The organism is Streptomyces sp. ISL-96 (assembly GCF_018614035.1).
Classification (GTDB): domain Bacteria; phylum Actinomycetota; class Actinomycetes; order Streptomycetales; family Streptomycetaceae; genus Streptomyces.
The window spans coordinates 55764-111946 of sequence record NZ_JAGGPA010000018.1 but is presented as its reverse complement, the minus strand read 5'-3'; the positions used below and the strand labels follow the sequence as shown (position 1 = coordinate 111946).

Genomic DNA, 56183 nt, shown 5'->3' with positions numbered 1-56183 from the left:
CGGGGTCTGGCCGGTGAGCGCGGGCGCCGAGAACGGCTGCGTCAGCGCGTGCCCCTGCGCGCCGCCCTGCCCTGTCCCAGCTCCGAAGAGCCTGGACGGCGCGGTGGCGTCGGTACCGGCATGGGTACCGACATTGGTACCGGCACTGGCACTGGCCGCGAGGAGGTTGTTGCCCGTGGCGCGGCGGCGGTTGTTCTCCGCGACGACACCGCTCGGGCTCGGCGCGCGCTGCGGCGTGACGTTGTTGCCCGAGCCGCCGCTCCTCGCGGTGGGTTCGCCGGCAGATCCGACCGGCATGGCGCCGCCGAGCGCGAACGCCGCGAGTGACACGGCGCTCGCTGCCGCGAAGGCCAGCCGCCTGCCGCGCCCGCCGGAACGCTCGGTCTCCGCGCGGCCCACGTCATGGATGCGGAAGCCACGCCCGGGCGCGGCGCCGGGAAGCACGCCGGCGTGCCCGGCGGCCGGAGCGTACTCGAAGTCGAAGTTGTTGCCGGGTCTGCCGGGTCTCGTTCTCGGCGTGTCGGGGCCGAAGACCCCGTTGCCGAAGCCTCCCTGCCCGAACGGCCTCGGGCCGTCGCTGTCGTCACCTCCGGGGCCGCCTCCGGGCAGCCCTTGGAGCCGGGCCAGCAGGCCCTCGGAAGGCGGCGGCGGCGCGGTCGTCGAGAAGACGCTCTTCAGGCGGCGCTGTTCGTCGGCCTCGGCCTTGCACTTGGCGCAGGTCGCCAGGTGCGACAGGACCCGCTCGCGGACGTCGTGGCTCAGCTCGCCGTCCACCAGGGCGGCCAGCCGGTCCCCCAGGTGCTGCTCGGCAGAGGTCGGTCGGGTGCCACTCACTCGGCTCCGCCCTCTCCGCCCACCACGGTGACGCCGCTGCCCACACTCGCGAGCGAGCGCTGCTCGGCGCGCGCCTCGGGAGACCGGTGCTGCAGAGCCTTGCGCAGGTGGGAGCGACCGCGGTGGATCCGGCTGCGTACGGTCCCGAGCTTGACGCCCAGCGTCGCGGCGATCTCCTCGTAGGACAGGCCTTCGATGTCACAGAGCACGACCGCCGCACGGAACTCGGGCGCGAGGGTGTCCAGCGCCTGCTGCACGTCCGCGTCGAAGTGGGTGTCGTTGAAGACCTGCTGCGGGGACGGCTCGCGGCTCGGCAGCCGCTCGGCCGCGTCGTCGCCGAGCGCGTCGAAGCGGATGCGCTGCTTGCGGCGGACCATGTCCAGGAACAGGTTGGTCGTGATGCGGTGCAGCCAGCCCTCGAAGGTGCCGGGCGTGTACGTCGACAACGAGCGGAAGACGCGGACGAAGACCTCTTGGGTGAGATCCTCGGCGTCGTGCTGATTGCCGGTCAGGCGGTAGGCAAGGCGGTAGACGCGACCACTGTGCGTGCTGACGATCTCCTCCCAGGTGGGAGGTGTCCACGCCTGAGATTCCGCATCTGAGGCGAACGTCGCGGTCTGCGCGGAGTACGTGGAAGGTGTGCGGTCAGCAATGTCGGTCACGGATTTCGGCCCACCCGCCGACCTGAGAAAGCGCCGCAGCACTCCTCCCCGATCCACAGGCGCAGCCGCACCTCCCCTATCGGCTCTGGTGGTGTCCAGTGGAGCCCCTACCATAGCCACCTCGCCCGTTAGCTCCGGATAAGCATCTTTACGCGAATTTGGAAGCCGCATGCGGTCCTGATCCATGTCTCCCCCTGTCCTCTTTCAACGCCCGGTCCCATCTGCGGGTTCCCGACGTCAGCGGATACAGTCACGGGTGCGCAACTACGGGGACAGGAGAGGGCCATTACCGCCAACCGGCAGACGAACTGGGCGTTCGCCGACGCCTATGTCGCCGAGGACGAAGCCCTGCACTGGGCGCGCGATCGGGCCCGGGAGGCAGGAATCCGCCCGGTGTCACCGGGAACCGGTGCCGCGCTGCGGCTTCTCGCTGCCACCGCGGACGCCAAGGCGGTGGCCGAAATCGGTACGGGTACGGGCGTCTCCGGCATCTATCTGCTCGATGGGATGCGGCCCGACGGCGTACTCACCACGGTGGACCCGGAGCCGGAGTGGCAGCAGTTCGCCCGCGAGGCGTTCCGCGCCGCCGGCTACGCCGCGAACCGCGCGCGCTTCATCCCCGGGAACGCCCTCGACGTACTCCCCCGCCTCGCCGACGGCGGGTACGACATCGTCTTCTGCGACGGCGACCGTCTCGAATACATGGACTACCTCGCTGAATCGTTGCGCCTGCTGAAGCCCGGCGGAATCGTCGTGTTCGAGGGCGTCTTCGCCGACGGCCGCACGGTCGACTCCGCTGCTCAGCCGCCGGAGGTCCTGCGCCTGCGCGAGCTGCTGCGCGAGGTGCGCGAGAGCCACCGGCTCGTCCCGACGCTGCTCCCGGTGGGCGACGGCCTGCTCTGCGGGGTACGCCGCGGCTGACCGGGCGCGTTCGCCCCGCCCGCCCCCGCACATAGCACTGCCCCGGCACGCTTGCGGCGTACCGGGGCAGTGGAAAAGTTCGGTCGCTTCCGCGTCAGCCGACGACCTTCTTCAGAGCGTCGCCGAGCGCATCGGCCTCATCCGGAGTCAGCTCGACGACAAGTCGTCCGCCGCCTTCGAGCGGAACGCGCATGACGATGCCCCGCCCCTCCTTGGTCACCTCGAGCGGGCCGTCGCCCGTTCGCGGCTTCATGGCCGCCATGCTCGTTCCCCTTCCTGAAACCAGCTCATCGCAGCCGGCGGCCCCGAGTCGGGCAGCTGTGTCACCGGCATCGAACACATTGCTTCCAGGTCATTATCCCGCATGGCGGACCCCAAAGACCAACATCGCTCGGCATCGCTTGTGCAACGCGCTCTCTCAAAACCGCTCAATTCGGCGGTCCGCCTGCGATACTTCGCCGCCGCCGGGCCCCCACCGACCTCACATTGTTAGACGCAGGTCACATGTGCAGCCCCGGTGATCTCCGCCATGCTGGGCACAACATGCCTGCTCCAGCCGCAAAAGGGGACTCATCGATGGCCGACACCGTGCTCTACGAGGTGACCGACGGACTCGCGACGATCACGATCAATCGTCCCGACGCCATGAACGCCATGAACACCGAGGCCAAGGTCGCCCTGAGAGACGCGGTGCAGGCCGCGGCGGCCGATCCGGCGGTACGGGCGGTCCTGCTCACCGCCACGGGCCGGGCTTTCTGCGTGGGCCAGGACCTCAAGGAGCACATCTCCTCGCTCGCCGCCGACCGGGAGTCGGGTGCCGGCCAGACCATGAGCACGGTGCGGGAGCACTACAACCCCATCGTGCGGGCCCTGACCGAGATGCCGAAGCCCGTCGTCGCGGGCGTAAACGGCGTCGCCGCGGGCGCCGGAGCGGGCTTCGCGTTCGCCGCCGACTACCGGGTCGTCGCCGACACGGCCGCCTTCAACACGTCGTTCGCCGGGGTCGCGCTGACCGCCGACTCGGGCGTCTCGTGGACGCTGCCGCGCCTGATCGGCCAGAGCCGCGCCGCCGACCTGCTGCTTTTCCCGCGCTCGGTCTCCGCGCAGGAAGCGTTCGACCTGGGCATCGCCAACAAACTGGTGCCCGCCGCCGACCTGGCCGCCGAGGCCGCCAAGGTCGCCCGCACCCTGGCCGCGGGCCCCACGCTCGCGTACGCCGCGCTGAAGGAGTCCCTGGCGTACGGCGCGGGCCACACCCTCAGCGAGACCCTCGAAAAGGAGGACGAACTGCAGGCGAGGGCGGGCGCGTCGGAGGACCACACCATCGCGGTGCAGGCGTTCATCGCGAAGGAGAAGCCGCAGTACGTGGGCCGCTGAGTCCCGCCGGGCGCCGTGCTAGGACCCACCGCCGCGCGCCACGCACTGAGCGAGGTGGTCGTCGACCAGTCCGCACGCCTGCATCAGGGCGTACGCCGTGGTCGGGCCGACGAAACGTATGCCGCGCTTCTTGAGCGCCTTGGACAGCGCGACGGATTCCGGAGTGATCGCGGGAACGTCCGAGATCGTCTGCGGGGCCGGGCGCGTCGCGGGGTCCGGGGCGTACGACCAGATCAGGGTGTCCAGCTCGCCGGCCTGCCAGCCGGCGAGCGTCCTGGCGTTGGCGAGGGTCGCCTCGATCTTGGCGCGGTTGCGGATGATCCCGGGGTCGGCGAGCAGACGCGCGGCGTCCTCGTCGGTGAAGGCGGCCACCGACGCGATCTTGAAACCGGCGAGGGCGGTACGGAAACCCTCGCGCCGGCGCAGGATGGTCAGCCAGGACAGACCGGACTGGAACGCCTCCAGGCAGAGGCGTTCGTACAGCGCGTCGTCGCCGTGGACCGGGCGGCCCCACTCCTCGTCGTGGTACGCGACGTATTCCTCGGTGGACAGGCCCCACGGGCAGCGCGGGCCGCCGTCCGGGCCCGGCTCGACTCCGCCGATCATGACTGCGGCTCCTCTCCCGGCCCGTTTCGCAGGCGATCGTCCTTGAAGAGGTCCGCGCCGCCGACCGCTCTGGCCTGGACACCGGCCAGCGCGGCCTCCAGCTCGGCGATCCGCGCGTCCCGCTCGGCCAGCTCGGCGCCGAGGCGGGCGAGCACGTCGTCGACGTCGGCCATGCGGTAGCCGCGCGGGGCCAGCGGCAGGCGCAGCGCCTCGACGTCGGCGCGGCCCACCGGGCGCGTCGCGGGCAGCGGGTCCACCAGGTGTTCGGGCGCCGCTTCGGGCAGCACCCCGCCACTGTCGCCGGCGCCTCCGCCGACCACGGCGAGGGTGACCGCGGCGACCACGACGACCATCGCCACAACCAAGAACAAGAACACGAGCGTCTCCCCGGGGCACGCGCACAGCGGAATCTGTCCAGTCCCGATCGTGCCATGCGGCACTGACAGTTAAGGTCGCAGGCGACCGACGCGAGGAGGAACACGGTGCTCAGGCTGGGACAGCGCGAGTTCGGAGCGCACGAACCGGTGATCATGGCGATCGTGAACCGGACCCCGGATTCGTTCTACGACCAGGGGGCGACGTTCCACGACGAGCCCGCGCTCGCCCGCGTCGAGCAGGCGGTCGCGGAGGGCGCCGCGATCATCGACATCGGCGGCGTGAAGGCCGGTCCCGGCGAAGAGGTGAGCGCGGCCGAGGAGGCGCGGCGCACGGTCGGTTTCGTGGCAGAGGTGCGCAGGCGGCACCCGGACGTGGTGATCAGCGTCGACACGTGGCGGCACGAGGTTGGCGAGGCGGTCTGCGAGGTGGGGGCGGACCTGCTGAACGACGCGTGGGGCGGCGTCGACCCGCGGCTGGCCGAGGTGGCGGCCCGTTATGACGTGGGCCTGGTGTGTACGCACGCGGGCGGCGCGCAGCCGCGGACGCGGCCGCACCGGGTCACGTACGAGGACGTGATGGCGGACATCCTCGACGTGACCGTCGGGCTGGCGGAGCGGGCGGAGAAGTTGGGCGTACGGCGCGACGCGATCCTGATCGACCCTGGTCACGACTTCGGCAAGAACACCCGGCACAGCCTTGAGGCGACGCGGCGGCTGGGCGAGATGGTGGCGACGGGCCGCCCTGTCCTGGTCTCGCTGTCCAACAAGGACTTTGTCGGCGAGACGCTCGACCGGCCGGTCAAGGAGCGGGTGGTGGGGACGCTCGCGACGACGGCGGTCTCGGCGTGGCTGGGGGCTCAGGTGTACCGCGTGCACGAGGTCGCGGAGACGCGGCAGGTACTGGACATGGTGGCGTCCATCGCCGGCCACCGGCCCCCGGCGGTGGCGCGGCGGGGGCTGGCCTGAGCGCAGGGCGGCCGGAGGGGCTGAACAGTGCCGCGTCGCGGCAGCCCTTCAGCCCGTCCGGCGTGGCCGGCTGCTACCTCTCCGACTCCTTGGAAACCAGCGCCACCGCTTCCTTCACGCTGTCCGTCACGTGGAACAGCAGCAGGTCCCTCTCGGACGCCTTCCCCTGCGCGATCACCGTCTCGCGCAGCCAGTCGACCAACCCGCTCCAGTACGCCGTACCGAAGAGCACGATCGGGAAGCGCGTGACCTTGCGGGTCTGGACCAGCGTCAGGGCCTCGAAGAGCTCGTCCAGGGTGCCGAGTCCGCCCGGCAGGACCACGAAGCCGTGCGCGTACTTCACGAACATGATTTTTCGGACGAAGAAGTAGCGGAAGTTCACGCCGATGTCGACGTGCGGGTTGATGCCCTGCTCGAAGGGCAGCTCGATGCCGAGCCCGACCGAGATGCCCTTGGCATCCCGCGCCCCCTTGTTCGCCGCCTCCATCGCGCCCGGACCACCGCCCGTGATCACCGCGAACCCGGCTTCGGCCAGCCCCCTGCCGAGTTCCACGCCCGCTTCGTAGTCGGGCGTGCCCGGCCGTGTGCGCGCCGAACCGAAGACGCTGATGGCGGGCGGCAGTTCGGCGAGGGCGCCGAAACCGTCCACCAGTTCCGCCTGCATCCGCATGACGCGCCAGGGGTCCGTGTGCACCCAACTGGTATCGCCGTTGGAGTCCAGCAGCCGCTGGTCGGTCGTGCCCGGCTGGATCTGGTCGCCGCGGCGCACCACAGGCCCCAGACGCTGCTCTTCCGGTACCCGCTCCTCTTCAGGAATCGCCATGCCGTACTCCCTCCGTGCCGAACATTGTCCGGACAGCGTAGGTCCACACACGTGACGAACAGTGAAATTCAGGCAGTCAGCCAGGCGCGAAGTCGCTCCTCGCAGTGCGTGATTCGCTCGATGGCGACATGCTCGTCCCGCTTGTGCGCCAAGAGCGGGTTCCCCGGACCGTAATTGACCGCCGGCACCCCGACCGCACTGAAGCGCGAGACGTCGGTCCAGCCGAACTTGGGCTGCGCGGTGCCGCCCACCGCCGCCATGAACGCCGCGGCGGCCGGATGCGAAAGGCCGGGCAGAGCGGCCCCGGAGTGGTCGTCCACGACGAACTCCGCGATGTCGCAGTCCGCGAAGACCTCGCGTACGTGCGCGAGCGCCTCCTCCTCGCTGAGGTCCGGCGCGTAACGGAAGTTGACCGTCACCGTGCACGCGTCGGGGATGACGTTGCCCGCGACGCCGCCCTCGATCGCGACGGCGTTGAGCCCCTCGCGGTACTCCAGGCCGTCGATCACGGGCAGCCGAGGCTCGTATGCCGCCAGCTTCGCCAGGATCGGCGCCGCCGCGTGAATGGCGTTGGACCCCATCCAGGAGCGCGCGGAGTGCGCCCGCTCCCCCGCCGTGCGCAGCAGCACCCGCAGCGTGCCCTGGCAGCCGCCCTCGACCTGCCCGTCGGACGGTTCGAGGAGTACGGCGAAGTCGCCCGTCAGCCAGTCGGGATGGGCGTCGGTGATGTGCCCGAGGCCGTTCAGGTGCGCGGCGACCTCTTCGTTGTCGTAGAAGACGAAGGTCAGGTCCCGGTTGGGTTCGGGGACGGTCGCGGCGATACGCAGCTGAACGGCGACCCCGGACTTCATGTCGCTCGTACCGCAGCCCCACAGGATGCCGTTCTCGTCGAGCCTGGAGGGCACGTTGTCGGCGATCGGGACGGTGTCGATGTGCCCGGCCAGCACGACCCGCTCGGCGCGCCCCAGGTTCGTACGGGCCACCACGTTGTTGCCGTGCCGGTCGACGGTGAGGTGCGGCAGTGCGCGCAGTGCCTCTTCGACGGCGTCGGCGAGGGCTTTCTCGCTGCCGCTCTCCGACGGGAAGTCGACGAGCCGGGCGGTCAGCGCGGGGGCGTCCTGGAAGAGGTCAAGCGGTGTTTCGGCCATGCCCCCGAGCCTAACCGCCCCCGGCCGGAAGCCGGCGGGGTCGTCCCCCGGAGAGCCCGGGAACCACCTCCAGTACCTTAGGCAGCGTGCCTGAGTCCACCTCTTCCGTAACTCGCGGCCGCCCCCTGCGCATCGCGGCGGGTGTCGCCGTGCTGCTCGCGCTGGCCGGGTATCTGGTGGTGCAGTACGTGAGCGGCGGCGGGGGCGCACCGCGCTGCACCGTGCGCTCCGCCGAGGGCGACGGGACGACGTACGAGCTCAGCCCCGAGCAGGCGGTCAACGCCGCGAAGATCTCCGCCGTCGGCACCTCGCGCGGGCTGCCGGAGCGGGCGGTGACGATCGCGCTCGCGACCGCGCTCCAGGAGTCGGCGCTGCGCAACATCAAGTACGGCGACCGCGACTCGCTCGGCCTTTTCCAGCAGCGTCCCTCGCAGGGCTGGGGCACGCCGAAGCAGATCCTCGATCCCGGTTACTCGTCCGAGAAGTTCTACGAGCACCTGGAGAAGGTCCCCGGCTACTCCCGGCTGCCGCTGACCGTCGCCGCCCAGCGCGTCCAGCGCAGTGGTTTCCCGCAGGCGTACGCGAAGCACGAGCCGGACGCGGCGCTGCTGGCCGCCGCGCTCACCGGGCGGGCGCCCGCGTCGCTGACCTGCTCGGCGCCCCGCGGCGCGCAGCCGGGGAAGCCGGACGACGTACGGGCCGCGCTGATACGGGACTTCGGGTCCGATGTGCTGCCCAAGGCCCAGGCCGCCGGTGCGCAAAACGAACCGGACACAACGGGCGCAGCGGGCACGGCAGGCGCAACCGGTGCGAGCGCGCGGCTCGGCAGCTCCCCGGCGGCCGCGACCGTGACCGTGCCCGTACCCGCCGCGCAGGCAGCGGCAGCCGGCGATACCGCCGGCGACCGGCGCGGCTGGGAGCTGGCGCACTGGGCCGTCGCCCACGCCTCCGAACTCCGCATCGAAGAGGTCGCCTACGCCGGCCGCGTGTGGGCCACCGGCGATTCCGGTGATTCCGGACAGACATGGCAGTCCGGAAACGCGCAAAACGCCTCCGCAGAGGTACGGATCACCACCGCGCAATAGTGCGGACGATCACCCGAAAGCGGTAAGCGCACCGGTCGCACCACGGTTGCGCACACGCCTGCGGACCGTCACCCCTCCATTCCCCAATTCCCTGGAGAACAAAGGGAACCGGCCCTCCGGCGCCCCTGTGCGGCACAGAGCATTTGCCCGGGTTCATCCGGAGCCGATAATGCGACGCATTGCGAACTCTTTACCTTGGCCCACCGCAACCTCTCCCGCCCCTTCAGCGGTTGTCATGGCGTCTGATCGTCGGACAGACCGTCCCCATCAACGTCTCTCCCGCCTAAGGAGCACCATGTCTCTCCCCCTGACCCGCCGGATCGCCCGCGCCGCACTGCTTGTCGCGGCCGGCGCAACCTCCGTGGTCGGTGCCGCCGGCGCCGCGAGCGCCGCTGACCTTCCCACCGCCGCCCCGAACCTGGGCGGCCTGACCGCCCTGGACGGCGCCGGTCTCGGCGACTCCGTCGACAGCGCGGCACAGAAGGGCTCGAAGGCAGCGGGTGACACGGGCAGCAAGGCCGTCAAGAAGGCTGTCCCGGCCGCAGGCAAGACCGTCGGCAAGGCCGGCAAGACGGCCACCCCCGCCGCGCAGAAGGCTGCCGGTGACGTCGCCGGAAGCGCCGGCGAGGTCCTCGGCGACACCACCAAGACCGCGACCGGTGAGGCGGCCGGTGGCGGCCTGCCCACGGACGCCCTGCCCGTCGGCGGCGGCCTGCCGACGGGCTCCCTGCCCAGCACTGGACTGCCGCTCGGCTAGTCCGTACGCAAGCACGAGGGGCCCCGGGGAGTTCGTACTCCCGGGGCCCCTCGTGCGTACACCGTCCGTTCAGCCGCCGAGGCGCTTGACCGCCGCCGCGACGCGCTCGTCGGTGGCCGTGAACGCCACCCGTACGAAACGCTCTCCCGCGGGCCCGTAGAAGTCACCAGGAGCCGCCAGGATGCCCAGCCCCGCCAGGTAGGACACCGTGTCCCAGCACGGCTCGTCGCGCGTCACCCACAGGTACAGGCTCGCCTCGCTGTGCTCGATCCGGAAGCCGTGCGCCTCCAGCGCGCCGCGCAGCGCCGCCCGCCGGGCCGCGTACCGCTCCCGCTGCTCCGCCACGTGCGTGTCGTCGCCGAGCGCCGCGACCGTCGCCGCCTGCACGGGCGCCGGCGTCATCATGCCGCCGTGCTTGCGGATCTCCAGCAGGTCGCCGAGCACGCCCGCGTCACCCGCCAGGAACGCCGCGCGGTACCCGGCCAGGTTGGAACGCTTGGAGAGCGAATGGACGGCGACGAGGCCCTCGAACGTACCGCCGCACACATCCGGGTGCAGTACGGAGACGGGCTCGGCCTCCCAGCCCAGCTCCAGGTAGCACTCGTCGCTGAACACCAGCACGCCGTGCTCGCGCGCCCACGTCACGATCCGGGTCAGCTCGTCCTTCGCCAGGACGCGGCCCGTCGGGTTCGAGGGCGAGTTGAGCCAGAGCAGCTTGACGCGGGTGGGGTCCAGGTCCGCGACCGGGTCGTCGTCGTACGCGACCGACTCGGCGCGCGCCAGCCGTGCGCCCACCTCGTACGTCGGGTAGGCGAGCCGCGGGTAGGCCACCTGGTCACCGGGGCCCAGACCCAGCTGCGTCGGCAGCCAGGCCACCAGCTCCTTCGAGCCGACGACCGGCAGGACGTTGGTGTGCGCCACACCGCGCGCGCCGAGGCGCCGCTCGACCCACCCCGTGAGCGCGTCCCGCAGCGCGACCGTGCCCCACACCGTCGGATAGCCCGGGGAGTCCGCCGCCGCGACGAGCGCCTGCTGGATCAGCGCGGGGACCGGGTCGACGGGCGTGCCGACGGACAGGTCCACGATGCCGTCCGGGTGCGCGGCCGCGGTCGCCTTGTACGGCTCCAGCTTGTCCCAGGGGAAGGTGGGCAGACGGTCAGTGACTGCGGACACGGTGGATCGCTTTCTCGTCTATCTCTGGCTCTGGCTCTGGAAACGCCTCGGTCCCGTACGGCGAAAAAGGCCGTACGGGACCGGGGCGGCGCACTTGCCTCGCCGCTTACTGGTTCTGCGGCGGGAGCGCTGCGATGAAGGGGTGGTCGCGCTCGATCAGACCGAGCTTGGAAGCACCACCGGGCGAGCCGAGCTCGTCGAAGAACTCGACGTTCGCCTTGTAGTAGTCCTTCCACTCCTCCGGGGTGTCGTCCTCGTAGAAGATGGCCTCGACCGGGCAGACCGGCTCACAGGCACCACAGTCGACGCATTCGTCCGGGTGGATGTACAAGGACCTGGAGCCCTCGTAGATGCAGTCGACCGGGCACTCCTCGATGCACGCCTTGTCCTTGACGTCGACACAAGGCTGCGCGATGACGTAGGTCACGCTGTCGTTCCTCCTCGATAGGGCGCGGCGGGCCGATCTGCGGCTCCGTCCACGGGGCGCGCGGGAGCGCGGCGTCGTCGATGCCCGCCTCTAGTATCTCCGTTCCCGGGCACGATCCGAACAGGAGGGGCGGGCAGAACTGTGGAATTCACTACCGGCGGACGACTCGAGGTCCGTATTTCGCCTGATGACGTGGGCAAACGTGTATCAGTCAGGCGTCTGGACGAAGCCGGAGCGCCGGGGGCGAAGTTCACCGACACGGTTGGTGTTCTCACATCCTGGGACAGTGGTGTGCTGTCGATCACGCGGCGCGACGGCGAGACCGTCCGCATCGCGGAATCCGCCCTGGTCGCGGGCAAGGTCGTGCCGTCCGCCCCGGCCCGCCGACGTGGTCCCGCCGCGACCTTCGAAGAGCTCGCGCGGGTCTGCGCACGCGCCTGGCAGCCCGTCGAGAGCGAGCCGCTCGGCGAGTGGCTGCTGCGCGCCGCCGGGGGCTTCACGCGGCGCGCCAACTCGGTGCTGGCGCTCGGTGATCCCGGGATGCCCCTCGGCGCGGCGCTGGAGCGCGTACGGGAGTGGTACGCGGCCCGCGGGCTTCCGGCGTACGTCCAGGTCTCCACCGGCGCCGAGGGCACCCAGGAACGTCTCGCCACCGAACTGGAGCGGCTCGGGTGGACGCGTGAAGTCACCGCCGAGGTACGGATCGCCGCGCTCGCACCGATCGCGGATCTCGACGCGGACGTCTCCCGGGTGCGGCTGGAGCGGGCCTGCGACGCGGGCTGGCTCGCGCGGTATCAAAGGTTTCAGGAGCCGGGGCCGCACGTGCTCAAGGTCCTGCAGAGCGGGCCCTCGGTGTGGTTCGCGTCCGTCCCCGGCGAAGGGGAGGTGCCCGCCGCGATCGGGCGGTGCGTGGTCGACGGGCGGTGGGCCGGGTTCCTCGCCGTCGAGGTCGATCCGGCGTACCGGCGCCAGGGGCTCGGCAGTGCGGTGATGACGGCGCTGGCGCGGCGCGCGCTGGACGAGGGCGCGTCGGCCGCGTGGCTCCAGGTGGAGGCCGACAACGACGGCGCGCGGGCGCTGTACGACGGCATGGGCTTCGCCACCCACCACAGCTACTCCCACTTCCGACCGGCCTAGGCGGGTAAAAAGCGCGTATGGGACGACCCACCGAACACGAACTGCGTCAGCGGTTCGCCGAGGAGGCCCGCGCCGAGCGGCCGGACCTCGCGCTGCTGTGCCTGCTGGTGGGCGCGGAGGCGGACCCCTCGCTGGACGAGGCCGGGATGGACGCGGCCGAGATCGAACTCGACCGGCTGGCCGGCCTGCTGCCGTTTCGCCCCGGCGGGGCGCGCGGGTGGGCGTCGGCCGTCTCCGAACTGCTGGGGGCGCGGTGCGGGTTCAGGGGGACGCCGGGGGATTACCAGCGGCTGGAGTCCTCGCTGCTGCACGAGGTGCTGCGGCGGCGGCACGGGCTGCCGATTCTGTTGTCGGTGGTGTGGATCGAGGTGGCCCGGCGGGCGGGTGCGCCGGTGTACGGGGTCGCTCTGCCGGGGCACTTCGTCGTGGGCTTCGGCTCCCGGGAGGAGCAGGTGCTGGTCGACCCGTTCGACGGGGGGCGGCTGCTGACGGGGGCGGACGCGGAGCTGCTGGCCGCGGGGGCGACGGGGGAACCGCTCGCCCCTTCGATGCTGGCGCCGGCCGATCCGCTGGAGATCGTGCTGCGGATCCTGAACAACATCCGGGCGTGGGCGTCGGCCCGCCCTGAGCGTACGGACGTACAGCTGTGGGCGGTGGAGCTGTCCCTGCTGCTGCCGTCGCATGCGGCGCGGCTGCGGTTCGAGCGGGCGCAGTTGCTGGTGCAGCGGGGGGATTTCCTGGGCGGGGCGGCGGAGATGGAGGCGTACGCGGACGTGGTGGCGGCGGTGGACCCCACGTCGGCGGAGGCGATCCGGCGCCGGGCGTGGGCGGCTCGTGCGCGGTTGAACTGAGCCCCCGGTGTGTGGTGCGGGGGGCGTGTCGCCGCCTGCGGGGGCCCGGTGTGTGGTGCCGGGGGCGTGTCGCTCCGGGGGCGGTGTTCGGGACTGCATGATTTAGCCGCCCAGCAGCGCCCCTTGTACGAAGCCCATTCCCTGCGCACAAATCACGCTCTACGTCCCGAACACCACCCGCCCCCTCCCGCCGTCGAGAGACCTCGGGCTGCGCCCGGTTCGGCCGGCGGTCCGGGGGCCCCCGGGAAAGCACAGCATTCCGAATGCCGTTCCCGTAGGGTCCGGCACCCGGAACTGTCACCCGTCGCTAGCTCGGGTTGAGGCTGATCTCCTGGACGCGCTCCGCCGGGGTCTTGCCCACGAGTGCCGTTCGCATGGCGAAAGCCACGTCGTCCACGGTGACCGGGTGCTTCTTGCCGTCGCCCTTGGTGATCTGGACGCCGTCGAACACGCCTTCCAGAAGCTGCTCGATCGCCGGCTTGTTGTAGACCTCGACCAGGCGGCCGTCGATCGGCTTCATCGAGAGGATCTTCGGCAGGGACCTGGCCGGGCCGAACTGGATCTGCTTGCCGCCCGCCTTGATCGTGATCAGGCCGGACATCGCGGGCTTCGCGAAGTCGTTCATGGCCCGGTCGAGCTCGGCCTGGCCGATCGTCGGGGCCTTCGTGGCGACCGGCAGCTCCACCGTGTTCGGCTTGCCGGTCTCCACCTGGGCGCGGTACGCGTCCTTGACCCGGATCATCGACCGGGCCACGTCGAGCTGCTTGCCCGCCTTGCCGGGTACGGCGATCGCCTTGCCGGGTACGAACTTGATCGTGCCCTCGCTGGCCGTGCCCGAGGTGCCCGCCAGGTCGGCCAGCGCGACGCTGAGCTTCTCCTCGTCGACCAGGATCACCGGCTCGGCGACGCGCTCGCCGCCGAAGAGCGAGCCGATCACGGAGGCGGGGTTGTAGTCGCTGCCCGCGGCGCCGCGCACGGTTTCCTGGCTGTCCAGGGAGAGACCGGCCTTCGACGGAGCGAGCTGCGTCTGCTTGCCGTCGACGGTGAGCACCAGGGGCCGGGCGGCGCTCTTGCCCAGGGCGTCCTCCAGCTTGCCGACCGCCTCCTCCTTCGTGCCGCCGCCGATGTCGACGCCGAGGACGGTGGTGCCCTTCGGTACGTCGGAGTGGTTCATCAGGAGCCCGGCGCCGTACGCCATTCCCGCCAGGACCACGACCGCCACAGCCACCAGGACCAGCTTGGAGCGGCCCTTCTTGGCGGGGGCGGAGGAGGGTGAAGAGGAAGCGGGCGGCGCGGCCGGGCCCGGAGCCGGGGCCGTCGGGCCGCCCGGGACCTGGGGCGTCAGGTCCGGTACGAAGCGGGCGTCGGCCTGCGGCGGGGCGAACGGCGAGTGCCGGTCGGCCGGCTGGACCACGGGGATGCCGCTGGTCAGCGTGTCGCCGGAGACGTTGCCGCCCGTGGGGGAACCGGCGGCCGGATTCTGCGGGGTGAGTACCGCCGTGTCGTCGGTCATCCGCGGCGGGCCCGGGACCGGACCGGGGAACGGCGAGTTGCCGATCGTCGGGCCGGGGAAGGTGGAGCTGCCGGTGGCCGGTCCGGTGGTCGGGCCCGAGGGACCCACGGAGCCCAGGGGCCCGGCGGGACCCGAGGGGCCGACCGGGCGCGTGCCCGCGCCAAGGCCGTTGCCGTTCGCGGCCGGAGCGCCGGGCGCGCCGCCGGGGCTGCGGCGCGGCAGGGGCGCGGGGGCGCCCTGGCGCTGCGGCTCTTCCGGCGTGAAGTACGGGAGGTCGGGGCGCTGCCCGCCGCCCTGCGAAGGGGCGGGCGAAGCCTGGGCCGGTGCGGCGGGGGCGGCCGGCGGGGTGGGCCCGGCCGGCGACTTCCGCGGCGCGAACCAGTCACTGGCCGGCGGCTTGTCCTCGCCCGAGCCAGAGCCAGAGCCGGAGCCCGAACCGGAACCCGAACCGAACGCGGAGCCCGAAGCGGAGCCGGACCCCGAGCCCGGCTCGTCCCGCAGCGGCGTCGCCGCGGTGTCCCGCGAAGGCTCGGGCGGGCGCGGCGTGCTGCCGGTGCGCTCGCCGTTCGCGGGCGAGGAGGGCGGCTCCACGTCGCCCATGGGCGTACGCATGACGACCGGCGGGATCGGCCGCGACCCGGGGATGTTGATCCGGATGCGCGTGGTCAGCGTGGTCTCGGTCCTGGGCTCGTCCGGTTGCACCGGCCCGGCGGCTTCGGCGGTGCCCTGCGGACCGTCCTGCCCAGGGTGCGACGACGGATACTGGCGGGATCCGTACGGCGGCGTGCCCGAGGGGTACGCGGCTCCGCCACGCCCCTGGGGGCCGGAGGACGAACTGTCAGTTTCACGACTCAAGGCAGGTTCTCCCGGTTAGCTCCGCTCGCCCGCTCTTACCAGGTACTGCGGGCGGCTCGGCGGCGCGCACCACCATACTGGCCGCCGCCGACAGGCGCCCCGCACCCTTGGCAGCCGGGGTTCCGACGGCCGTGCGTGCGCGGCCGATTCACGGACTCAAGTGGTACGTCATTTGCCAAGTCGGGCGCCCACCGCACCCGGTTGCGGCAGTTGCATCATCGTGGCGCAGATCACAGCGATGGCCATCCCGCCCAGCATGTAGGCGTACGAGACGGAGCTGCCGCCGATGAGCAGGTCGCCCTCGGGGCGGCTGACGGTCAGCAGGACGATGGCCACGAGCCATCCGGCGGCGGACGCGCCGACCCCGGACCTGGTGCCCGTGACGTACATGCCGCCGTAGAAGAGGCCGGCCGTCGCGAGGAGTGCCAGCAGCAGGCCGCCGGGGAACCACGCCGCGTGGACGAGGACGCCCGCCGCGCCGGTGATGGCGCCGAGGAGGACGAGGAGGACGTACGCGCCGATACGGGCCGGGCTCAGGGTCATGACGTCACTCCCGCGAAGAGGTCGGTTTCGCGGCGGCCGGGGGAACCGGCGCGTTCGCCGCGTACCAACTCGTAGAACTCCGTCGTGAGGACGGGCTGCCCGAGGTTGTTGGAGAGGGCGAAGAAGTCGCCCTCCACCACGATCTGGGTGGCGTGGGCGCGCATCGCCGCGATCTTGGCCGCGGCGTACGCCGTGCCGTCGATCTCCGTGGTGATCACCGTGTCGTCGACCACTCCGGGGATGTCGTCCACGGAGGCGGTTGCGGGGAAGGTCACCGGGGCCGCGCTCAGGCGGGCGAAGCCGTCCTCGGCGTAGCTGCGCGGCACGCGGTTCCAGTAGATCTTGGCGAGGGTGTGCGGCGCCCCGAGGTCCGGGCGGAAGTCCGCGTCGGCCGCGAGGTCCGCGGCGCGCATCGCGACGCGGTGGGCCTGGATGTGGTCCGGATGGCCGTAGCCGCCGTCCGGGTCGTACGTGACGAGGACTTGCGGGCGTACGGAACGGATCACCTCGACGAGGTACGCCGCCGCCTCGTCCACCGGCGCGGCCCAGAAGGCGCCTTCGCGGTGGTTCTGCTCGGTCCCCATCATCCCGGAGTCGCGGAACCGGCCGGGGCCGCCGAGGAAGCGGTGGTCGGTGACCCCCAGTTCCTTCATCGCGGCGGCCAGTTCGGCGATGCGGTGGGCGCCGAGGGTGTCGTCGCGGTCGGCGGTCAGGTGCGCGAGGGCGGGCGGGATGACCTCGCCCTCCTCGCCGAGGGTGCAGGTCACCAAAGTGACCCCGGCGCCCTCGGCGGCGTACTTGGCCATCGTGGCGCCGTTGTTGATCGACTCGTCGTCGGGGTGCGCGTGCACCAGAAGCAGACGACGGGCTGGGTGGTCCTGGTCCGTCATGGGACCACCCTACGAGGCGCCGCTCAGAACTTGATGCCCCCGATCATCCCGGCCACGTTCGTGGTCAGTTCGTTGATTGTGGGGGCGATGGAGGAACTGGCGAGGTAAAAGCCGAGCAGCACACAGACCACCGCATGTCCGGCTTTGAGACCTGATTTCCGGACCATCAGGATGACGATGATCGCCAACAGCACTACCGCCGAAATCGAGAGTGCCACGGCGGTTCACCTCCACTTACTCAGGTCGAAAACGGGCATGCGGACATTCGCCAGCAGGTTCATACCCACCAAGCGCTACGGATCATAACTATCCGTGCGTACGCATTGATCGGTGCACGGCAGCACGAGGGGCGCATGGCCCTTGCCCATGGGCGGTAGCTTCGGGCATATGACGTCGAATCAGCTCTCCTTCCCCCGGCAGCACGCCAGGACGCAGCGCTTCACCCTGGGGGCGCCGCGCGCGTTCACGGTGTCGCCCGACGGGACGCGTGTGGTGTTCCTCCGCTCCTCCTCCGGCACCGATCGGGCAAACCTGCTCTGGGTGCTCGATCTTGAGGGGGGCGCGCAGGAGCGCATCGCCGCGGATCCCGGGGAACTGCTCGGGGGCGCCGCCGAGCAGCTGTCGGCCCAGGAGAAGGCACGGCGCGAGCGCAGCCGGGAAGGATCCGCCGGGATCGTCGGCTACGCCGTCGACGCGGCGGTGGAACTGGCGGCGTTCACGCTGTCGGGGCGGCTCTTCGCGGCGGAGCTGCGGGCCGGCACCGCGCGGGAACTGCCGGCGGCGGGTCCGGTTCTCGACCCCCGGCCGTCGCCCGACGGGCTGCGTGTCGCGTACGTCGCCGGGGGCGCCCTGCGGGTGATCGGCGCGGAGGGCGACGGCGACCGGGCGCTCGCCGAGCCGGAGGACGAGAACACGACGTACGGTCTGGCGGAATTCGTCGCGGCGGAGGAGATGGCCCGCTCGCGCGGCTTCTGGTGGTCGCCGGAATCGGACCGGCTCCTGGTGGCCCGCGTCGACGACGCGCCCGTGACGCGCTGGTGGATCTCGGACCCGGCGCAGCCGGAGCGCGAGCCGGCGCGGATCGCGTATCCGGTGGCGGGGACGCCCAATGCCGAGGTGCGGCTCTTCCTGTACGGGGTCGATGAGGGCGGCGAGCGTACGGAGGTGGTGTGGGACCGGGCCCGGCATCCGTATCTGGCGCGGGTCCACTGGTCGCAGGCGGGTGCGCCGCTGTTGCTCGTGCAGTCGCGGGATCAGCGCGGCCAGCTGTACCTGGCGGTGGACCCCGAGACCGGTGCGACGCGGACCGTGCACGTGGACGAGGACGAGGTGTGGCTGGATCTTTTCGACGGGGTGCCGGTCTGGGCGCCGGACGGGCGGCTCGTACGGATCGCGGACGAGGGCGGGGCGCGGGTGCTGACCGTCGGCGACCGGGCGCTGACCGGGCCGCAGTTGCAGGTGCGGGCAGTGCTGGACGTATCGGATGGCGATGTGCTCGTTTCCGCTTCGGCGGGGGCGGAGGCGGCCGCCGCGGAGACCGGTGAGGTGCATGTCTACCGGGTCAACGAGCTGGGCGTGGAACGTCTTTCCCAGGGGCCGGGGGTGCATTCCGCGGTCCGGTCGGGCGGGGTGACCGTGCTGGCTTCGGCCTGTCCGGAAAGCAGCGGCACGGTGGTTCAGGTGTTGCGCGACGGCAAGCGGGAGGCGGTGGTGGCGTCGTACGCCGAGGAGCCTGTGCTGCGGGCGCGGGTGCGGCTCGTGGAGGGGGGCGCGCGGCGGATCCCGTGCGCCGTTCTGCTTCCGGCGGGATATCAGGAGGGGGACGGGCCGCTTCCGGTACTGATGGACCCGTACGGAGGACCGCACGCGCGGCGCGTCGTTGCCGCCCACAACGCCCACCTCACCTCGCAGTGGTTCGCCGACCAGGGATTCGCTGTAATCGTCGCCGACGGGCGCGGTACGCCCGGCCGCTCGCCCGGGTGGGAGAAGGCGATCCGGGACGCGTTCGTGCTCACGCTCGACGACCAGGTGGAGGCGCTGCACGCGCTGGCGGAGGAATTTCCGCTGGACCTGGGGCGGGTCGCGATTCGTGGCTGGTCGTACGGGGGGTACCTGGCGGGACTGGCGGTGCTGCGGCGCCCCGACGTCTTCCACGCGGGGATCGCGGGCGCCCCGGTCACCGACTGGCGGCTGTACGACACGCACTACACGGAGCGGTATCTGGGGGATCCGGGGGCCCAGCCGGAGGTGTACGCCGCGAACTCTCTTGTCATCGACGGCGGTTTGTCACAGCCGGCGGATGAACACCGGCCGCTGATGATCATCCATGGTCTGGCGGACGACAATGTGGTGATCGCACACTCGCTGCGGCTGTCGTCGGCGCTGCTGGCCGCGGGACGGCCGCATGAGGTGCTGCCGTTGTCAGGGGTGACGCACATGACTCCCCAGGAGCAGGTGGCGGAGAACCTGCTGCTGCTCCAGGTGGACTTCCTGCGGAGGTCACTGGGACTGGCGTAAGCCTGGGAAGTGCCGAGGAGCCGGCGGCACGGGTACCCGGCCGGGGGCGACATGGCGCACCCCCGGCCGGGCAACGGCACCCGCACGGCCGTACGCTGTTCAGCATGGCGCGTTCGTATATCGGAGCCGCGTCAGCCAAGTTGCTTGCGCGTTAACGAAGTTGTCCGGCATTTGTCGCACAATGTCGCCCACCCCTCACCCCGCCGGGACCACCCGCTTCCCCTCCGGGAAGTGGCACGCCGAGTCGTGCGCCGCCGGCGAGTCCACGTCCCGGAAAACCGCCGGCACCGCCAGCAACGGCACCTCCATCGCGCACCGTTCCTCCGCCTTCCAGCAGCGCGTACGGAACCGGCACCCCGAAGGGATGTTCGCGGGCGACGGCACGTCGCCGGACAGCAGGATCCGCTCGCGGTGCTCGCGCGCCATCGGGTCCGGCACCGGCACGGCGGAGAGCAGCGCCTGCGTGTACGGGTGCGTCGGCCGGTCGTAGATCTCGGCGTCCTTGCCGATCTCCACGATCCGCCCGAGATACATCACGCCCACCCGGTCCGAGATGTGCCGCACGATCGACAGGTCGTGGGCGATGAAGACGTAGCTCAGGCTGAACTCGTTCTGGAGCTTGTCCAGCAGGTTGATGACCTGCGCCTGCACCGAGACATCCAGTGCCGACACCGGTTCGTCGGCCACGATGATCTCCGGCCGGAGCGCGAGCCCCCGCGCGATGCCGATGCGCTGACGCTGGCCGCCCGAGAACTGGTGCGGGTAGCGGTTGATGCACTCTGGGTTGAGCCCGACCACGTCCAGCAGCTCCTGGACCTTTCGCCGCCGCTCGCCCTTCGGCGCCACCTCGGGATGGATCTCGTACGGCTCACCGACGATGTCGCCCACCGTCATACGGGGGTTCAGGGACGTGTACGGGTCCTGGAACACCATCTGGATGTTCCTCCGCACCGCCTTCAGCGCCCGCCCCGACAGCCGGGTGATGTCCTCGCCCTTGTAAAGGATCGTCCCGGCCGTCGGCCGCTCCAGATGCACCAGCAGCCTGGCGAGCGTCGACTTGCCGCAGCCCGACTCCCCCACGATGCCGAGCGTCTCCCCCGCCACCAGGTCGAGGTCGACGCCGTCGACCGCCTTCACCGCGCCGACCTGCCTCTTGAAGACCACACCCTGGGTCAGGGGGTAGTGCTTGTGCAGCCCGCGTACTTGCAGAATCGGCTCAGCCATTCAGCGCCTCCTGCCAGAAATGGCACGCGCTCCCGCGGCCCTCCGACACCTCGTACAGCGGCGGAACATCCGTGCGGCACACGTCACGGGCCAGCGGGCAGCGCGGGTGGAAGGCGCAGCCGGGCGGGATGTGCATGAGGTTCGGTGGCAGGCCCTTGATCGCGTACAGCTCCTGGCCCTTCTGGTCCAGGCGCGGGATCGAGTCCAGCAGACCACGCGTGTACGGGTGGGCCGGCGCCTTGTAGATGTCGTGGACGGGCGCGGCCTCCACAATCCGTCCCGCGTACATCACGGCGATCTTGTCCGCGACGTCCGCGACCACACCCAGATCATGAGTGATCAGGATGAGCCCCATGTCGAGCTCGCGCCGCAACTCCGCGAGCAGGTCCATGACCTGCGCCTGTACGGTCACGTCCAGCGCGGTCGTCGGTTCGTCCGCGATGATCAGCGAGGGCTCCAGGGCCAGCGCCATCGCGATCATGATGCGCTGGCGCATGCCGCCGGAGAACTGGTGCGGGTACTGCCCGACGCGCTCCCTGGCCGCCGGAATGCGTACCCGGTCCATGAGCTCGACGGCCTTCGCCTTCGCGTCCTTCCTGGACATCCCCCGGTGTACGACGAACATCTCGCCCAGCTGTTCTCCCACCGTGAGCACGGGGTTCAGCGACGACAGCGCGTCCTGGAAGATCATGGCCATCTCCCGGCCCCTGACCTTCCGCCGCTCGTCCTCCTTCAGCTTCAGCAGGTCGCGCCCCTGGAAGATGATCTCCCCGCCCGCGATCTTGCCCGGCGGCATGTCGAGGATCCCCATGACCGCCTGCGCGGTGACGGACTTCCCCGAGCCGGACTCGCCGAGCACGGCGAGCGTCTCGCCCTCCGCGACCGAATAGCTGACGCCGTTCACGGCCTTGGCGACCCCGTCGCGCGTGCGGAATTCGACGTACAGGTCGCGCACTTCGAGCAACATGGCAGGCATCGCGTGGCTCCTCAGCGCAGCTTGGGGTCGAGGGCGTCGCGCACCGCGTCGCCGAGCATGATGAACGCCAGCACCGTGATCGCGAGCGCCCCCGCCGGCCAGAGCAGCATGTGCGGGGCGTTGCGGACGTACTGCGAGGCGGCGGAGATGTCGATGCCCCAGGACACGGCGGGCGGCTTCAGGCCGACGCCGAGGTACGAGAGGGTCGCCTCCAGCGAGATGTACGTACCGAGGGCGATGGTCGCCACGACGATGACCGGCGCGACGGCGTTGGGCGTGACGTGCCGCAGCAGCATCCGCGCGTTGCTCGCGCCGAGCGCCCGCGCCGCCTGGACGTAGTCGTTCTGTTTGGCGGTGATGACCGAGCCGCGCGCGATACGGGCGATCTGCGGCCAGCCGAGCAGCACGATGAAGCCGATCACCGGCCAGACGGTGGTGCTGGTGATGACGGAGAGGAAAACGAGCCCGCCGAGGACGACCGGGATACCGAAGAAGACATCCGTGACACGGGAGAGCAGCGCGTCCCACGCACCGCCGAAGAAGCCGGCGAGCCCGCCCAGGACGCTGCCGAGCAGAGCCACCCCGAGGGTGGAGCAGACGCCGACCGTCACCGAGGTCCTGGCGCCGTAGACCGTCCGGGTGTAGACGTCGCAGCCCTGCCGGTCGAAGCCGAAGGGGTGGCCGGGCTGCGAGCCCTCCTGGGCCTTGCCCAGGTCGCAATGGAGCGGGTTGCCGCTCGCGATGAGCGACGGCCACAGCGAGATCACGACGAGGAAGGCGATGACGACCCCGGAGACGATGAAGACCGGGTTGCGGCGCAGATCGTGCCAGGCGTCGGACCACAGACTGCGCGGCTTGGAGGCTGGGCCCGTGCCCTGGGGACCCCCCGGGGTCCTCTCCGGCGTCTCGCCCTCGCCCGTCCCGCCCATGGCGAGGCCCGCGCCGCCGCCGCCGGCGCCGGTCGCCGCGATGGCTCCCCCGTCGTCGTATTTCGGCTCAGGCATAGCGGATCCTCGGGTCGAGTACGGCGTACAAGAGGTCGACGAGCAGGTTCGCCAGCAGGAAGACCAGCACCAGGACGGTCACGAAGCCGACGACGGTCTGGGAGCTCTGCCGGACGATGCCCTGGTACAGCTGGAAACCGACGCCGTGGATGTTGAAGATCCGCTCGGTGACGATCGCGCCGCCCATCAGCGCGCCCACGTCCGTACCGATGAAGGTGACGACGGGGATGAGTGAATTGCGCAGCAGGTGGCGGGAGATGACGCGGCGCCTCGGCAGGCCCTTGGCGACGGCCGTACGGACGTAGTCGGCGCGGGAGTTCTCGGCGACGGAGGTCCGGGTGAGGCGGGTGACGTACGCCAGCGAGACCGACGCCAGGACCAGCCCGGGGATCAGCAGCTCGTCGACCGTGGCGTCGGGCGAGACGGCCGGCCTGATCACCCCCCACTTCACACCGAGCAGCAGCTGGAGCAGCAGACCGGTGACGAAGGTCGGGACCGAGATGACCACGAGCGTGACGAGCAGGACTCCGGTGTCGACGGGGCGCCCGCGGCGCAGGCCCGTGAGCACGCCCAGGCTGATGCCGATGACGATCTCGAAGACGATGGCGACGAGCGTCAGCCGGATGGTGACGGGGAAGGCGGTCCCCATGAGCTCGGTGACCTTCTGGCCGTTGAAGGCGGTGCCGAAGTCGCCGGTGAAGACGTTGCCCATGTACGTGAGGTATTGCTGCCACACGGGTTTGTCGAGGCCGAACTCCGCGCGCAGCCGGGCGGCGGTCGCGGGCTCGCACTGCCGGTCGCCACACAGTCCCGCGATGGGGTCGCCCATCACATTCACCATCAGGAAGATCAGCAGTGTGGCGCCGAAGAAGACCGGGATCATCTGCAGCAGACGCCGGATCACATAACGTCCCATGGAGGGCTCCTCGTATGGCGGCGCCTCAGCGTGGCCGGCCCGGTCGGCGTCGGAGTCAGTTGACCGTGATCTCGTTGTAGACGGGAACGCTGAAGGGGTTCAGGGCCACGTTGGAGAGCCTCTCGGAGTAGCCGGCGCTGCCGTTCTGGTACCAGAGCGGGATGGCGGCCATCTCGTCCCGCACGACCTTCTCCGCGTCCCGGAACTTCGCGAGCGCCTTCGCGACGTCGCTCTCGGCGTTGGCCTCGTCGGTGAGCCTGTCGAACTCCTTGCTGGACCACTTGCCGTCGTTGGACGAGGCGTTCGTGTAGTAGAGCGGCTGGAGGAAGTTCTGGGTCAGCGGGTAGTCCATCTGCCAGCCGGCCCGGAAGGGCCCGGTCATCTTCCGGCCGGTGATCTGGTTGCGGTAGTCGGCGAAAGTACCGACCGGGTTGCCCGTGCAGGCGTTGTCCTTGCCCAGCGCGTTGTTGATGCTGTTGCAGACGGCGTCGACCCACTCCTTGTGGGAGCCGGTGTCCGCGTTGTATGTGATCTTCAGCGTGCCGCCGGGGATGCCACCGCCCGCCGCGACCAGCTTCTTCGCCTCGGCCGCGTTGAATTCGCACGCCTCGCCGCAGAGCGTGTCGTCGAAGCCGCCCTCCCCCTTGAGGACCGGTGAGGTCCAGTCCTTGGCGGGAATGCGGGTCTTCTGGAAGATCGTGTCGGTGATCTGCTGCCGGTTGATCGCCATGGACAGGCCCTTGCGGACCTTCGCCATGCCATCGGCCTTCCACCGGTCGTCGTAGAAGGGGAAGGCGAGGGTCTGGATGATGCCCGCCGGGGTGTTGATGTACCGGTCGCCGAGGTCGGTCCGGACGTTCTTGAGCTGGGAGGCCGGTACGTCGTCGACGAGGTCGAGGTTGCCCGCGGTGAGGTCGGTGTAGGCGGTGTTGTTGTCGGTGTAGACCTTGAGGTCCACGCCGGCGTTCCGAGCCTTGTCGGGCCCGGGGTACTGCTCCCACTTGCGCATGCTCATCTGTGAGCCCTTGACGTACGACTCGACGGTGTACGGGCCGTTGCCGACGGGCCTGGACAGCCAGGCGTCGTGGTCGTCGAAGAACGCCCTGGGCAGCGGGGCGAAGGCGGCGTAACCGAGGGTCTTGGGCCAGGTGGAGAACTTCTGGGTCAGCTTGACGGTGAAGGTCCTGTCGTCCTTCACCGTGAGCCCGGAGAGGGTTTCGGCGGTGGCCTTGCCCTTCTCGGGGTGGACCTTGTCGTAGCCCTCGATGTAGCCGAAGAAGTAGGCGTTGCGCTGGTTGTTCTTGAGGTGCGCGCCGTAGTTCCAGGCGTCGACGAAGGACTTGGCGGTGACCTTTTCGCCGTTGCTGAACGTCCAGCCGTCCTTGATGGTGACGGTGAAGTTCTGCGAGTCCCTGGTGTCGATCTTCTCGGCGAGCATGTCCTCGGCTTCGCCGGTTTTCGGGTCGTACCGCTTGAGGCCACGGAAGAGCATGTCGAGGACCTTGCCGCCCTGCACCTCGTTGGTGTTCGAGGGTTCCAGCGGATTCGGCGGATCGCCCCAGGACGAACTGACCACCTCGGAGGCGCCGCCACCGCCGCCGCAGGCTGTCGCCGCGAGGGCGACGGCCACGGCGCATGCGGCCCACTTGGTCTGGGTGGCTCCGCACATGGGGTTTCCTCCGGGGGCCCTGGGCATCACTTAGGCCCAAATATCACCCCATAATGCGCGGCAGTGCATTATCTCTGCGTCCGTTCGCGCGTCGCCCATGGGTGATCAGACGGCGGAGCGGTACGCCGCGGATGTGCGCAGCGCCGCCGGGGCTGCGGTGACGCCTGCCGAAGCCAGTCGGGCGCGCCCCGTCAACGCGGAGCCACGCCCCCGAACCCTGCCCCTGCCCCTACCCCCGCCTTGATGCCGCGCAGCAGGGCGCGGAGGGCGGCTGGGGTGGTGGTCAGAACGGTGGTGGGGTTGTCGCTCTCGCGGAGGTGGGGGGTTTGGGTAGGTGCGGCGGCGACCTCTATACAGGTGTCGGCGCCCGCCTCACTGAAGCTGGACTTCTGCCAGGTGAGTGGGGACATTCGGGGTGGGCCTTCCTAGAGCAGGGGGTACAGAAGCCGCTGCATGAGCCCCAGGGAGTCCTTCACCGCACGCGCCTCCGGCTGGGCCGCGGCGTCAACTGGGGGCAGGGCTACGTCCCGGAGCCTAGCGAACCAGTCGTCGTATCGGGCAAGCGCATCATCATCTCCCAGATACAGGGAGCGTTCGATGTGGGCAACGACGACCGTGCTGAGCTCCGGCACAGTTGGCTCAAGCAGCGTGAAGGATGTACCGAACGGTACGGGGCCGTCGAACGGCAGGACTTGGATCGTGACGTTCGGGAGCCGGGACGCCTCAATCAACCGCAGCAACTGCCCCCGCATGACCTGCCGGTCACCCAAGGTGGCGTGCAGCGCCGCCTCGTAAATGACGGCGTGGAACGTCGGCGGACGCTCCCCGCCGAGCACCTGCTGCCGTCGCACGCGGAACTCGACTTCGAGGTCCTGCTCCTCACGTGAGGCGCTTGTGTACCCGCCTCGATACATGGTCGTCGCATACTCCGGCGTCTGGAGCAGGCCGGGCACAAACGCCGGCTCGTAACTGACGATGCGGGTCGCCCGCTCTTCCAGCTCGGCGAGATCCATCAGCGAGGGACGCAAGTCGTGGCGGTACTTGCTCCACCAGCCCTTGCCGGAATCCTGCCCCAGTTCCACGAGTGCATCAACGAGAGTTGAGGATTCACCACTTGTCGCACCTGCGAGGGCGCGCACCCGCTCAGCCGAAAGACCCGTGCGGCCGGACTCGACGTTGCTGATGTGCGACGCCTGCATCCCCATTCGCGCGGCACCCTGCGCAACGGTCAGGCCCGCAGCCTCGCGCAGCTTTCGAACTTCAGCCCCGAACCGGCGCTGCCTATAGGTCGGGTTGGCCCGCAGCCCCATACGCCCTCCGTCTTTCACTCTTGACCAACACCCTATCCAGGCAAGGTGGTTGTGGATACACAACTTATACCGCTACGTTGGGTATGCATTTAGTCACAGCGCGCACTCACAATTGGGAGGCTGCCACATGTTCAAGCCCGAACAACCGTGGTCGTACGGCCTGTTCATCCCCCACGACCCCCGCGCGGTCGGCGTCGTAAGGGCCACCATCCGCAGCGTGCTCGCGGCCGCCCGTCTCGACTGCATCGTCGACACCGTCGAGTTGCTCGCCTCGGAGCTGGTCACCAACGCGTACCGCTACAGCGAGGCCGACGCCTACGTGAGCATGGACTGGCAGCCCGGAGACTTCCGCGTCTCTGTCTGGGACCACGGCGGGGGTAGCCCAAAACCACGGTCGGCCGACGCGGACGACGAGCAGGGACGAGGCCTGGCGCTCGTCGAAAGCTGCGCCGACGAGTGGGGCGTACGGGACTACCCGAACGGCAAGAACGTGTGGTTCCGCCTCGCCACGAAAGGCGAAAGCCGATGAAGCTTGGTGTACCTGAAGTAGAGCCGCGGTGTACCGTGACTGGTATGGCTGATTCGACCATCAAAGTCCCCGAGGGCACGCGTGACCACCTCGCCGCACTCGCCAAAGAGCGAGGGACGACGATAGGAGCACTGGTCGCAGCCCTGGCCGCCGAGCAGCTCACCGCGGAGCAGACGCGGGCCCGCGTCGCAGAGAGTCGCCGGATCATGCGCGAGCGCATGCACTCCACGCTCACCGACGAAGAATTCGACTCCACACCGCACGCGCTTGAGCGCGTCTACGAGATCGCGGCGGAGAAGGCCCAGAACACCCTGCGGGGCAACGCCGCGTGATCATCCTGGACACCAGCTCGGTGCTGGCGATCGCCCGCGGTCACCGCAAACTCCTTCGTGTCGCCGACAATGCCGCCGCCTCCCCGTTCCGGCATCTCCTCGTGCCCGCCCTCTGCCTGATGCAGGCCGAAATCACCGACGCAGGCTCGGGCATGAGTGCCCTCGCCCTGCCGGGCATCGACATCGAACCGCTCGACACAGTCTCGTCCGTCGCAGTCGCGACCATGGTGCGCGACGGGCTGGGCGGACCAGACGTCTGCCACGCCCTGTACGCCTCGCTGCCCAGCCCACAGCGCCCTCAGACCGACCTCATCCTCACCGACCGGGAGGACGACTACCCGCCGGGGACCGTCACCGTCGACATCGATGACGACCGCCTCGACGACTGAACGCAGGTTCCCCAGCGGAAAGCCCGTGAGGCAGCTCAGAACTCGCTCAAGTCGCTTGCCCGGCGGGGCCCAGGCGGGCAATGTCGTCTCCACCCGTTGACCAGTGGGTTTGCCTCACCAGTGCTCTTTGACTACGAGGGAACGAGCGTGAAGATCAGACAGACCTGCTTGTCCGCATGTGCCGTTGCCGCGCTGCTCGCAGGCACAGCTGCCTGTACGTCCGACGGTGGTGAGCCGACCGGCAAGGGCAGCCGCGCGGCTGGCGCCGCACCGGTCTCCGCAGGGACCACGGCATGCGAGGACGGCACGTACGCATGGTTCAACCTCGACCAGCGGGACGTCCTGACCGGTGTCGCAGAGAAGCAGAAGCTCGGCAAGGGAGGCGGCAAGCTCACGCACAAGCTGGCGCCGCTCCACACTCCGCGTGTCGCCGTCACGTTCGAGAAGGGGGCGCGGGTCGACGCCAAGGCCGCGCTCCGCTCGCTGGGCGTTCACATCGGAGACACGGACACCGCCGACGACGGCTACGCTTTCGCCCGGATCGTCGACGGCTCAGGCGTCGTCGAGTGCTTCGAACCGATAGGGAACCCGAAGGTGGGAAGGCCGGCGCTGACAGCCGCCCGGCTGTCCTGCGGCCCCGACGCCCCGGCCGCCAAGATCAAACAGACCTGATCGGATACGTGAAGGCGCCCCGGGCCAAAGCGGCCCGGGGCGCCTTTCAGGTGCGCACTGCGGATGACTACGCCGCGTGTACGACGTCCTTCTCCTCGGCGAAGTGGCACGCCGACTCGTGCGCCGCCGGGGTGTCCGAGGACTTGAAGCGCTCGGGGACGGCCAGCAGCGGCATCTCCTCCGCGCACTTGTCCTGCGCCTTCCAGCAGCGCGTACGGAAACGGCAGCCGGACGGCGGGTTCGCCGGGGACGGGACGTCGCCGGTGAGGATGATCCGCTCGCGGCCGATGCCGACCTCGGGGTCCGGAACCGGGACCGCCGAGAGCAGCGCCTGGGTGTACGGGTGCGTCGGGTGGTCGTAGATCTGCGTGTCCGTGCCGATCTCGGCCATCTTGCCGAGGTACATGACTCCGACCCGGTCCGAGATGTGCCGGACGATCGACAGGTCGTGCGCGATGAAGAGGTAGGAGAGGTTGAACTCGTCCTGGAGCTTCTCCATCAGGTTGATGACCTGCGCCTGGACGGACACGTCCAGCGCCGAGACCGGCTCGTCGCAGATGATGATCTCGGGATTCAATGCCAGGCCGCGGGCGATGCCGATGCGCTGGCGCTGGCCGCCGGAGAACTGGTGCGGGTAGCGGTTGATGTACTCCGGGTTGAGACCCACGACGTCCAGCAGCTCTTCGACCCTGCGGCGGCGGTCGCCCTTGGGCGCCACCTCCGGGTGGATCTCGAAGGGCTCCCCGATGATGTCGCCGACCGTCATACGCGGGTTGAGCGACGTATACGGGTCCTGGAACACCATCTGGATGTTGCGGCGGACCGCCTTCAGCGCTCGCCCGGACAGCTTGGTGATGTCCTGGCCTTTGTAGAAGACCTCGCCCGCGGTCGCCGTCTCCAGCGTCATCAGCAGACGCGCGACCGTGGACTTGCCACAGCCGGACTCGCCGACAATGCCGAGCGTCTCGCCCTGGTAGAGGTCGAAGGAGACCCCGTCCACGGCCTTGACCGCGCCGACCTGACGCTTGAAGAGAATGCCCAGGGTCAGCGGGAAGTGCTTGACCAGGTTGCGGACCTGGAGGATCGGCTCCCCGCGCTCGACCGGCGCCTCGATGGCGGCGACAGCCTCCTCGACCGAGGCCGCATCGACCGTCTCGACCTCGGTGACATTGGGGGTCGCGACGATTTCCGACTGGCGCTCACCCGTCTTCTTGAGCTCAGCCATGGATCGTCTCCTTCCAGAAGTGGCACGCGCTTCCGCGGCCGGGCAGTTCGCCGCCGTCCTGCTCCGTGACCGGGGTCAGCAGCGGGATGTCCGTACGGCAGATGTCCGTCGCCTTCGGGCAGCGCGGGTTGAAGGCACAACCGGACGGAATCTTCAGCAGGTTGGGCGGCAGACCCTTGATCGCGTAGAGCTCCTGGCCCTTCTGGTCCAGGCGCGGGATCGAGTCCAGCAGACCACGCGTGTACGGGTGGGCCGGCCGCTTGTAGAGCTCACCGACCGGGGCCGTCTCGACGATCCGGCCCGCGTACATGACCGCGATCTTGTCCGCGACATCGGCGACAACGCCGAGGTCGTGGGTGATCAGGATCAGACCCATGTTGTACTCGCGCTGCAGCTCCGCGAGCAGGTCCATGACCTGGGCCTGAACCGTCATGTCGAGCGCCGTGGTCGGCTCGTCCGCGATGATCAGGTCCGGCTCCAGGGCCAGCGCCATGGCGATCATGATGCGCTGGCGCATACCGCCGGAGAACTGGTGCGGGTAGTCGTTCACCCGCTCCCTGGCGGCCGGGATCTTCACCCGGTCCATCAGCTCGATGGCCTTGGCCTTGGCCGCCTTCTTGGAGAGGCCTTGGTGCACCCGGTACATCTCGCCGAGCTGATAGCCCACCGAGAGAACGGGGTTGAGGGAGGAGAGCGCGTCCTGGAAGATCATCGCGATCTTCTGGCCGCGGATCTTCCGCCGCTCCTCGTACCCCATCTTGAGCATGTCCTGCCCGCGATAGAGAATCTCGCCCTGCGGGATCTTGCCGGGCGGCATGTCGAGGATGCCCATGACCGCCTGCGCGGTCACGGACTTGCCCGAACCGGACTCGCCGAGCACGGCGAGGGTCTCACCCGCGTCGACGGAGTAGTTCACGCCATTGACTGCCTTGGCCACACCGTCGCGGGTGTGGAACTCCACGTGCAGGTCGCGGACTTCGAGCAGTGGAGTGCCGTCCGACTCGCCCGATCGGGGCGACGGGACACTTGCGGCTTCTTCGATGATCGTCACGATGCCCTCCTCAGCGCAGCTTCGGGTCAAGGGCGTCACGGACCGTGTCACCGAGCATGATGAACGCGAAGACCGTGAGGCTCAGCATGCCGGCCGGGAAGAGCAGCACATGCACGTTGTTACGGATCTCTTCACTGCCCGCCGCGATGTCGATGCCCCACGAGATGGTCGGGTCGGCAAGACCCAGACCCAGGTAGGACAGTGTCGCCTCGGCAGAGATGAAGCCGCCGAGCGCGATGGTGGCGACGACGATGGTCGGCGCCAACGCGTTGGGCAGGACGTGGCGGAACAGCATCCGGCTGGTGCCCGCGCCGAGGGCGCGCGCCGCCGTCACATAGTCCGCCTGCTTCGCCGTGATCACAGAGGACCGCGTCACTCGGCAGATCGAGGTCCAGCCGAGGAACGCGAGGGCCGCGATGACGACGTACACCTTGCGCTCGGTGAAGGCGTTCAGAACGACCATCGTGCCGAGCAGGAAGGGCAGTCCGAAGAAGATGTCCGTGATGCGGGAAATGATCGAGTCGATCCAGCCGCCGAAGTATCCGGAGAGCAGCCCCAGCAGACCACCGACGAAGGTGATCAGCACGGTGACACCGACACCGACGAGGATCGAGGCGCGGGTGCCGTAGATGACCCGTGCGTAGATCGAGCGGCCCTGGGTGTCGTAACCGAACCATTCCGCCTGGAAGAAGTGCCCCAACTCGGGCTTCGCCAGGTAGTGGTTGGTCAGATCGCCGGCCCGCGGGTCGGCGCTGGTGAAGAGGCCGGGGAAGGCCGCGATCAGCAGCAGCAGGGCCAGCAGGCTCGCCGATGTCCAGAACATGGGGCGGTGGCGCAGGTCGTACCAGGCGTCACCCCACAGACTGCGGGGCTTGCCGGTCGATTCCTTGGGTGCCGCCGCTGCCGGGGCCGTGTCGGCCTTCGGGGGTGCGACGGCGTCAATTGCCGTGTCGGCCTTGGCCTTGGTCACGTCAGGCATACCGGATCCTCGGGTCCAGGACCGCGTACAGCAGGTCGACGATCAGGTTGATCACGAGAATAATCAGAACGAACACGGTGACGACACCGACGATGGTGGAGCCCTCGCGCTGCTGGAGTGCGCGGTAGAGCAGGTTGCCGACACCCTGGACGTTGAAGATGCCCTCGGTGACGACCGCACCGCCGATGAAGGCGCCTACGTCCGTTCCGAGGAACGTGACCACGGGGATCAGCGAGTTGCGCAGCAGGTGCACGCCGACGATGCGGCGCCGCGGCAGGCCCTTGGCGAGTGCCGTGCGCATGTAGTCGGCGCGCAGGTTCTCGGCGAAGGTCGTACGCGTCAGTCGTGCGACGTAAGCCATGGAGAGCATGGCCAGGACGAAGCCCGGCAGGAACAACTGCGTGATGTCCATCGAGTCTTCGACATTGGGCGCCACCCAGCCGAGCGTGTCGGCGAAGAAGTAGCGGGCCAGGTAGCCGAGGATGAACACGGGGATCGAGATGACGACCAGGGTGAAGATCAGCACGCCGCTGTCCGGTGCCTTGCCCGCCTTGAGGCCGGCCCAGGCGCCGAGGCTGAGACCCACGATCATCTCGATGACCATCGCCACGACGGTGAGACGGATCGTGACCGGGAAAGCCCGCGACATCTCGTCCCAGACGGGACGACCACCGAAGGTCTCACCGAAGTTCAGCTGGAACAGGTCCTTCATGTAATTGAAGTACTGCATGGGAAGGGACTGATCGAGCCCGAACTTGTGACGCAGCGCCTCGACCTGTGCGGGGTCGGCCGCCTTGTCTCCCCACATCGCCCGGATGGGGTCACCGGGAAGGATGTGGACCATAAGGAAAATCAACAGAGTGGTCCCGATGAACACCGGGATCATCTGGAGCAGTCGCCTAGCGACGTAGCGCCCCATCATGCCTCCATGCCGTGAGGGGTCGGCGATGGCCTACAAGTTGTCTCCACCGCAGGGTGGTGGGGGAGATTTGACGGGCCGACGCCTGTGGGCCGGTGCCGCCACCCTTCCGGGTGGTCGGCACCGGCCAACTGGTCCCGAAACTTACTTCTTGGCCTTCACCTGAACGTCGGTGAAGATCGGGTCGCCGTCCTGGCCGTACACGATCTTGCCGAAGACGTTCTTGGACTGACCCGAGTTGTTCTTGTAGAACCACAGCGGGATCGACGGCATGTCCTTCGCCAGGAGCTGCTCGGCCTCCTGGTACATCTTCACCGTCTCGTCGAGGGTCTTCGCCTTGTCAGCCTTGGCGGAGAGCTCGTCGAACTCCTTGTTGGAGTAACCGCTGGTGTTACCGGCGGCCGTGGTGCCGTACAGGTCGCGCATGAAGTTCGAGTTGACGGGGTAGTCGAGCACCCAGCCACCGCGGTACATGGACTTGACCTTCTTGGCGTCACGGGCGTTCAGGTCGGTCGCGAAGTCCGGCTTGGAGTCACCGACGCACTCGACGCCGGTGGACTGACGGATGCTGTTGCAGACCGCGTCGACCCACGCCTTGTGCGGCTGGTCGGCGTTGAACTGGATCGATATCTTGTTGCCCGGGACGCCGCCACCCTCGGTGATGAGCGCCTTGGCCTTCTTCGCGTCGAACTTGACGATGTCGCCGAGTGCGCCGGCCTTGTAGCCGAGCACGCCGCGAGCGACGTACGAGTCCGCGGGCTCACGGGTGCCGTTGAGGACAGTCTTCGTGATCGTCTCACGGTCGATCGCCATCGAAAGGCCCTGGATGACCTTCGGGTCGATGTCCTTGAACTGCGGCGTGTAGAACGCCGGGACGATCGACTGGACCGCGGAGTACTCCTGGTCGATCGCGCGGTCGCCGAGGTCCTGCTTGTAGTTCTTCAGCGCGGTGACCGGGATCTGCTCGATCCAGTCCAGCTGGTCCGAGCGCAGGGCCGAGTACGCGGCCTCGGCGGTGGTGTAGTTCTTGAAGTCGATGCCACCGTTCTTGGCCTTGTTCGGGCCCTGGTAACCGTCGAACTTCCGAACCTTGATGACCTTGTTGTGGTCCCACGACTCGAACGTGTACGGGCCGTTGCCGACCGGCTTCTGACCGGCGGCCTTCGGGTCCTTGAAGAAGGACTCGGGCAGCGGCGCCCAGACGTCGTAGCCGAGCTTGTACGCGAAGTACGAGACCGGACCGGTCAGGGCGATCGTGAAGGTGCTGTCGTCGACGACCTTCAGACCCTCCATCTTGGTCTTCTTCGGGTCGCCCTTCTCCGGGTGGACATCGGCGTAGCCCTTGATGTCCTGGAACCAGCTGGAGTTGGTCTGGTTGTTCTTGACGTTCGCCGACCAGTTCCACGAGTCCACGTAGGACTTGGCGGTGACCGGGGTGCCGTCGTGGAACTTCCAGCCGGCCTTCAGCTTCACGGTCCACACGGACGAGTCCGCGTTGGGCGTCACGGACTCGGCGTTGACCATCTCGAGCTTGCCGGTGCCCGGCTCGTAGTCGACGAGGCCGGAGAAGATGGCGCGCAGGACACGACTGCCCTGGCTCTCCTTGGCGTTCGCCGGCTGCAGCGGGTTCTGCGGCTCGCTCAGCTGGGCGACCAGAATCCCTTTCGGGTCGGCCTTGCCCGACTTCATGTCATCGCCGCTGTCGCTGCTGCCGCCACAAGCCGTAGCAGCAAGGGCAACGACTATCGCTCCCGCGACCCACTTGGCGCTCTTGGCACCGCGCATGGGTTCCTCCTCATGAGTCCACTGATCACTACGAGAGGGGTACGCAGACAGTCGCCGACACCCCTGACGGCGATGAGTCGCATGTACCCCGAGTGTGCTCGTGAGTCGGCACTCCCCACAGTGCGTGACCCATTGACCCGAGCTCAATGGAGCCAACTATTAAGTAACCCCGACCCGTAAACCACACTTAAAGGGTCTCGGTTTGACAACATCGACCGGGCGCACCTGCCCGAAAGCCGGACAAAGCGAGCACAGACAGACACCCGCGAAACGGACTGTTAACGCAGCTTCCGGAGAGCGATGCCCGATATCCGGACGCACCCCTCGCTAAATGCGCTTGACGGGGAAGATCCCAAGTGTCACTCATTTCAAGGGTCCTGATACGCCGAAGGCCGGTTTCCGTCGCCCGCGAAGGGGCGACGGAAACCGGCCTCGGGCCGAGCTCAGGACTCAGCAGGACTCAGCAGCGCTCAGGGTCAGCGCTTGGCGCGCGAGGCCGTACGGCCGCGCTCCTTCTGGTCCAGGACGACCTTGCGGATACGCACGGTCTCCGGGGTCACCTCGATGCACTCGTCGTCGCGGCAGAACTCCAGCGACTGCTCCAGCGAGAGCTTGCGCGGCGGCACGACGTTCTCCGTGTTGTCCGCGGAAGCCGCACGCATGTTGGTGAGCTTCTTCTCCTTGGTGATGTTCACGTCCATGTCGTCGGAACGCGAGTTCTCACCAACGATCATGCCCTCGTAGACCTCGGTGCCGGCCTCCAGGAAGATGACACCGCGCTCCTGCAGGTTGATCATCGCGAAGGGGGTGACCGTGCCCGCGCGGTCGGCCACCAGCGAGCCGTTGTTACGGGTGCGCAGCTCGCCGAACCACGGCTCGTGGCCCTCGAAGATGGAGTGCGCGATGCCCGTACCGCGGGTCTGCGTCAGGAACTCCGTACGGAAGCCGATGAGGCCGCGCGACGGGACGATCCACTCCATGCGGATCCAGCCCGAACCGTGGTTCGTCATCGTCTCCATGCGGCCCTTGCGGGTCGCCATCAGCTGTGTGATGGCGCCGAGGTGCTCCTCGGGGCAGTCGATCGTCATGCGCTCGATCGGCTCGTACTTCTTGCCGTCGACCATCTTCACGACGACCTCGGGCTTGCCGACGGTCAGTTCGAAGCCCTCACGGCGCATCTGCTCGACGAGGATCGCCAGCGCGAGTTCACCGCGGCCCTGCACCTCCCAGGCGTCGGGGCGCTCGGTGTCCAGGACGCGCAGCGAGACGTTACCGATGAGCTCGCGGTCCAGGCGGTCCTTCACCTGGCGGGCGGTGACCTTGTGGCCCTTGCCGCCCTTGCCGACCAGCGGCGAGGTGTTCGTACCGATGGTCATGGAGATCGCCGGCTCGTCGACCGTGATGAGCGGCAGTGCGATCGGGTTCTCGGGGTCGGCCAGGGTCTCGCCGATCATGATGTCCGGGAATCCGGCGACCGCGCAGATGTCGCCCGGACCGGCCTTCTCGGCCGGCTTGCGGGTGAGCGCCTCGGTCATCAGGAGCTCGGTGATGCGCACGTTGGACATCGTGCCGTCACGCTTGATCCACGTGACGGTCTGGCCCTTCTTCAGCTCGCCCTGCTCGACGCGGCACAGCGCGATACGGCCGAGGAAGTTGTCGGCGTCCAGGTTGGTGACGTGCGCCTGGAGCGGGGCGGCCTCGTCGTACTCGGGGGCCGGGACGTGCGACAGGATCGTGTTGAAGAACGGCTCGAGGTTCGTGCTGTCCGCCGGGACGGTGCCGTCCTCCGGCTTGGTCAGCGAGGCGACGCCGTCACGCGCGCAGGCGTAGACGATCGGGAACTCGATCTGCTCCTCGTCCGCGTCCAGGTCCAGGAACAGGTCGTACGTCTCGTTGACGACCTCGTCGATCCGGGAGTCGGGGCGGTCGGTCTTGTTGATGCACAGGATGACGGGCATCCGGGCCTGAAGCGCCTTGCGGAGCACGAAGCGCGTCTGCGGCAGCGGGCCCTCGGAGGCGTCGACCAGCAGGACGACCGCGTCGACCATCGACAGGCCGCGCTCGACCTCACCACCGAAGTCGGCGTGGCCGGGGGTGTCGATGATGTTGATCGTGATGACGTCGCCGCCATCCTTGGGGTGGTACTTGACGGCCGTGTTCTTGGCCAGGATCGTGATGCCCTTCTCACGCTCCAGGTCGTTCGAGTCCATCATGCGGTCGTCGAGGTGCTCGGCGGCGTGCGCGGCGAAGGCGCCGGCCTGCTTGAGCATGGCGTCGACCAGGGTGGTCTTGCCGTGGTCGACGTGGGCGACGATGGCTACGTTACGGATGTCGTGGCGCGTGGGCATGGGTGAGTTGCGCTTCTCTCGATCGTGGGATCGGGCGTCGTATTCGGTTCGTTTCCTCATACGCCCGCCGGGCGGTCGCGCCACGGCTACCCCCCATGGTACGGGGAGTGAGCCACGTGGGCTTCCCGGGCGATCGATACCCGCCCCGCACAAGGGCTCCGGAGGGTCCGGCGGGGCCGTGTGAGGGGGGAGATCCGAGAGAGGTTCGGGGGAGATTCGGGCCGTGCCTGGGGGTGGGGTGCGGGGCGGCTCCCGGGTCAAGGGGCACCCAGCACCTTGCCCGCCGGGGGCGCCGGCGGGCAAGGGAGTTGAGCCAATCCTGAGGGTTCTGACCTGCTAGTTCTTCCCGCCCTTGGCGTTTTCTGCCTTCTTGAAGCCGATGTCCTGATAGCGCGGGGCGGCGAAGCCGAAGGCGCCCGCGTTGGCGAGGTCCGGCTTGACCGCCACCAGCTCGGGGCGCTGGAAGAGCGGGATGGACCCGGCCGCTGCCCAGATCCGGGCGTCGGCCCGTTTCACGAGGTCGCGGGCCGCTTTCTCGTCCAGCTCCGTCATGGCCTGGTCGAAGAGCTGGTCGATGTGGTCCGTGCCGACGCGCGTGTAGTTCTGCTCGACGACCAGCGAACCGTCGGCGGCCGGTTCCGGCTTGGCGAAGATGGGGCGGGCGTCGGTGGCCGGGTAGGCCGTCGCGGGCCAGGAGTAGAGCGCGAGGTCGTAGTCGCCGGAGGCGACGTGGTCCTTGAAGTAGCTGTCGTCGGAGACCTTGACGATGTCCGTACGTACGCCGACGCGCTCCAGCATCCGCGCGATCTTTTCACCGACGGTACGCAGCGACTCCGAGCCGGGGCCCGACGGGAGCACGAAACGCAAGGTCAGCGCCTTGCCGTCCTTGGCGAGCGGGCCACCGGCAGCGGCGGCGGGGGCGGCGGTACCGCGCGGGGCGTAGGCGCCTGCGACACCGCCCTTCTTCTTTCCGTCGGCGCTGTCCTCTGTGGTGCCTGCCTCTTCGACGGGCTGAGCCTTGATGAAACGTGCCTGCATGCGCACCGCCCGGCCCTGGAGCGCCGCGGCGGGCGCCGGGGCCAGGACGTACGTACCGGATTCCGGGCCGCGGGCGCCGCGGGGCTTGGAATCGCTGTTGATTTCGTCACCGACGATGTACATCTCTTCGTCGGCCGCGCTTCCCTCGTTCTTCTCCCCCTTTTCATTCCCGCCTTCGGACTCGCTGCCTTCCGCCGCGGCGCCCGCCTTCGCTCCGCCCGGCTTCCGCTTCACCGCCCCGCCCGGCGTCCAGCCCGCGTCCGCGAACAGCGCCTGGGCGGCCTGGGTGTCCTGGTCGCCGAGTGCGCCGCTGCTGTCGCTGTACGCCTCCTGGCCGGCCAGCGCGAGGTGGCTGCCGAGCGGGTAGGCGGGCAGGCCGAGCGGCTTCAGTACGGCCTCGGCGAGCTCCCGGCGGTCGATGGCGCGGGCCACGGCGCGGCGTACGCGGTCGTCGGTGAGCGGGCCCGAGGTGCCGTTCAGCGCGAGCTGCGTGTAGGCGGGTTCGAGGGACTTGCGGATGTCGAAGCCGCGCAGTGCGGCCTGCTCGGCGGCGTACCTGCTGATCGCCTCGCGCGACTTCCTGCGGGTCTCCTGCTCGACGGCGGCCAGCTCCTCCGAGGAGCCGTGGGCGATCGCCCAGGATCTGAGCGCGGAGGCGGGCGTGACGGCGGCGCCGGGGCCGTGGTTCAGCTGCTGCCCCTTGGCGCCCGCGTCCCGGCCGGCCAGAGCGATGCGGTCGGCGGTGCTGCGGCCGATGTCGGCGATGTCCAGCTCACCGGCGGCGAGGGCGGCGGCGCGCTTGTCGCGCGTCACCGTGCTGAAGACGAGCGTATCGAGCTTCGCGGGCTGCCCCCACCAGCGGGGGTTGCGTTCGAGGGTGGCCTTGCCGCCCGCGCGGTCCAGTTCCTTGAGGTTGAAAGGGCCGGCCGTCGCCTTGAGCTTGTCGCGGGCCCCGTCGTTGAAGGCGTTGGGGCTGCCCATCACGTCCTGCGGGTAGAGCGGCGTGAAGAGCGAGCGCCAGTCCGCGTAGGGCTTGGCGAAGGTGACCCGGACCTCCAGGTCGTCGGCGCCGCGCTCGATCTTCTCGATGCGCTCGTAGCCGGCGTTGCGGGCGGTCCAGTACGCCGTGTTCCGGCCGCCCAGCGCCCGCCACTGGGCCAGGAAGTCCGGCGCCCCGATCTCCCGGCCGTCACTCCACACCGCCTGTTGGTTGATCTTGTAGAGCACGACCTGCTTGGGCTCGCGCTCGACGATCTCGGCGGACTCCAGGTAGTCGGGGTTGCGCTGCGGACGGCCGCGCTCGTCGAGGGTGAAGAGCGAAGGCAGTACGGCGCCGGCGATGCGCATGGTGGAGGCGTCGGCGTCGGCCTGGAAGGCGTTGAGGGTGGGAGCCGTCGTGTCGACGGCCCAGCGCACCGTGCCGCCGTCCTTGACCTGCTCGCGCCCGGCCGGGGCGATGTCCGGTGGGGCCATCACCGCCTGCGCCGCGTCGTCGCCCGAGGTACAGCCGGCCAGTGCGGGCAGCGCGAGCACCCCGGCGGTGACGAGCGCGAGAGCGCGGGCGGCTCGCGTTCGCCGGTGCCTGCGGCGGATTACTGGGGGTGCCTCCCCGCGTGGGACGCCGACGTGGGACATGGCTGGTACCTCCAGGGCCGGCCCGGCTCATCCCCTGTCGGAATGAGCCCGGTTTTTCACAGTTGGCGGCATATGATGGTGATCACATCAATTACCCCTCCACTGAAATGGACCCCGCGCGTGAGCCGTCGGCGACACGGCGGCGAACGTCTCGAACCCCACCCATGCGGCCCAACAGAAGGGGGCGCACGGGGGGCCGCGCGCCGAGAATCGCTGCACATCCCTTCACAAGAGGGGATGTGACGCGCGACACTCGCAGGCGCATGAGCGTTACCACGCGCCACCGTGGAAATGAGGGCACCACATGTCCCTGCAAGAAGACCTGGCAGCGGTTCAGCGCAGCCTCGACAACCTGGTCCAGTCGGTAGAACGGGTCGAGCAGCAGGTCGGCGGCGGCAGCCTGGAGATCAGGCGCGTACGCACGGACGCCGGCCACCTGCGCGAGAGCGTCGCCCTGCTGAACGAGGCCGCCCCCGCCCTGCGCCGCGCCGAAACCCGCCCCGACCTGGTGACCATCCCGGACGACCCGTACAACAGCGCGCTGTGGACCGACTCGGACGACGAGGGCCTGGGCGCGCGCGACCGGCACGCGCCGTAGCGGTACGCCGGATACCTGATACAGCGAACCGCCCCTGTCCCGACTGCCCGCTCCATACGGAGTCCTCGTTGGCCACTGGCACAGAACCCCAGCCCCGCACGGACGCCCACGGCGTCCACAGCGCCTCACGCGCCACGATCGCGGCCCGCCATCTGCGTACCGACCGCTGGTGGCTCGCGCCCGCCGCGACCGCCGCCGGGCTGCTCGCCTTCATCGTCTACTCGACCTGGCGGGCCTTCGCGAACGCCGACTACTACGCCGCGCCCTACGTCTCGCCGTTCTACTCGCCCTGCCTGGCGGAGAACTGCGTCCCGATGAAGAGCGGCCCCAACTGGGAGATCTTCGGCAGCTGGTGGGGCCTGTCCCCCGCCCTGCTGATCCTGATCTTCCCGCTCGGCTTCCGCCTGACCTGCTACTACTACCGCAAGGCCTACTACCGGGGCTTCTGGGCCTCGCCGCCGGCCTGCGCGGTCGCCGAGCCGCACAAGACGTACACCGGCGAGACGCGCTTCCCGCTGATCCTGCAGAACATCCACCGGTACTTCTTCTACGCCGCCGTCCCGGTCGCCGGGATCCTCACGTACGACACCGTGCTCGCCTTCCGTGACGAGCACTACGCGTGGGGCCACATGGGCCTGGGCACGGTCATCTTCCTGATCAACATCGTGCTGATCTGGGCGTACACCTTCTCCTGCCACTCCTGCCGGCACATCGTCGGCGGCAAGCTCAAGCACTTCTCCAAGCACCCGGTGCGCTACCGCCTGTGGGGCTGGGTCGGCAAGCTCAACGCCCGCCACATGCAGCTCGCCTGGGCCTCTCTGATCAGCGTCGCCCTCGCCGACTTCTACGTCTACCTGGTGGCGTCCGGCGCCTTCGACGACCCGCGGATGTTCTAGACGACTGAATGAAAGGTGTTTGATGACGCAGCTCGAACGGCAGGGGTGGGACGTCGTCGTGGTCGGCGCGGGCGGCGCCGGACTGCGCGCCGCCATCGAGGCGCGGGAGCAGGGGGCCCGTACCGCGGTCATCTGCAAATCGCTCTTCGGCAAGGCGCACACGGTGATGGCCGAAGGCGGAATCGCCGCCTCCATGGGCAACGTGAACTCCGGCGACAACTGGCAGGTCCACTTCCGCGACACCATGCGCGGCGGCAAGTTCCTCAACCAGTGGCGGATGGCGGAGCTGCACGCGCGCGAGGCGCCGGACCGGGTGTGGGAGCTGGAGACCTGGGGCGCGCTGTTCGACCGTACGCCGGACGGGAAGATCTCGCAGCGCAACTTCGGCGGGCACGAGTACCCGCGCCTCGCGCATGTCGGCGACCGGACCGGCCTGGAGCTGATCCGTACGCTCCAGCAGAAGATCGTCTCGCTCCAGCAGGAGGACTTCCGCGAATTCGGTGACTACGAGGCGCGGTTGAAGGTCTTCCAGGAGTGCACGGTGACGCGGGTTCTGAAGGACGCGGACGACCGCGTCGCGGGGACCTTCTGTTACGAGCGCGAGTCGGGCCGCTTCTTCGTCCTGGAGGCGCCGGCTGTGGTGCTGGCCACCGGTGGCATCGGCAAGTCCTTCAAGGTGACGTCGAATTCGTGGGAGTACACGGGCGACGGACACGCGCTGGCGCTGCTCGCGGGAGCGCCGCTCGTCAACATGGAATTCGTGCAGTTCCACCCGACCGGGATGGTCTGGCCGCCCTCCGTGAAGGGCATCCTCGTCACCGAGTCGGTGCGCGGCGACGGCGGCGTACTGCGCAACTCCGAAGGCAAGCGGTTCATGTTCGACTACGTGCCCGACGTCTTCAAGGAGAAGTACGCCCAGTCGGAGGAGGAGGGCGACCGCTGGTACGAGGACCCGGACAACAACCGGCGTCCCCCCGAGCTGCTCCCCCGCGACGAGGTGGCGCGCGCCATCAACTCCGAGGTGAAGGCGGGGCGCGGCTCGCCGCACGGCGGCGTGTTCCTCGACGTGTCGACGCGCATGCCGGCGGAGACCATCCGGCGCAGGCTGCCGTCGATGTACCACCAGTTCAAGGAGCTGGCCGACGTCGACATCACCGCCGAGGCGATGGAGGTCGGCCCGACCTGCCACTACGTGATGGGCGGCATCGCGGTCGACTCCGACACCGCCGCCACCCGTAACGTCCCCGGGCTGTACGCCGCCGGAGAGGTCGCCGGCGGCATGCACGGCTCGAACCGGCTGGGCGGCAACTCCCTCTCCGACCTGCTGGTGTTCGGCCGCAGGGCCGGGCTGCACGCGGCTCAGTACGCGATCGGGTTCGGGGACGGGACAGCGACCGGGACCGCACGCCCGCAGCCGGACGAGGCCCAGGTGGACGAGGCGGCGGCCGAGGCGCTGCGCCCCTTCAGCGCGGAAGGCCCCGAGCCGGGCGCCGCGAACGGGCGCCCGCCGGAGAACCCGTACACCCTCCACCAGGAACTCCAGCAGACGATGAACGACCTGGTCGGCATCATCAGACGGGCGCCGGAGATGGAACAGGCCCTGGAGAAGCTGGCCGACCTGCGGGTACGGGCACGCCGGGCCGGGGTCGAGGGCCACCGGCAGTTCAACCCGGGCTGGCACCTCGCGCTGGACCTGCGGAACATGCTGCTGGTCAGCGAGTGCGTCGCGCGGGCGGCGCTGGAGCGTACCGAGAGCCGCGGTGGGCACACCCGCGAGGACTGCCCGTCCATGGAGCGCGCGTGGCGCCGCGCCAATCTCCTGTGCCGGCTGACGGACCCGTCGGGTGCGATGGCGCCGGCCGATCCGGCGCAGGGCCAGATCTCGCTCGTACGAGAGACCACCGAGCCCATCCGCCCCGATCTGCTGGGCCTCTTCGAGAAGGAAGAGCTGGTCAAGTACCTGACCGAAGAGGAGCTCCTGTCATGAGCGGCTACACAGCGGCCTTCAGGGTCTGGCGCGGTGATGCGGACGGCGGGGCTCTGGAGGACTTCGAGGTCGAGGTGAACGAGGGCGAGGTCGTCCTCGACATCATCCACCGCCTCCAGGCCACCCAGGCGTCGGATCTCGCGGTGCGCTGGAACTGCAAGGCGGGCAAGTGCGGTTCGTGCAGTGCGGAGATCAACGGGCGGCCGCGGCTGCTGTGCATGACGCGCATGTCGGTCTTCTCGCGCGAGGAGACGATCACGGTCACGCCGCTGCGGGCCTTCCCCGTCGTACGCGATCTCGTCACGGACGTGTCCTTCAACTACGCGAAGGCGCGGGAGGTGCCGTCCTTCGTGCCGCCTGCCGGGGTCGCGGCGGGCGAGTACCGGATGCAGCAGATCGACGTGGAGCGCTCGCAGGAATTCCGCAAGTGCATCGAGTGCTTCCTGTGCCAGGACACCTGCCATGTGGTGCGCGACCACGAGGAGAACAAGGCGTCCTTCGCGGGACCGCGGTTCCTGATGCGGATCGCCGAGCTGGACATGCACCCGCTGGACGCGGCCGCCGAGACCGGCCTGGACCGCAAGACGACCGCGCAGGACGAGCACGGGCTCGGCTACTGCAACATCACCAAGTGCTGCACGGAGGTCTGCCCGGAGAACATCAAGATCACGGACAACGCCCTGATCCCGTTGAAGGAGCGGGCGGTTGACCGAAAGTACGACCCACTGGTCTGGCTGGGCGACAAAATCCTCCGGCGCCGCCCCGAATAGAGGCCGTACGTCCCGCAACCGGGGCGGCCTGGGGCGTAGCCCCGGCTGCCCCCGGCGGCTTCGGCCCGTCCGGCGCTCGGGGTGGGGAACAGGCCCCGCAGGGCACGCCCGCCGTCCGGTCGCGGGTCACACAGTCGCGGCATAGCCTCACAAATGTGACGCGAACAGCCACCGCCCGCGCAGTCCTCAGCACACTGTTGACCGCGTGCTGTCTCGTCCTGCCCGCCGCCCAAGGCGCCGGCGCCGAAGACCCCATCGGCCTCTCCAGAGAAGGCCAGATCACCGACAAGGTCGGCGCCCTCGGCAACCGTACGAACGACGTCGAGTCCGCCCTCAACCGCCTCTACGACACCCGCCGCGTCCAGCTCTTCGTCGCATACGTCCGTGACTTCTCCGGCAGATCCGCGCAGAGCTGGGCCGACGACACCGCCCAGCGCAACGGCCTCGGCCGTGACGACGCGCTGCTCGCAGTGGCCACCCACGACCGGCAGTACGCCTACTCCGTCGACCAGGACTCGCGCCTCACCGACGCCGAGCTCGACGACGTCGCCAGGACGGCGATCGAGCCGGCCCTGAGGGAGAACGACTGGGCCGGCGCAGCGATCGGCGCCGCGAACGGTTACGCCGCCGTGCTGGCCGGGCAGCCCGTCCCGGTGCCCACGATCACCCCGGGTGTCGCCGACCCCGGCGGCGGCGACCCGGACGACAGCGTCAGCGGCACCGGTGACCTGGTGCTTCCCGTGGTCGCGGTCGGCGCGGCCCTCGCGCTGGCGGCGTACACGTACACCCGGCGCAGAAAACGGGCGGCCACCCGCACCACGCCCGCCCTGCACAAGGGAGAGCCCCAGACCCCCCTCCCCGAACTCGACGCCCGCGCCAGGCGCGAACTCGTCGGGGCGGACGACGCGATCCATACCAGCGAGGAGGAACTGGGCTTCGCCTCCGCCCAGTTCGGCGAGGAGGCCGCCCGGCCCTTCGGCGAGGCGCTCGCGTACGCCAAGAGGGAACTGGCCGTCGCCTTCCGGCTGCGCCAGCAGCTCGACGACGCCTACCCGGAGGACGACGCCACCCGCCGCCGCATGCTCGAAGAGATCATCGCCCGCTGCACCGAGGCCAACCGCCGCCTCGACGCCGAGTCCGAAGCCTTCGACCAGCTCCGGGCCCTGGAGCAGAACGCCCCGCAGGCGCTGGCGGCGGCCGAAGCGGCGTTCCGCGATCTCGTCGGCCGTACGAGCACGGCGGAGGCCATGCTGACCGCCATGCGCCGGCGGTACGCCGACTCCGCGTCCGCGCCCGTCAGCGGCCACGCCGCGCGGGCCAAGGACCGGCTCGCCTTCGCGACCGCGAGCCTCACCGAGGCCCGGCAGGCGGTGGACGCGGGCGACACCGGTAAGGCTGCTGTGTTCGTACGGGCCGCCGAGGGCGCCGTCGGCCAGGCGGCCACGCTCGTCGACGCCGTCGACCGCCGCGCCCGCGAACTCGCCGAGGCGGCGGGCAAGCTCCCCGGCGCGCTGATCGAGACCGAGACCGATCTGGCCGACGCGCGCGGTCTGCTCCAGGGCCTCAAGGAGGAGGGCACGGACAGCGGCGTCCCGACGGCGGACCTCCAGGGGCGCATCGCCCGTGCCGAGTCGGTCGTCGCCGACGTACAGCAGGAGAAGCAGTCGGGGCGGTACGACCCGATCGACGCACTGCGGCGCGTCGAGGAGGCCGACGCGGTGCTCGACGAGGCCCTGGCGGGGGCGCGCGAGCGCGAGACGGCGGGGCGGCGGGCGCGGGCCCTGCTCGACCAGGCCACTCTGGCCGCCCGCGCCTCGGTCGGCGCGGCCGCCGACTACATCACGACGAACCGGGGTGCGGTCGGCAGCCGGGCGCGCACCCGCGTCGCGGAGGCGCAGCGGCACCTCGAACGGTCGGCCGCCGCCGCGGCGTCCGACGCGCAGAGCGCGCTCGCCGAGGCCCAGCAGGCGGACGCGATGGCGCGCCAGGCGCAGAGCCTGGCCGAACAGGACGTACACGGGTACGCCGACCAGTTCGGCGGCGGAGGCGGAAGCGGCCTGAACGGAGCCGTGCTCGGCGGCATCATCCTGGGCGGACTCCTCGGCGGCGGCCGAACCGGGGGCGGATTCCCAGGAGGCAGCGGCGGCGGCTTCGGCGGCGGTCCCGGCAGCTTCGGCGGCGGCGGCACGCGGGCCCGCCGAGGCGGCGGCGGCCGGTTCTGAAACGTAACCGACCCACTCAAGGAGGCACGGCATGACGAAGCAGACCATCCTCGGCCGCGTGACCCAGCTCGCGAGGGCCAACATCAACGCCCTCCTCGACCAGGCCGAGGACCCGCAGAAGATGCTGGACCAGCTGATCCGCGACTACACCGACAACATCGCGGAGGCCGAGGAGGCCGTCGCCACCACCATCGGCAATCTGCGGCTCCTGGAGCTCGACCACAAGGAGGACGTCGATGCCGCCAGGGAGTGGGGCGTCAAGGCGCTCGCCGCCAGCAGGAAGGCCGACGAAATGCGCGGCTCCGGGCCGGCCGCGGAGGCGGACAAGTTCGACAACCTCGCCAAGGTCGCGCTCCAGCGCCAGCTCCAGTGCGAGAAGGAGGCGAAGGCCGCCGAGCCGGTCATCGCCATGCAGACCGAGGTGGTCGACAAGCTCAAGGCCGGCCTGGTCCAGATGAAGACCAAGCTCACCGAGCTGACGTCCAAGCGCGACGAACTGGTGGCCCGCGCCAAGTCCGCCCAGGCGCAGAACCAGATGATGGACGCCGTCAAGAACATCGACGTCCTTGACCCCACCAGCGAGCTGAGCCGCTTCGAGGAAAAGGTTCGCCGCGAGGAGGCGAGGGCCATGGGCAAGCAGGAGCTCGCCGCCTCGTCGCTGGACGCCCAGTTCGAGCAGCTGGACAGCCTGGGCGACGACGCCGAGATCGAGGCCAGGCTGGCCGCCATGAAGACCGGGTGACGCGGGCGCGCCTCAGAACAGGCTCAGCAACTGGTCGACACTGGGCTCGCCCTTCTCCGCCTCCCCCGTCGGCAGGGCGAGTTCGAACCAGACGGTCTTTCCGCGCGGTGTACGCCGCGATCCCCACGCGGCGCTGAGCAGCCCCACCAGCTGGAGCCCGCGCCCGCCCTCGTCGGTGTCGCGGGCCCGCCGCCGCCGCGGCTGGACCAGGCCCGCGTCCCACACCTCGCACACGAGCGTACGGTCCAGAAGCAGCCGGAGCCTGATCTCGCCCTCGCCGTACCGCAGCGCGTTGGTGACGAGCTCGCTGACCAGCAGCTCTGTCGTGTCCACCAGGTCTTCGAGGCCCCAGGTGACCAGCTGCGCCCGCGCCAGTTCCCGCGCCCGGCCGACCGAGCGCGGCTCGCGCGGCAGCGACCAGTCGCCGACCGACTCGGCGGGCATCCCCTGGATGCGGGCCATGAGCAGGGCGATGTCGTCCTCGCCGTGCCGGGTGTCGAGGGTGTTGAGGACGTGGTCGCAGACGTCCTCCAGGGGGCGTACGGGATCGGCGAGCGCGGCGCGGAACGCCAGCAGCCCTTCGTCGAGCGGATGGTCGCGCGACTCGACGAGGCCGTCGGTGTAGAGAGCGAGCAGCGCGCCCTCCGGCACCTCGACCTCGACCTCCTCGAACGGCTCCCCGCCGACGCCGAGCGGCATCCCCGGCGGTACGTCGAGCAGCAGCGCCTCCTCGCCCGGTTCGACGAGGACGGGCGGCAGGTGGCCGGCGTTGGCGAACGTACACCGGCGGGTGACCGGGTCGTAGACGGCGTACACGCAGGTCGCGAGGTAGACCTCCGAGAGGTCGGCCTCCCGCGCCTTGTGGACGGCGCGCGAGGCGTGCTGCGCGCCGCTGGGCGAGCCGAGGCCGCGCGCGATCTCGTCGAGGGCGGAGAGGACTTCGGCGGGCTCCAGGTCGAGCAGGGCCAAGGTCCGTACGGCGGTGCGGAGTTCGCCCATGGCGACGGCGGCGCGCAGGCCGCGTCCCATGACGTCGCCGACGACCAGGGCTGTGCGGTGGCCGGGCAGTTCGATGACGTCGAACCAGTCGCCGCCCACCTCGGTCGCCGTATTGCCGGGCAGGTAGCGGCAGGCGATGTCGAGTCCGGCCGCCTCGGGGTCGCCGGGCGGCAGCAGGCTGCGCTGGAGGATGAGGGCGCGCTCGTGCTCGCGCCGGTAGAGGCGGGCGTTGTCGATGCAGACGGCGGCGCGGGCGGCGAGCTCGGTGGCGAGCGCCCGGTCGCGTTCGCCGAAGGGCTCGCTGCCCTTCGTACGGGAGAACTGGGCGAGGCCGACGACGGTGTCGTGGGCGACCATCGGCACGGCGAGCGTGGTGTGGACGAGGCTGCCCTCCTCACCGGGTATGACCTGGACGCCTGTGGTGCGCAGGGCGCTCGCGCAGGGCGAGTTGAACGGGTAGCGGTGTACGGCGCCCACTTCGGTGGGCCCGGGGTCCTCGCCTTCGGCGACGCATGCCGGAGCGGACAGCGGCCCGTCGGAGACGGCGCTGGCGAAGGCGACGCGGCGGAGCTCCGCGCTGCCGTCGGCCCGGCCCGGCGGAGCCTCGTCGCCGGCCAGGAGCCCTTGGTAGAGGTCGACGGAGGCGAGGTCGCAGAAGCCGGGGACGGCTACGCCGAGGAGTTCGCGGGCGGTGGTCTCCAGATCGAGGGAGTTGCCGATGCGGGCGCCGGCCTCGTTCAGCAGGGCGAGGTTGCGGCGGGCGTCGGCGGCCTCCCTGGCGGCGACGTGACGGCGGGTCACATCGGTGGCGAGCCCGGCGACGCCGATGGTGCGGCCGGCTCCGCTGTGCACCCGGTAGAGGTTGACCGACCAGTGCCGGGGCTCCGTATCGCCGGGGGCGCTGCCGACGATCTGCATGTCGGTGACGGACTCGCCGGTCTCCAGGACCCGTTCCAGGGCGGTGGTCATGCGGTCGGCCTCGGGGCGGGTGAGGTAGTCGTGGACGGTGCGGCCGCGGTGGTCCTCCACGGCGCCGCCGAAGACGGTGGCGAAGCGCTTGTTGGCACGCTGCACGGTGAGGTCCGTACCGAACAACAGGAAGCCGAAAGGCGATTGGCCGAAAATGGCCTGCGAAGCGGCGAGATCGGTCTCAATCCGGCGTACGGCACGCACATCGACGACCAGGCAGAGCGCGGCCTGTTCGCCGTCGGCCGTGGCGCTGGGCATCACGTAGATCTCCGCGATGCCGTGCGCGGGCGCCGCACCGGCTCGACGGCCCTCGCGGTCGGGCATCCGGAACGGGACGAGGCCGGTCCACTCCTTGCCGTCGAGGATCTCGGAGAGCCGGTTGCGTCCGCGCACCCGCAGCTCGGGAGGCATGAAGGCCTCGACCGGATCCTTGCCGACGACATCAGCCGCGGGCAGGCCGAACAGCTCTTCGGCACGCCTGCTCCACTGCTCCACCAGCCCGCAGGGGCCGATCGAGAAGGACGCGACTCTTATGTAGTCGTAGATCGAGCCGGGCGGGCTGTTCTGCCACATCACTTCGCCCGCTGCCGCTGATATCTCGTTCACGCGACCGTCCCCTCCAGCTCAACGCACCGGACCGGTCCTTCCCGCAGTATTCAGCACTACGGTCACAACCGGCACGGCGTTCACGATCACAGCACGGTCTCGTTCCTTTTCGGCCAGGGAAGTCAGCCGCGAGGTGATCGTGGTCCCCTCACTCTTCTAACCAGGGAGAGCCAGCTCGAACCACACCGTCTTGCCCGTTCCGCCTCGCCGTGTACCCCATCGCTGCGCGGAGCGCGCCACCAGCTGCAAACCGCGTCCTCCCTCGTCATCGGGTTCCGCGACCCGTTCCAGGGGCGGATCCGGAAGGGGGTCCGAGACTTCGACCACCAGTACGGGGTGCACCTCCGGGGGGTGGCCGTCGGCGCCGCCCGCGGCGCCTTTGACGTCCGGGCGTACGAGACGGACCCCGATCGGCCCCGACGCGTACCGCAAAGAATTGGTCACCAGCTCACTGACGAGCAGCATGGTCACATCGCCGATGGTGTCGAGCAGGCCCCAGGCGCTCAGCGCCTCGCGGACGGCGTGGCGGGCGGAGCGGACGGCGTCGGGCTCAGCAGGGAACGTCCACTCGGCGCAGTCACCGTCGGTGTCGATCACGCCGACCACATCCCAGCTGCCAGACCAACCGCAGACCCGCGTCCTTTTTCGGGGGGTTAATCAGCACATACCCGATATACGGGTCGACCTATCGCGAGCCCGGAAGCACTGTGGCACGAACGGCGTACCGGGCGTCCCCGCACGCCCCCCCGTTCGACCGCCGGTCAGCCGCTGCTCAGGCCTGCGCGGCGGATGGCCCCGGCAGGGCGCTCAGGCGGCGTACCGCCTCGGCCACGGCAGGCCGGTCCTGGGTGAGCCAGTCCACGGAGTCCGCCTCGTCCGGGCGGAGCCAGCGCATGGCGTCGTGGTCCTGGAGGGGGCGGGGCCTGCCGGACAGCAGCCTGACGGTCCACACCTGGAGGACGTAACCGGGCTTCAGCGGCCACTCGCCGGGGATGCGCTCCAGCACGTCCGTCTCGACGCCCAGCTCTTCGCGCAGTTCGCGTACGAGCGCCTGCTCCGGGCTCTCGCCGGGCTCCACCTTGCCGCCGGGCAGCTCCCAGCGGCCGGCCAGCTCGGGTGGGGCGCTGCGGCGCGCTGCCAGCAGCCGGCCCTCGTCGAACACGGCCGCACCCACCACCACGACACGATCAGTCATGGCGGGAGCCTACGGCGTACGGGCAGCTACTGGACGCTCTGGCCTATCCGCTCGACCCAGTAGAGCTGCTTGTGGCCGCGCCCGTCGAGACTGTCGGCGATCTTCTGCGCCTCGACGCGTGTCGCGTACCGGCCGACGCGGTAGCGGTTGCCGTTGTCGTCCTGCCGTATGACCAGCCAGGGGAGGACAGCGCCACTGTCGTTCATCGCGCGCCTCCGCCCGCCGGGTCCGCCGGTGCACTCGCCTCTAAGGATCTCCAGGAAACCGCAATCCGCATATGCCCGAGCGTACGCCTGACCTTCACTCAGCGGATACGCTTTTACACAAAGAGGTACGCATCAAGCCATGGAGAAGGGGGCGCACTCCGAAGCGCGCGCCCCCATACATGGCAGACCGTCACAGACGTTGACTGCCCGGCTGTGCCGTCCGCGTGCCGGTCACTTCACGGGCAAGTGGTACGCGATCCGGTACCGGTCGGCGGGGACGACCACATCGGCCGTCTCGACCGCCATCCCCGACGCGTAGTACGTCCGCTCGATGACCAGCACCGCATGCCCCGGTACGCCGCCGAGCCTCATCAGCTCCTCCGCGAGTCCGGGCCGCGCGCCGACCTCCTCCACCACGTTGTCCACGACGATGTCGATCGCCGCCATCCGCTCTACGACGCCGCAGCCGGCCAGCGGCCCCTCCTCGGGCAGCATCACGGGCGTACGCCCCGTCACGGCCAGCGGCTCCCACGAGGTGGAGAGCATCATCGCCTCGCCCGCGTCCCTGAAGACGTACCGCGTGCGCATCACCCGGTCGCCCTCCTGGACACCGAGCCGCTTGGCGATGTCCGAAGTCGCCGCTTCCTGCTCGCTGCTGGACTCCCAGGTGCCGCGCGCACCGGCCTCCGCCTGCTCCTGCCGGAACGGGTTCGAGGGCAGGGTCCCCCGGTAGCCCGCGCGGGAGACGCGGCGCGGGACCGGTTGCTCCCGTACGTACGTACCGGAGCCGGAACGGCCTTCGACCAGGCCCTCCGCCATCAGGACCTTGCGGGCCTCCAGCGCCACGGTGTCGGAGACGCCGTACTCCTCGCGGATGCGCGCCTGCGAGGGGAGCCGGGTGTGGGGTGGCAGGGAACCGTCGACGATCTTCTGCCGTAGATCGCCCGCGACGCGCAGATAGGCCGGCTGCTCACCGAATGTCACTGGCCACTCCCATCAGGTTGACACACAGCAACAGCGTGGCAACCGTCGGTTGTTGACCGCAAGCGCAGGCCAAAGTTTCACCCGAAGTGATGACTTTGTCTTTAAGCAGGGGCTTCCCGGGGTACAGAAATCGGAACCCCGCGCCAGGACCCGCGCCGCTGCCCGCATCACTTCGACACTTTCTCCGCCGCCCGCACTCCCGTCCGACGACGCACAGCAAGGGGCGGCCGCCGAAGCGACCGCCCCTCTCACGCGTTCAGTTGGCGTTCAGCGCGTCAGAACCAGACGCGTCGGAATCAGAACTGCAGCGCCCAGGAGTCGATCTTCCCCGTGTCGTACGCCGCGTTGTCGTTCACCCGCAGCTTCCACGTGCCGTTGGCCACCTCGGACGAGGCGTTCACCGTGTACGTGGTGATGAGGTTGTCACTGCTGCCGCCCGTGCCGTAGCCCTTGAGGGTGTAGGCGGTTCCGTCGGGGGCGATCAGGTCGACCTTGAGGTCACCGATGTACGTGTGCTTGATGTCGACCGGCACGCTGAGCGTCGCCGGCGCGTTGCCCGTGACGCCGGTGACGGCGATCGGCGACTCCACGGTGGCGTTGTCGCTGATCGTGTAGTCGGCGAGGTTCTCGAACCTCTTGCCGGTGGGCGGCGGGGTGGTGCCGCCCGTGCCGACGTACAGCAGACGGTTCGGCGAGCCGGTGCCCGGGCTGGTCACGACGCCCGTGGTGGCGGCCGAGGTCAGCGCGCTGGAGACCTGGGCCGGGGTGGCGGTCTTGTTGGCCGCCAGGTACAGCGCGGCCGCGCCCGCGACGTGCGGGGAGGCCATCGACGTACCGGATATGGAGTTCGTCGCCGTGTCGCTGCTGTTCCACGCCGAGGTGATCGACGAACCCGGCGCGAAGATGTCGAGGACGCTGCCGTAGTTGGAGTAGCTGGCCTTGGCGTCGGTGCTCGTGGTGGCGCCCACCGTGATGGCCTCGGCCACCCTGGCGGGCGACTTGGTGGAGGCGTCGGTGCTCTCGTTGCCCGCCGCGACCGCGTAGGTGATGCCGGCGGCTACGGAGTTGCGTACAGCGGTGTCGAGGGCGGAGTCGGCGCCGCCGCCGAGGCTCATGTTCGCGACGGCCGGCTTGACGGCGTTGCGCGTCACCCAGTCGATGCCGGCGACGACCTGGGCGGTCGTTCCCGAACCCTGGTTGTTGAGGACGCGGACGCCGACGACCTTGGCCTTCTTCGCGACGCCGTACGCGCCGCCCGCGACCGTACCGGCGACGTGGGTGCCGTGGCCGTGGCCGTCCTGCGCGGTGTTGTCGTTGTCGATGGCGTCGTAGCCGTAGGAGGCGCGGCCGCCGAAGTCGCTGTGGGTGATGCGTACGCCGGTGTCGATGACGTACGTCGTGACACCCTCACCGGCGGTGTCGGGGTAGGTGTAGCTCTGGTTCAGCGGGAGGGCCTTCTGGTCGATGCGGTCCAGGCCCCAGGACGGCGGGTTGGGCTGCGTCGCGCTGATCTTGAAGGTGCGGTTCTGTACGACGGAGTCGACGGCCGGGTCGGCGGCGAACTTCTTCGCCTGGGCCTCGGACAGCTCGACGGCGTACCCGTTGAGGGCCGCGGTGTACGTCTTCTTGATCTTGGCGCCGTACTCCTTGGCAAGCGCCCTGCCCTCCGCCGAACCGGCGTCGGCCGCCGCCTCGTCGAGGGTCACGATGTAGCTGCCCGCGATGGTTCCGGGGGCTCCGGCGTTCTGGATCCTGCCCTCGGCGGCGGTGGCCGCGGTGGCGGGGAGGGCGGAGGCGGCGCCGAGCGCGAGGGCTACGACGGCGGTGGCACTGGCTGCGACAACTCTTCGCCGGGAACTACGCATCACTGACATGTGAGGGGTCCTCCTCATTGGCGGTGCGCTGGTGGGGGGCCGTGCTCCGTGCGACACAGGTACGACAGGGGCATGACAAATCAACGCTTCGGAGTCCGCGTCGTTTCCCGCGCCTTGCTGCCAGGCGAAAGATTGGCGCATCCATAGGAATCCCACAAGAGAAAATTCGGACCCACAATGCGCCTGCCTTACCACCGACATGAACCTGCGCCGCATCCGGGTCCGGCCTACGCTTGCCGCATGGTGATCACGACGGCTTCGACGACTCCGGCGGCTTCGACGGCGTCCATGACGTACCGCTGCCCCGCCGACGGCTCCCGCGCCCCCGTCGAATCCCTCGCCTGGCATTGCCCCACCTGCGGCGGTCCCTGGGATCTGGACTTCGCCCCTTCCTCGCCCGTACCACTGAAGTCCCTCGCCGGACGGGTGAATTCACTGTGGCGTTACGAGGAGGCGCTGCCGCTCGCGGGCGGCGCGGCCGCGGTCACGCTGGGGGAAGGCCGCACTCCACTCATCCCCCTCACCGACACCATTTCGGCCAAACTCGACTTCCTGATGCCGACGCTGTCGTTCAAGGACCGCGGCGCGGTCATGCTCGCGGAGCTCGCCCGCCGTCTCGGCCCCGCCCGGGTGGCCCGCGTGATCGCGGACAGCAGCGGCAACGCGGGCACGGCGATCGCGGCGTACTGCGCGCGCGCCGCCCTCCCCTGTACGGTGTACGTCCCCGAGGCGACCTCCCCGAAGAAGACCGAGCAGATCCGGGCGCACGGCGCCCAGGTCACCCTCGTCCCCGGCGACCGCGAGGCCGCGGCGGTGGCGGCCCGCGCGGCGGCCGACGAGCCCGGCACCTTCTACGCGAGCCATGTCCACAACCCGTACTTCCTGCACGGCACGAAGACGTACGTCTACGAGCTGTGGGAGGACCTCGGCGGCCGGCTCCCCGACGCGGTTGTCGTCCCCGTAGGCAACGGAACGCTCCTGCTGGGCGCCGCACTGGCGATCGCCGAGCTGCACACCCAGGGGCTCATCGACAGCCGCCCCGCACTGATCGCCGTACAGGCGGAGGCGGTGTCGCCCCTGGCGACGGCGTTCCACGCGGGCGCCGCGGACCTCACCAGCGATACGCCGACGCCCGCCACGCCCCCCACACCCCCCACCCTCGCCGAGGGCATCGCCATCCCGCGCCCGCCGCGCGCGCCGCAGATCCTGCGCGCGGTACGGGAGTCGGGCGGCACCTTCCTGACCGTGACGGAGGACCAGCTCCGGGCCGCCCAACTGGACCTCGCGGCGCGCGGCCTGTTCGTCGAGTCGACCGGGGTGGCGTGCTGGGCCGCGATGACCGCACAGCAACCCCAGATGGGCCACACCGCAGTGGTCCCGCTGTGCGGCGCGGGCGCGAAGACAGGCCTGGCACCCCGCTAACCGGCACAAGGCACACGGCAACACGGCAACACGGCACGACGGTACGGGCCGCCCCGGACTTCCGGCCCGCCCGCTAGCCGATCGACGTATCGCCGAAGGACGTCAGCAGCTTGCGCAGCGAGGCGGCGAGGCGGTCGCTCTCCTCGCGGCCCAACTCGCTCAGCATGCGGGCCTCGTTGGCGAGATGGGCGGCCATGTACTCGCGGGTGACCTCGTGGCCGTGCTCGGTGAGACGGATCCTGACGGTGCGCCGGTCGCCTCCGCTCTCTTCGCGTACGCGCTCCACCAGGCCCTTCGCCTCCATGCGGTCGATGCGATTGGTGATCGCGCCGGAGGTCACCATGGCCGCCTTGAGGAGTGCGCCGGCGGGCAGGGCGTACGGCGGACCGGAGCGCTGGAGCGTGGTGAGGACGTCCACCTCGCCGAGTTCGAGGCCTCGTTGGGCCGCGAACGTCCTGAACTCCTTGTCCAGTACGCGCCCGAGACGCTGAAGCCGCCCGAGGACCTGCACGGGCCAGAGGTCGTCCTCCAAGTCCGGTCGCTCCTTGACCCATTGACCGATGATCGCGTCCACCGCGTCGCTCATCCCTGACTCCCTTCAACGCGCACAATCTCAACGTTAAGAGGCTTGACGTTGAGATGCATGGTCTGTTTTTATCTCACCGTTGAGATTATCAAGCCTGAACGACTGGATCCTCCCATGCCCAAGCACGTTGAGTCCGCTGTCACCGAGCCCACCGCCGCACCGGCCAAGGCCGCCCGCCAGGTCCCCGCCCTCTGGCTCGCGCTGCTCGCCACGCCCATCGCCGCGGGCGCCAACGGCCCGGTCCTGATCCTCCCGGAGATGGCCGGCTCGTTAGGAGTCCGGCCCGCGTCGGCCACCTGGCTCGTCACGGCGTTCGCCTGGGCGATGGCGGTCGGCACGCCGCTGATGGCGGGCCTGCTGCGCCGCCGCGGCCTGCGCACCACCCTGCGCGTGAGTACGGCCCTGGTCCTGGCCGGAACCCTGCTCGTAGCCCTCGCGCCGTGGATGGCGCTGGCCCTGCCGGGGCGGGCGGCCCAGGCGGTGGGCGGCGCGGGGCTGGTCACCTCGGCCATGAGCCTGGCGGGGTCGGTCCGCCGGATGGGCGTCATCACCGCCGGCTTCGGCGTGCTCGGCGCGGTCGGCCCGCTGCTCGGTTCGCTGATCGCCGACGCCCTCTCCTGGCGCGTATCGCTCGCGGTCTCCGCACTGGCGCTGCTGGCCGTCC

At 69.8% G+C, this 56183-nt stretch carries 54 protein-coding genes (2 of these 54 cut by a window edge); 20 read left to right on the top strand and 34 right to left on the bottom strand.

Features of this window, described 5'->3' with window-relative positions; genetic code table 11:
* Both J7E96_RS12170 and sigE read right to left on the bottom strand, forming a co-directional pair.
* Positions 1 to 834, bottom strand: partial view of an anti-sigma factor gene (locus J7E96_RS12170; protein WP_215130405.1) — the 5' portion only. It extends 141 nt beyond the left edge of the window; only the first 834 of its 975 coding nucleotides appear in the window; the start codon lies at positions 832 to 834; its stop codon lies beyond the left edge, outside the window.
* On the bottom strand, positions 831 to 1610 hold the full coding sequence (sigE, locus tag J7E96_RS12165) for an RNA polymerase sigma factor SigE (RefSeq protein WP_215130404.1): 780 nt from the start codon (positions 1608 to 1610) through the stop codon (positions 831 to 833). The genes J7E96_RS12170 and sigE overlap by 4 nt, the downstream gene beginning before the upstream one ends.
* 105 nt (positions 1611 to 1715) lie before the next feature.
* Between sigE and J7E96_RS12160 the strand changes: the two genes are divergently transcribed.
* On the top strand, positions 1716 to 2417 hold the full coding sequence (locus J7E96_RS12160; protein ID WP_215130627.1) for an O-methyltransferase: 702 nt from the start codon (positions 1716 to 1718) through the stop codon (positions 2415 to 2417).
* A gap of 94 nt (positions 2418 to 2511) precedes the next feature.
* Here J7E96_RS12160 and J7E96_RS12155 read toward each other — a convergent pair whose 3' ends face one another.
* The gene (locus tag J7E96_RS12155) at positions 2512 to 2679 is read right to left on the bottom strand and encodes a DUF3117 domain-containing protein (protein ID WP_003966491.1); all 168 of its coding nucleotides are present in this window, start codon (positions 2677 to 2679) and stop codon (positions 2512 to 2514) included.
* Positions 2680 to 2993: 314 nt separating this feature from the next.
* On the opposite strand from J7E96_RS12155, the gene J7E96_RS12150 reads away from it, so the two are divergent.
* Positions 2994 to 3794 (top strand): enoyl-CoA hydratase-related protein, encoded by an 801-nt coding sequence (locus J7E96_RS12150; protein ID WP_215130403.1) that lies wholly within the window; start codon positions 2994 to 2996, stop codon positions 3792 to 3794.
* An 18-nt stretch (positions 3795 to 3812) separates the two neighbouring features.
* Here the strand turns inward: J7E96_RS12150 and J7E96_RS12145 are convergent, their stop codons facing one another.
* Both J7E96_RS12145 and J7E96_RS12140 read right to left on the bottom strand, forming a co-directional pair.
* Entirely contained in the window at positions 3813 to 4400 is a 588-nt protein-coding gene (locus J7E96_RS12145; RefSeq protein WP_215130402.1) for a DNA-3-methyladenine glycosylase I, read from the bottom strand.
* Positions 4397 to 4777: a hypothetical protein gene (locus J7E96_RS12140; RefSeq protein WP_215130400.1), complete on the bottom strand. Its 381-nt coding sequence runs from the start codon at positions 4775 to 4777 to the stop codon at positions 4397 to 4399. The genes J7E96_RS12145 and J7E96_RS12140 overlap by 4 nt, the downstream gene beginning before the upstream one ends.
* A 105-nt stretch (positions 4778 to 4882) precedes the next feature.
* Between J7E96_RS12140 and folP the strand changes: the two genes are divergently transcribed.
* Complete coding sequence (folP, locus tag J7E96_RS12135; RefSeq protein ID WP_215130398.1) at positions 4883 to 5743, top strand: dihydropteroate synthase; 861 nt, start codon at positions 4883 to 4885, stop codon at positions 5741 to 5743.
* Positions 5744 to 5816: 73 nt separating this feature from the next.
* Here folP and J7E96_RS12130 read toward each other — a convergent pair whose 3' ends face one another.
* Complete coding sequence (locus J7E96_RS12130) at positions 5817 to 6566, bottom strand: TIGR00730 family Rossman fold protein (RefSeq protein WP_215130396.1); 750 nt, start codon at positions 6564 to 6566, stop codon at positions 5817 to 5819.
* Positions 6567 to 6634: 68 nt separating this feature from the next.
* A complete protein-coding gene (dapE, locus tag J7E96_RS12125) occupies positions 6635 to 7714 on the bottom strand; it encodes a succinyl-diaminopimelate desuccinylase (protein WP_215130394.1) in 1080 nt (359 codons plus the stop codon).
* A gap of 86 nt (positions 7715 to 7800) precedes the next feature.
* Here dapE and J7E96_RS12120 point away from each other — a divergent pair, with 86 nt between their 5' ends.
* A complete protein-coding gene (locus J7E96_RS12120; protein ID WP_215130392.1) occupies positions 7801 to 8799 on the top strand; it encodes a heavy metal transporter in 999 nt (332 codons plus the stop codon).
* 295 nt (positions 8800 to 9094) lie between these two features.
* The gene (locus J7E96_RS12115) at positions 9095 to 9556 is read left to right on the top strand and encodes an ATP-binding protein (protein ID WP_215130390.1); all 462 of its coding nucleotides are present in this window, start codon (positions 9095 to 9097) and stop codon (positions 9554 to 9556) included.
* Positions 9557 to 9625: 69 nt separating this feature from the next.
* Here J7E96_RS12115 and dapC read toward each other — a convergent pair whose 3' ends face one another.
* Positions 9626 to 10729 carry a succinyldiaminopimelate transaminase gene (dapC, locus tag J7E96_RS12110; protein ID WP_215130387.1) on the bottom strand — a complete coding sequence of 368 codons (1104 nt, stop codon included), beginning with the start codon at positions 10727 to 10729 and terminating at the stop codon, positions 9626 to 9628.
* Positions 10730 to 10835: 106 nt separating this feature from the next.
* Positions 10836 to 11156, bottom strand: coding sequence for a ferredoxin (gene fdxA / locus J7E96_RS12105; RefSeq protein ID WP_018089397.1), 321 nt, complete (start codon positions 11154 to 11156; stop codon positions 10836 to 10838).
* Between the two features lie 141 nt (positions 11157 to 11297).
* Here fdxA and J7E96_RS12100 point away from each other — a divergent pair, with 141 nt between their 5' ends.
* The gene (locus J7E96_RS12100) at positions 11298 to 12293 is read left to right on the top strand and encodes a GNAT family N-acetyltransferase (RefSeq protein WP_215130385.1); all 996 of its coding nucleotides are present in this window, start codon (positions 11298 to 11300) and stop codon (positions 12291 to 12293) included.
* 17 nt (positions 12294 to 12310) lie between these two features.
* Complete coding sequence (locus J7E96_RS12095; protein WP_215130383.1) at positions 12311 to 13144, top strand: transglutaminase-like domain-containing protein; 834 nt, start codon at positions 12311 to 12313, stop codon at positions 13142 to 13144.
* Positions 13145 to 13451: 307 nt separating this feature from the next.
* On the opposite strand, the gene J7E96_RS12090 is transcribed toward J7E96_RS12095, so the two are convergent.
* The 4 genes from J7E96_RS12090 to J7E96_RS12075 all read right to left on the bottom strand — a co-directional run bounded on the left by J7E96_RS12090 (position 13452) and on the right by J7E96_RS12075 (position 17163).
* A complete protein-coding gene (locus J7E96_RS12090) occupies positions 13452 to 15512 on the bottom strand; it encodes a hypothetical protein (protein ID WP_215130381.1) in 2061 nt (686 codons plus the stop codon).
* 168 nt (positions 15513 to 15680) lie between these two features.
* A complete protein-coding gene (locus tag J7E96_RS12085) occupies positions 15681 to 16055 on the bottom strand; it encodes a DUF6113 family protein (protein ID WP_215130379.1) in 375 nt (124 codons plus the stop codon).
* Positions 16052 to 16945 (bottom strand): N-acetyl-1-D-myo-inositol-2-amino-2-deoxy-alpha-D-glucopyranoside deacetylase, encoded by an 894-nt coding sequence (mshB, locus tag J7E96_RS12080; protein WP_215130377.1) that lies wholly within the window; start codon positions 16943 to 16945, stop codon positions 16052 to 16054. Before mshB ends, J7E96_RS12085 begins: the two co-directional genes overlap by 4 nt.
* Before the next feature lie 23 nt (positions 16946 to 16968).
* Positions 16969 to 17163, bottom strand: coding sequence for a hypothetical protein (locus J7E96_RS12075; RefSeq protein ID WP_138896464.1), 195 nt, complete (start codon positions 17161 to 17163; stop codon positions 16969 to 16971).
* A gap of 169 nt (positions 17164 to 17332) precedes the next feature.
* Between J7E96_RS12075 and J7E96_RS12070 the strand changes: the two genes are divergently transcribed.
* Positions 17333 to 19462 (top strand): prolyl oligopeptidase family serine peptidase, encoded by a 2130-nt coding sequence (locus J7E96_RS12070; RefSeq protein ID WP_215130375.1) that lies wholly within the window; start codon positions 17333 to 17335, stop codon positions 19460 to 19462.
* Between the two features lie 195 nt (positions 19463 to 19657).
* Here the strand turns inward: J7E96_RS12070 and J7E96_RS12065 are convergent, their stop codons facing one another.
* From J7E96_RS12065 to J7E96_RS12035, 7 genes are all read right to left on the bottom strand, one after another.
* Positions 19658 to 20686 (bottom strand): ABC transporter ATP-binding protein, encoded by a 1029-nt coding sequence (locus tag J7E96_RS12065; RefSeq protein ID WP_215130373.1) that lies wholly within the window; start codon positions 20684 to 20686, stop codon positions 19658 to 19660.
* Positions 20679 to 21653 (bottom strand): ABC transporter ATP-binding protein, encoded by a 975-nt coding sequence (locus tag J7E96_RS12060; protein WP_215130625.1) that lies wholly within the window; start codon positions 21651 to 21653, stop codon positions 20679 to 20681. Before J7E96_RS12060 ends, J7E96_RS12065 begins: the two co-directional genes overlap by 8 nt.
* 20 nt (positions 21654 to 21673) lie before the next feature.
* On the bottom strand, positions 21674 to 22666 hold the full coding sequence (locus tag J7E96_RS12055; protein ID WP_215130371.1) for an ABC transporter permease: 993 nt from the start codon (positions 22664 to 22666) through the stop codon (positions 21674 to 21676).
* On the bottom strand, positions 22659 to 23582 hold the full coding sequence (locus J7E96_RS12050; RefSeq protein ID WP_215130369.1) for an ABC transporter permease: 924 nt from the start codon (positions 23580 to 23582) through the stop codon (positions 22659 to 22661). Before J7E96_RS12050 ends, J7E96_RS12055 begins: the two co-directional genes overlap by 8 nt.
* Before the next feature lie 55 nt (positions 23583 to 23637).
* On the bottom strand, positions 23638 to 25251 hold the full coding sequence (locus J7E96_RS12045) for an ABC transporter substrate-binding protein (RefSeq protein ID WP_215130367.1): 1614 nt from the start codon (positions 25249 to 25251) through the stop codon (positions 23638 to 23640).
* A 191-nt stretch (positions 25252 to 25442) separates the two neighbouring features.
* Positions 25443 to 25661 (bottom strand): DUF397 domain-containing protein, encoded by a 219-nt coding sequence (locus J7E96_RS12040; protein WP_215130365.1) that lies wholly within the window; start codon positions 25659 to 25661, stop codon positions 25443 to 25445.
* Positions 25662 to 25676: 15 nt separating this feature from the next.
* Positions 25677 to 26561: a helix-turn-helix transcriptional regulator gene (locus tag J7E96_RS12035; RefSeq protein WP_215130363.1), complete on the bottom strand. Its 885-nt coding sequence runs from the start codon at positions 26559 to 26561 to the stop codon at positions 25677 to 25679.
* Between the two features lie 127 nt (positions 26562 to 26688).
* Here J7E96_RS12035 and J7E96_RS12030 point away from each other — a divergent pair, with 127 nt between their 5' ends.
* The 4 genes from J7E96_RS12030 (at position 26689) to J7E96_RS12015 (ending at position 28483) form a co-directional block, all read left to right on the top strand.
* Complete coding sequence (locus J7E96_RS12030) at positions 26689 to 27090, top strand: ATP-binding protein (protein ID WP_215130361.1); 402 nt, start codon at positions 26689 to 26691, stop codon at positions 27088 to 27090.
* A gap of 44 nt (positions 27091 to 27134) precedes the next feature.
* Positions 27135 to 27422, top strand: a complete 288-nt coding sequence (locus J7E96_RS12025; RefSeq protein WP_214975260.1) for a hypothetical protein — start codon at positions 27135 to 27137, stop codon at positions 27420 to 27422.
* A complete protein-coding gene (locus tag J7E96_RS12020; RefSeq protein WP_214975258.1) occupies positions 27419 to 27811 on the top strand; it encodes a hypothetical protein in 393 nt (130 codons plus the stop codon). The genes J7E96_RS12025 and J7E96_RS12020 overlap by 4 nt, the downstream gene beginning before the upstream one ends.
* Before the next feature lie 147 nt (positions 27812 to 27958).
* On the top strand, positions 27959 to 28483 hold the full coding sequence (locus tag J7E96_RS12015) for a hypothetical protein (RefSeq protein ID WP_215130359.1): 525 nt from the start codon (positions 27959 to 27961) through the stop codon (positions 28481 to 28483).
* Positions 28484 to 28550: 67 nt separating this feature from the next.
* Here J7E96_RS12015 and J7E96_RS12010 read toward each other — a convergent pair whose 3' ends face one another.
* The 7 genes from J7E96_RS12010 to J7E96_RS11980 form a co-directional block, all read right to left on the bottom strand.
* The gene (locus J7E96_RS12010) at positions 28551 to 29708 is read right to left on the bottom strand and encodes an ABC transporter ATP-binding protein (RefSeq protein ID WP_215130357.1); all 1158 of its coding nucleotides are present in this window, start codon (positions 29706 to 29708) and stop codon (positions 28551 to 28553) included.
* A complete protein-coding gene (locus J7E96_RS12005; protein ID WP_215130355.1) occupies positions 29701 to 30759 on the bottom strand; it encodes an ABC transporter ATP-binding protein in 1059 nt (352 codons plus the stop codon). Before J7E96_RS12005 ends, J7E96_RS12010 begins: the two co-directional genes overlap by 8 nt.
* A gap of 10 nt (positions 30760 to 30769) precedes the next feature.
* Positions 30770 to 31738: an ABC transporter permease gene (locus tag J7E96_RS12000; RefSeq protein ID WP_215130353.1), complete on the bottom strand. Its 969-nt coding sequence runs from the start codon at positions 31736 to 31738 to the stop codon at positions 30770 to 30772.
* Entirely contained in the window at positions 31731 to 32657 is a 927-nt protein-coding gene (locus tag J7E96_RS11995; RefSeq protein WP_215130623.1) for an ABC transporter permease, read from the bottom strand. Before J7E96_RS11995 ends, J7E96_RS12000 begins: the two co-directional genes overlap by 8 nt.
* 144 nt (positions 32658 to 32801) lie before the next feature.
* Positions 32802 to 34442 carry an ABC transporter substrate-binding protein gene (locus J7E96_RS11990; protein ID WP_215130351.1) on the bottom strand — a complete coding sequence of 547 codons (1641 nt, stop codon included), beginning with the start codon at positions 34440 to 34442 and terminating at the stop codon, positions 32802 to 32804.
* 476 nt (positions 34443 to 34918) lie between these two features.
* Positions 34919 to 36790: a translational GTPase TypA gene (typA, locus tag J7E96_RS11985; RefSeq protein WP_215130349.1), complete on the bottom strand. Its 1872-nt coding sequence runs from the start codon at positions 36788 to 36790 to the stop codon at positions 34919 to 34921.
* 336 nt (positions 36791 to 37126) lie between these two features.
* Positions 37127 to 39463, bottom strand: coding sequence for an ABC transporter family substrate-binding protein (locus J7E96_RS11980; RefSeq protein ID WP_215130347.1), 2337 nt, complete (start codon positions 39461 to 39463; stop codon positions 37127 to 37129).
* A gap of 304 nt (positions 39464 to 39767) precedes the next feature.
* Between J7E96_RS11980 and J7E96_RS11975 the strand changes: the two genes are divergently transcribed.
* From J7E96_RS11975 to J7E96_RS11950, 6 genes are all read left to right on the top strand, one after another.
* Complete coding sequence (locus tag J7E96_RS11975) at positions 39768 to 40061, top strand: hypothetical protein (protein WP_215130345.1); 294 nt, start codon at positions 39768 to 39770, stop codon at positions 40059 to 40061.
* Between the two features lie 68 nt (positions 40062 to 40129).
* Positions 40130 to 40957 carry a hypothetical protein gene (locus J7E96_RS11970; protein ID WP_215130343.1) on the top strand — a complete coding sequence of 276 codons (828 nt, stop codon included), beginning with the start codon at positions 40130 to 40132 and terminating at the stop codon, positions 40955 to 40957.
* 22 nt (positions 40958 to 40979) lie between these two features.
* Positions 40980 to 42944, top strand: a complete 1965-nt coding sequence (locus tag J7E96_RS11965; protein WP_215130341.1) for a fumarate reductase/succinate dehydrogenase flavoprotein subunit — start codon at positions 40980 to 40982, stop codon at positions 42942 to 42944.
* Complete coding sequence (locus tag J7E96_RS11960; protein WP_215130338.1) at positions 42941 to 43714, top strand: succinate dehydrogenase/fumarate reductase iron-sulfur subunit; 774 nt, start codon at positions 42941 to 42943, stop codon at positions 43712 to 43714. Before J7E96_RS11965 ends, J7E96_RS11960 begins: the two co-directional genes overlap by 4 nt.
* A 155-nt stretch (positions 43715 to 43869) precedes the next feature.
* On the top strand, positions 43870 to 45936 hold the full coding sequence (locus J7E96_RS11955; protein ID WP_215130336.1) for a TPM domain-containing protein: 2067 nt from the start codon (positions 43870 to 43872) through the stop codon (positions 45934 to 45936).
* Positions 45937 to 45967: 31 nt separating this feature from the next.
* Positions 45968 to 46678 (top strand): PspA/IM30 family protein, encoded by a 711-nt coding sequence (locus tag J7E96_RS11950; protein WP_215130334.1) that lies wholly within the window; start codon positions 45968 to 45970, stop codon positions 46676 to 46678.
* Positions 46679 to 46690: 12 nt separating this feature from the next.
* Here the strand turns inward: J7E96_RS11950 and J7E96_RS11945 are convergent, their stop codons facing one another.
* The 6 genes from J7E96_RS11945 to J7E96_RS11920 all read right to left on the bottom strand — a co-directional run bounded on the left by J7E96_RS11945 (position 46691) and on the right by J7E96_RS11920 (position 53511).
* On the bottom strand, positions 46691 to 49219 hold the full coding sequence (locus J7E96_RS11945; RefSeq protein ID WP_215130620.1) for a SpoIIE family protein phosphatase: 2529 nt from the start codon (positions 49217 to 49219) through the stop codon (positions 46691 to 46693).
* A 189-nt stretch (positions 49220 to 49408) separates the two neighbouring features.
* Positions 49409 to 49858 carry an ATP-binding protein gene (locus J7E96_RS11940; RefSeq protein WP_215130332.1) on the bottom strand — a complete coding sequence of 150 codons (450 nt, stop codon included), beginning with the start codon at positions 49856 to 49858 and terminating at the stop codon, positions 49409 to 49411.
* 166 nt (positions 49859 to 50024) lie between these two features.
* Positions 50025 to 50447: a (deoxy)nucleoside triphosphate pyrophosphohydrolase gene (locus J7E96_RS11935; protein ID WP_215130330.1), complete on the bottom strand. Its 423-nt coding sequence runs from the start codon at positions 50445 to 50447 to the stop codon at positions 50025 to 50027.
* Between the two features lie 26 nt (positions 50448 to 50473).
* Complete coding sequence (locus tag J7E96_RS11930; protein WP_215130328.1) at positions 50474 to 50653, bottom strand: SPOR domain-containing protein; 180 nt, start codon at positions 50651 to 50653, stop codon at positions 50474 to 50476.
* 231 nt (positions 50654 to 50884) lie between these two features.
* Entirely contained in the window at positions 50885 to 51637 is a 753-nt protein-coding gene (locus J7E96_RS11925; RefSeq protein WP_215130326.1) for a GntR family transcriptional regulator, read from the bottom strand.
* A 296-nt stretch (positions 51638 to 51933) separates the two neighbouring features.
* The gene (locus J7E96_RS11920; RefSeq protein WP_215130324.1) at positions 51934 to 53511 is read right to left on the bottom strand and encodes a S8 family peptidase; all 1578 of its coding nucleotides are present in this window, start codon (positions 53509 to 53511) and stop codon (positions 51934 to 51936) included.
* A 240-nt stretch (positions 53512 to 53751) separates the two neighbouring features.
* Here J7E96_RS11920 and J7E96_RS11915 point away from each other — a divergent pair, with 240 nt between their 5' ends.
* Positions 53752 to 54933: a pyridoxal-phosphate dependent enzyme gene (locus J7E96_RS11915; RefSeq protein WP_251069761.1), complete on the top strand. Its 1182-nt coding sequence runs from the start codon at positions 53752 to 53754 to the stop codon at positions 54931 to 54933.
* Positions 54934 to 55006: 73 nt separating this feature from the next.
* Here J7E96_RS11915 and J7E96_RS11910 read toward each other — a convergent pair whose 3' ends face one another.
* Positions 55007 to 55519 (bottom strand): MarR family winged helix-turn-helix transcriptional regulator, encoded by a 513-nt coding sequence (locus tag J7E96_RS11910; protein WP_215130322.1) that lies wholly within the window; start codon positions 55517 to 55519, stop codon positions 55007 to 55009.
* A gap of 114 nt (positions 55520 to 55633) precedes the next feature.
* Between J7E96_RS11910 and J7E96_RS11905 the strand changes: the two genes are divergently transcribed.
* Positions 55634 to 56183, top strand: the 5' portion of a protein-coding gene (locus J7E96_RS11905) for an MFS transporter (RefSeq protein WP_215130320.1). It continues 677 nt past the right edge of the window; 550 of the gene's 1227 nt are visible here — the first part of the coding sequence; the start codon lies at positions 55634 to 55636; its stop codon lies off the right edge, out of view.

Excerpts from the sequence above, each read along its gene's own strand:
- sigE (WP_215130404.1), bottom strand. The coding sequence starts at position 1,610 with ATGGTAGGGGCTCCACTGGACACCACCAGAGCCGATAGGGGAGGTGCG.
- J7E96_RS12155 (WP_003966491.1), bottom strand. The coding sequence starts at position 2,679 with ATGGCGGCCATGAAGCCGCGAACGGGCGACGGCCCGCTCGAGGTGACC.
- J7E96_RS12150 (WP_215130403.1), top strand. The coding sequence starts at position 2,994 with ATGGCCGACACCGTGCTCTACGAGGTGACCGACGGACTCGCGACGATC.
- J7E96_RS12145 (WP_215130402.1), bottom strand. The coding sequence starts at position 4,400 with ATGATCGGCGGAGTCGAGCCGGGCCCGGACGGCGGCCCGCGCTGCCCG.
- J7E96_RS12130 (WP_215130396.1), bottom strand. The coding sequence starts at position 6,566 with ATGGCGATTCCTGAAGAGGAGCGGGTACCGGAAGAGCAGCGTCTGGGG.
- dapE (WP_215130394.1), bottom strand. The coding sequence starts at position 7,714 with ATGGCCGAAACACCGCTTGACCTCTTCCAGGACGCCCCCGCGCTGACC.
- J7E96_RS12115 (WP_215130390.1), top strand. The coding sequence starts at position 9,095 with ATGTCTCTCCCCCTGACCCGCCGGATCGCCCGCGCCGCACTGCTTGTC.
- J7E96_RS12095 (WP_215130383.1), top strand. The coding sequence starts at position 12,311 with ATGGGACGACCCACCGAACACGAACTGCGTCAGCGGTTCGCCGAGGAG.
- J7E96_RS12085 (WP_215130379.1), bottom strand. The coding sequence starts at position 16,055 with ATGACCCTGAGCCCGGCCCGTATCGGCGCGTACGTCCTCCTCGTCCTC.
- mshB (WP_215130377.1), bottom strand. The coding sequence starts at position 16,945 with ATGACGGACCAGGACCACCCAGCCCGTCGTCTGCTTCTGGTGCACGCG.
- J7E96_RS12070 (WP_215130375.1), top strand. The coding sequence starts at position 17,333 with ATGACGTCGAATCAGCTCTCCTTCCCCCGGCAGCACGCCAGGACGCAG.
- J7E96_RS12065 (WP_215130373.1), bottom strand. The coding sequence starts at position 20,686 with ATGGCTGAGCCGATTCTGCAAGTACGCGGGCTGCACAAGCACTACCCC.
- J7E96_RS12060 (WP_215130625.1), bottom strand. The coding sequence starts at position 21,653 with ATGTTGCTCGAAGTGCGCGACCTGTACGTCGAATTCCGCACGCGCGAC.
- J7E96_RS12055 (WP_215130371.1), bottom strand. The coding sequence starts at position 22,666 with ATGCCTGAGCCGAAATACGACGACGGGGGAGCCATCGCGGCGACCGGC.
- J7E96_RS12050 (WP_215130369.1), bottom strand. The coding sequence starts at position 23,582 with ATGGGACGTTATGTGATCCGGCGTCTGCTGCAGATGATCCCGGTCTTC.
- J7E96_RS12045 (WP_215130367.1), bottom strand. The coding sequence starts at position 25,251 with ATGTGCGGAGCCACCCAGACCAAGTGGGCCGCATGCGCCGTGGCCGTC.
- J7E96_RS12040 (WP_215130365.1), bottom strand. The coding sequence starts at position 25,661 with ATGTCCCCACTCACCTGGCAGAAGTCCAGCTTCAGTGAGGCGGGCGCC.
- J7E96_RS12035 (WP_215130363.1), bottom strand. The coding sequence starts at position 26,561 with ATGGGGCTGCGGGCCAACCCGACCTATAGGCAGCGCCGGTTCGGGGCT.
- J7E96_RS12030 (WP_215130361.1), top strand. The coding sequence starts at position 26,689 with ATGTTCAAGCCCGAACAACCGTGGTCGTACGGCCTGTTCATCCCCCAC.
- J7E96_RS12025 (WP_214975260.1), top strand. The coding sequence starts at position 27,135 with ATGGCTGATTCGACCATCAAAGTCCCCGAGGGCACGCGTGACCACCTC.
- J7E96_RS12010 (WP_215130357.1), bottom strand. The coding sequence starts at position 29,708 with ATGGCTGAGCTCAAGAAGACGGGTGAGCGCCAGTCGGAAATCGTCGCG.
- J7E96_RS12000 (WP_215130353.1), bottom strand. The coding sequence starts at position 31,738 with ATGCCTGACGTGACCAAGGCCAAGGCCGACACGGCAATTGACGCCGTC.
- J7E96_RS11995 (WP_215130623.1), bottom strand. The coding sequence starts at position 32,657 with ATGGGGCGCTACGTCGCTAGGCGACTGCTCCAGATGATCCCGGTGTTC.
- J7E96_RS11990 (WP_215130351.1), bottom strand. The coding sequence starts at position 34,442 with ATGCGCGGTGCCAAGAGCGCCAAGTGGGTCGCGGGAGCGATAGTCGTT.
- typA (WP_215130349.1), bottom strand. The coding sequence starts at position 36,790 with ATGCCCACGCGCCACGACATCCGTAACGTAGCCATCGTCGCCCACGTC.
- J7E96_RS11980 (WP_215130347.1), bottom strand. The coding sequence starts at position 39,463 with ATGTCCCACGTCGGCGTCCCACGCGGGGAGGCACCCCCAGTAATCCGC.
- J7E96_RS11975 (WP_215130345.1), top strand. The coding sequence starts at position 39,768 with ATGTCCCTGCAAGAAGACCTGGCAGCGGTTCAGCGCAGCCTCGACAAC.
- J7E96_RS11965 (WP_215130341.1), top strand. The coding sequence starts at position 40,980 with ATGACGCAGCTCGAACGGCAGGGGTGGGACGTCGTCGTGGTCGGCGCG.
- J7E96_RS11960 (WP_215130338.1), top strand. The coding sequence starts at position 42,941 with ATGAGCGGCTACACAGCGGCCTTCAGGGTCTGGCGCGGTGATGCGGAC.
- J7E96_RS11950 (WP_215130334.1), top strand. The coding sequence starts at position 45,968 with ATGACGAAGCAGACCATCCTCGGCCGCGTGACCCAGCTCGCGAGGGCC.
- J7E96_RS11945 (WP_215130620.1), bottom strand. The coding sequence starts at position 49,219 with ATGTGGCAGAACAGCCCGCCCGGCTCGATCTACGACTACATAAGAGTC.
- J7E96_RS11935 (WP_215130330.1), bottom strand. The coding sequence starts at position 50,447 with ATGACTGATCGTGTCGTGGTGGTGGGTGCGGCCGTGTTCGACGAGGGC.
- J7E96_RS11930 (WP_215130328.1), bottom strand. The coding sequence starts at position 50,653 with ATGAACGACAGTGGCGCTGTCCTCCCCTGGCTGGTCATACGGCAGGAC.
- J7E96_RS11920 (WP_215130324.1), bottom strand. The coding sequence starts at position 53,511 with ATGTCAGTGATGCGTAGTTCCCGGCGAAGAGTTGTCGCAGCCAGTGCC.
- J7E96_RS11915 (WP_251069761.1), top strand. The coding sequence starts at position 53,752 with ATGGTGATCACGACGGCTTCGACGACTCCGGCGGCTTCGACGGCGTCC.
- J7E96_RS11910 (WP_215130322.1), bottom strand. The coding sequence starts at position 55,519 with ATGAGCGACGCGGTGGACGCGATCATCGGTCAATGGGTCAAGGAGCGA.